At 47.1% G+C, this 45,846-nt stretch carries 32 protein-coding genes, 1 tRNA gene, 1 pseudogene and 1 other annotated feature; of the genes and pseudogenes, 25 read left to right on the top strand and 9 right to left on the bottom strand.

Annotated elements, in window-relative coordinates; genetic code table 11:
- Positions 1-446: 446 nt before the first annotated feature.
- The 3 genes from proS to G588_RS0113615 all read right to left on the bottom strand — a co-directional run bounded on the left by proS (position 447) and on the right by G588_RS0113615 (position 5,109).
- Positions 447-1,880 (bottom strand): proline--tRNA ligase, encoded by a 1,434-nt coding sequence (gene proS, locus G588_RS0113625; protein WP_022779291.1) that lies wholly within the window; start codon positions 1,878-1,880, stop codon positions 447-449.
- A 64-nt stretch (positions 1,881-1,944) separates the two neighbouring features.
- Positions 1,945-2,184, bottom strand: a binding site (T-box leader).
- Between the two features lie 240 nt (positions 2,185-2,424).
- The gene (locus G588_RS21695; protein WP_022779290.1) at positions 2,425-3,723 is read right to left on the bottom strand and encodes a TldD/PmbA family protein; all 1,299 of its coding nucleotides are present in this window, start codon (positions 3,721-3,723) and stop codon (positions 2,425-2,427) included.
- Positions 3,724-5,109, bottom strand: a complete 1,386-nt coding sequence (locus tag G588_RS0113615; protein WP_022779289.1) for a TldD/PmbA family protein — start codon at positions 5,107-5,109, stop codon at positions 3,724-3,726. It lies immediately after the preceding gene.
- Between the two features lie 220 nt (positions 5,110-5,329).
- Here G588_RS0113615 and G588_RS0113610 point away from each other — a divergent pair, with 220 nt between their 5' ends.
- Complete coding sequence (locus tag G588_RS0113610; protein ID WP_022779288.1) at positions 5,330-6,352, top strand: sugar kinase; 1,023 nt, start codon at positions 5,330-5,332, stop codon at positions 6,350-6,352.
- Positions 6,353-6,483: 131 nt separating this feature from the next.
- On the opposite strand, the gene G588_RS0113605 is transcribed toward G588_RS0113610, so the two are convergent.
- The gene (locus G588_RS0113605) at positions 6,484-8,166 is read right to left on the bottom strand and encodes a GGDEF domain-containing protein (RefSeq protein ID WP_022779287.1); all 1,683 of its coding nucleotides are present in this window, start codon (positions 8,164-8,166) and stop codon (positions 6,484-6,486) included.
- Positions 8,159-9,874: a GGDEF domain-containing protein gene (locus G588_RS0113600; protein WP_022779286.1), complete on the bottom strand. Its 1,716-nt coding sequence runs from the start codon at positions 9,872-9,874 to the stop codon at positions 8,159-8,161. The genes G588_RS0113605 and G588_RS0113600 overlap by 8 nt, the downstream gene beginning before the upstream one ends.
- A 931-nt stretch (positions 9,875-10,805) precedes the next feature.
- On the opposite strand from G588_RS0113600, the gene G588_RS0113595 reads away from it, so the two are divergent.
- The 18 genes from G588_RS0113595 (at position 10,806) to G588_RS0113510 (ending at position 34,573) form a co-directional block, all read left to right on the top strand.
- A complete protein-coding gene (locus G588_RS0113595) occupies positions 10,806-12,164 on the top strand; it encodes a CCA tRNA nucleotidyltransferase (RefSeq protein WP_022779285.1) in 1,359 nt (452 codons plus the stop codon).
- Between the two features lie 21 nt (positions 12,165-12,185).
- Positions 12,186-13,964: a PEGA domain-containing protein gene (locus G588_RS21690; protein WP_022779284.1), complete on the top strand. Its 1,779-nt coding sequence runs from the start codon at positions 12,186-12,188 to the stop codon at positions 13,962-13,964.
- Positions 13,965-14,021: 57 nt separating this feature from the next.
- Complete coding sequence (locus tag G588_RS0113585; protein ID WP_022779283.1) at positions 14,022-14,261, top strand: RNA-binding S4 domain-containing protein; 240 nt, start codon at positions 14,022-14,024, stop codon at positions 14,259-14,261.
- 71 nt (positions 14,262-14,332) lie between these two features.
- A complete protein-coding gene (locus tag G588_RS0113580) occupies positions 14,333-14,644 on the top strand; it encodes an FtsB family cell division protein (protein WP_022779282.1) in 312 nt (103 codons plus the stop codon).
- Between the two features lie 88 nt (positions 14,645-14,732).
- Positions 14,733-16,193 (top strand): tRNA lysidine(34) synthetase TilS, encoded by a 1,461-nt coding sequence (gene tilS / locus G588_RS0113575; protein WP_022779281.1) that lies wholly within the window; start codon positions 14,733-14,735, stop codon positions 16,191-16,193.
- On the top strand, positions 16,186-16,710 hold the full coding sequence (hpt, locus tag G588_RS0113570) for a hypoxanthine phosphoribosyltransferase (protein WP_022779280.1): 525 nt from the start codon (positions 16,186-16,188) through the stop codon (positions 16,708-16,710). Before tilS ends, hpt begins: the two co-directional genes overlap by 8 nt.
- Before the next feature lie 18 nt (positions 16,711-16,728).
- Entirely contained in the window at positions 16,729-18,588 is a 1,860-nt protein-coding gene (gene ftsH / locus G588_RS0113565; RefSeq protein ID WP_022779279.1) for an ATP-dependent zinc metalloprotease FtsH, read from the top strand.
- A gap of 239 nt (positions 18,589-18,827) precedes the next feature.
- The gene (locus G588_RS0113560; RefSeq protein ID WP_022779278.1) at positions 18,828-20,936 is read left to right on the top strand and encodes an alpha-glycosidase; all 2,109 of its coding nucleotides are present in this window, start codon (positions 18,828-18,830) and stop codon (positions 20,934-20,936) included.
- Between the two features lie 81 nt (positions 20,937-21,017).
- Positions 21,018-21,881 carry a class II fructose-1,6-bisphosphate aldolase gene (gene fba / locus G588_RS0113555; RefSeq protein ID WP_022779277.1) on the top strand — a complete coding sequence of 288 codons (864 nt, stop codon included), beginning with the start codon at positions 21,018-21,020 and terminating at the stop codon, positions 21,879-21,881.
- Positions 21,882-21,953: 72 nt separating this feature from the next.
- Positions 21,954-22,457, top strand: coding sequence for a GreA/GreB family elongation factor (locus G588_RS0113550; RefSeq protein ID WP_022779276.1), 504 nt, complete (start codon positions 21,954-21,956; stop codon positions 22,455-22,457).
- 20 nt (positions 22,458-22,477) lie between these two features.
- A complete protein-coding gene (locus G588_RS0113545; RefSeq protein WP_022779275.1) occupies positions 22,478-22,987 on the top strand; it encodes a flavin reductase family protein in 510 nt (169 codons plus the stop codon).
- A 62-nt stretch (positions 22,988-23,049) separates the two neighbouring features.
- Positions 23,050-24,435 carry an ABC transporter substrate-binding protein gene (locus G588_RS0113540; RefSeq protein ID WP_022779274.1) on the top strand — a complete coding sequence of 462 codons (1,386 nt, stop codon included), beginning with the start codon at positions 23,050-23,052 and terminating at the stop codon, positions 24,433-24,435.
- Between the two features lie 13 nt (positions 24,436-24,448).
- On the top strand, positions 24,449-27,544 hold the full coding sequence (locus G588_RS21685; protein ID WP_022779273.1) for an ATP-binding protein: 3,096 nt from the start codon (positions 24,449-24,451) through the stop codon (positions 27,542-27,544).
- A gap of 62 nt (positions 27,545-27,606) precedes the next feature.
- On the top strand, positions 27,607-28,803 hold the full coding sequence (locus G588_RS0113530; protein WP_022779272.1) for an FprA family A-type flavoprotein: 1,197 nt from the start codon (positions 27,607-27,609) through the stop codon (positions 28,801-28,803).
- Positions 28,804-28,850: 47 nt separating this feature from the next.
- Entirely contained in the window at positions 28,851-30,506 is a 1,656-nt protein-coding gene (locus tag G588_RS0113525; protein ID WP_022779271.1) for a DUF5722 domain-containing protein, read from the top strand.
- Between the two features lie 194 nt (positions 30,507-30,700).
- The gene (locus tag G588_RS20305) at positions 30,701-32,113 is read left to right on the top strand and encodes an AAA family ATPase (RefSeq protein WP_022779270.1); all 1,413 of its coding nucleotides are present in this window, start codon (positions 30,701-30,703) and stop codon (positions 32,111-32,113) included.
- 278 nt (positions 32,114-32,391) lie between these two features.
- Positions 32,392-33,378 (top strand): hypothetical protein, encoded by a 987-nt coding sequence (locus tag G588_RS0113515; protein WP_022779269.1) that lies wholly within the window; start codon positions 32,392-32,394, stop codon positions 33,376-33,378.
- 130 nt (positions 33,379-33,508) lie between these two features.
- Entirely contained in the window at positions 33,509-34,573 is a 1,065-nt protein-coding gene (locus G588_RS0113510; RefSeq protein WP_022779268.1) for a helix-turn-helix domain-containing protein, read from the top strand.
- A gap of 178 nt (positions 34,574-34,751) precedes the next feature.
- Here the strand turns inward: G588_RS0113510 and G588_RS0113505 are convergent.
- Positions 34,752-34,825: transfer RNA gene (locus G588_RS0113505), tRNA-Pro, on the bottom strand.
- 132 nt (positions 34,826-34,957) lie between these two features.
- Between G588_RS0113505 and G588_RS0113500 the strand changes: the two genes are divergently transcribed.
- The gene (locus tag G588_RS0113500; protein WP_022779267.1) at positions 34,958-35,839 is read left to right on the top strand and encodes a cation transporter; all 882 of its coding nucleotides are present in this window, start codon (positions 34,958-34,960) and stop codon (positions 35,837-35,839) included.
- An 86-nt stretch (positions 35,840-35,925) separates the two neighbouring features.
- On the opposite strand, the gene G588_RS0113495 is transcribed toward G588_RS0113500, so the two are convergent.
- The 3 genes from G588_RS0113495 to G588_RS0113485 form a co-directional block, all read right to left on the bottom strand.
- Positions 35,926-37,674: a carbon starvation CstA family protein gene (locus tag G588_RS0113495; RefSeq protein ID WP_022779266.1), complete on the bottom strand. Its 1,749-nt coding sequence runs from the start codon at positions 37,672-37,674 to the stop codon at positions 35,926-35,928.
- Entirely contained in the window at positions 37,671-38,231 is a 561-nt protein-coding gene (locus tag G588_RS20300; RefSeq protein ID WP_022779265.1) for a hypothetical protein, read from the bottom strand. Before G588_RS20300 ends, G588_RS0113495 begins: the two co-directional genes overlap by 4 nt.
- A gap of 228 nt (positions 38,232-38,459) precedes the next feature.
- The gene (locus tag G588_RS0113485; protein WP_022779264.1) at positions 38,460-40,577 is read right to left on the bottom strand and encodes an endo-1,4-beta-xylanase; all 2,118 of its coding nucleotides are present in this window, start codon (positions 40,575-40,577) and stop codon (positions 38,460-38,462) included.
- A 423-nt stretch (positions 40,578-41,000) separates the two neighbouring features.
- On the opposite strand from G588_RS0113485, the gene G588_RS20295 reads away from it, so the two are divergent.
- The 5 genes and pseudogenes from G588_RS20295 to G588_RS22125 all read left to right on the top strand — a co-directional run.
- Complete coding sequence (locus G588_RS20295; RefSeq protein ID WP_022779263.1) at positions 41,001-42,164, top strand: GTPase; 1,164 nt, start codon at positions 41,001-41,003, stop codon at positions 42,162-42,164.
- Between the two features lie 54 nt (positions 42,165-42,218).
- Entirely contained in the window at positions 42,219-42,674 is a 456-nt protein-coding gene (locus G588_RS22130) for a GNAT family N-acetyltransferase (RefSeq protein WP_022779262.1), read from the top strand.
- Positions 42,675-42,836: 162 nt separating this feature from the next.
- Positions 42,837-44,414 carry a phytoene desaturase family protein gene (locus tag G588_RS0113470; protein WP_022779261.1) on the top strand — a complete coding sequence of 526 codons (1,578 nt, stop codon included), beginning with the start codon at positions 42,837-42,839 and terminating at the stop codon, positions 44,412-44,414.
- The gene (locus G588_RS0113465) at positions 44,329-44,895 is read left to right on the top strand and encodes a TetR/AcrR family transcriptional regulator (RefSeq protein ID WP_026668786.1); all 567 of its coding nucleotides are present in this window, start codon (positions 44,329-44,331) and stop codon (positions 44,893-44,895) included. Before G588_RS0113470 ends, G588_RS0113465 begins: the two co-directional genes overlap by 86 nt.
- A gap of 87 nt (positions 44,896-44,982) precedes the next feature.
- Positions 44,983-45,231, top strand: a pseudogene (locus tag G588_RS22125) (DUF1963 domain-containing protein); the annotation flags it as partial.
- Positions 45,232-45,846: the final 615 nt, after the last annotated feature.

Raw genomic sequence — 45,846 nt, 5'->3', positions numbered from 1 at the left:
GAAAGTAATCAAATAGAGGTTCTTAATATGCCTTTAGATGAGTATAATCCCTAATATCTATATCATTTTGCATTCTTGTGCATATGAAAGCTTCATTATCAGTCTCTTTCGTATGCTTTTTCATCTTTCTCAAGACTCTTAGCAACCACTTCATGCATACTAAACGTCTTACATTTGACACTCTTCATATGCACTTATGCAACGTAACAGCCATAATCTGTTCGGCTTAGACTGTGAAATGCATATTAGAAGCAAGTTCCATGAGTAGTTCGTATGCTGCAGTCAGGCTTTTGCGAAATGTTCAAAAGAATGAAGTTTCCCCAAGTATTAATTTATTCTATAGACAGGGAGAATTGAAAAGGGAGGAGGAAATGGCTTACGGTGGCAAAATTTTTACCGCCGGAAGTCATTTTCTCCTCCCGTTCAATTTTTCCGTCAGGGATGAATTAATAAGCTCTGCCCCAGTAGACCATCTTGGTGGCGGGCTTGCCACATACTACGCAGGTGTCGGAAATCTGCTCCTGCTCGAAAGGTATGCAACGGCTGGTTACGTTGTATTCTTCTTTGATCTTGTCTTCGCATTCGCGGCATCCGCACCACATAGCCTTTACGAAACCATTGGTCTCCTTGAAGGCCTCTGCGAACTCCTCTTTGTTCTTAGCTGCGAAGGTGTGTGCCTCAAGGTGTGCCTTTGCTCTTGCAAACATATCCTTCTGGATTGTATCAAGAAGCTCTCCAACCTTAGCAGGAACCTCTGAAATAGCACATTCGATCTTTTCTCTTGTGTCACGACGAACAAGTACGCACTTGCCTGCCTCAAGATCCTTAGGTCCGATCTCAACACGAACAGGAATACCTCTCATCTCGTGCTCGGCGAACTTGAAGCCGGGAGTCCTGTCTGAATCGTCTGTCTTTACTCTGAAGGCTGAAAGGCTCTTAGCGATATCATATGCTGCATCAAGAACGCCTTCCTTCTTCTGCTGGATAGGAATAACAACAACCTGAACAGGTGCGATCTTAGGAGGTACAACGAGACCTGAATTGTCGCCGTGAACCATGATCATAGCACCGATTGAACGGGTTGTAAGACCCCAGGAGGTCTGATTTACATAGTGAAGCTGGTTGTCCTTGCCGGCATACTGGATACCGAAGGCCTTGGCAAAGCCATCGCCGAAGTTGTGGCTGGTTGCGCTCTGAAGAGCTCTTCCATCGTGCATAAGGGCCTCTACTGTGTAAGTAGCCTCAGCACCTGCGAACTTCTCTTTATCTGTCTTCTGGCCTCTGATAACAGGAATAGCCATGTCGTTCTCGAAGAAATCAGCATATACCTCAAGCATCTGCTGTGTGCGCTCCTCAGCCTCTTCGAAGGTTGCGTGAGCTGTGTGACCTTCCTGCCACAGGAATTCGCGGCTTCTAAGGAAAGGTCTTGTCTCTTTTTCCCAACGAACTACTGAGCACCACTGGTTCAGAACCTGAGGAAGATCCTTGTAGGAGTGGATCTCTCCCTTATAATAATCGCAGAAAAGAGTCTCTGAAGTAGGACGTACGCAGTATCTCTCGGAAAGCTCCTCGAGACCGCCGTGGGTAACCCAGGCAACCTCAGGTGCAAAGCCCTCTACGTGGTCCTTCTCCTTCTGAAGAAGTGACTCGGGAATGAACATAGGAAGGTAAGCGTTCTGTACGCCTGACTCCTTGAATCTTGCATCCAGGTGCTTCTGGATGAGCTCCCAGATAGCGTAGCCTGCAGGCTTGATAACCATGCAGCCCTTGATGTTTGAATAGCTTACGAGATCAGCCTTGATACATACGTCTGTGTACCATTGGGTGAAATCCTCATCCATGGAGGTGATCTCAGATACGAGTTTCTTGTTGTCTGCCATTTTCTTTTTCTCCTTTTTGATTTGTTTTAAAGGAATCAAAAAAGCCGATGCTCTTTGATCCCAAATCAGGGACCGAAGTTCATCGGCGGTACCACCCTTTTTAAATCCGCTTAAAAAAGCATAAGCGAATCTCTCTCAACTGCCCCTTAACGCGGGAAACGCTGTATTTATGCCATTTCCGAATAAATATGACCTTCATACAGGACTCCAAGGCAGGTTCACTGTTTCATCCTAAGAGCCTTCCACCAAGCGGCCCTCTCTCTGTGAAGCTTACGCAGCTACTATTCCTCTTCAACGTCTTTATTTATATTTAAAAAAGATTCTATTCGGATTTATGATTATTGTCAAGGTATTAGATGACAGGGGGATGACAAGGGGATGACAAGGGGACGGTTGCGAGTCAATGGGGACGGTTTTTATACCAATGGGGACGGTTCTAAATGGTAAAGTTTTTGCAAAGAAAAAACTTTACCATTTAGAACCGTCCCCATTGGTATAAAAACCGTCCCCATTGACTCGCAACCGTCCCCTTGCCATCTCGGAATCAATTACCTGAGATCGTCACTCCCCCGGCCAGGATATATGGCATAACCATACTTCCGTTACAAAGAAGTTCCTTGGAAATAGCCTTGATATTAAACAGCATGTCAAAAAGGTTAGTGCTGATCATGGTCTCCATGACAGCGCCCTTGATCTTGCCATCCTCAACATAGAAGGCATTCTTGGCAACACCGGAGAGTTCGCCGGTGGCGCCGGGCATTCCGCAGGAAATGGAGCCTACGATAAGGCCTTTTTTGATGCCCTTAACCATGTCTTCGTAAGGAGTATCTCCGGGATCAACCACTGCGTCCATACCGGTATTGCGAGCACGTTCCACACCACACTTATTGGAGGCATAGAGACTTGCTGCAAAGCTCTTTAACACACCTTTTTCGATGACATCGTAGTTCTCTGACCTGAAGCCGTCCAGGGTGTGAACCTCGTGGCAGATGATCCTCTCATCCCAGGGATTCGCCCTGATCGTAAGAAGAGGAGAAGCCACCTGCTCACCGATCTTATCAAGCCATTTGCTAGTCTTGTTTACCAGGGCATTGTCCATAACGGTATTGCCCATCACATAGGATAGAACCTGATATGCACAGGCCGGTGTAAAGAGCACATCGCCCTCAAACTTGTCGCTGATATTTATTGGATCAAGGGAGTTCTCGGCATCTGTCAGATCTTTTTCAATGCTGCCAAGCTCGATCAGCTTCTTATCAAGGTTGTCGAAGTTAACCCAGGACACATTGATACCGGTGGAGTTCTGGCCGTCGTTGCCGGCAAATTCCATAACGATCTGGTAAAAACCGTATTCCGAATCATCGCGGGTTCCGTTGGTATTGATAAAAAGTGAGTGGCCCCGGGTGTACTTGGCAAACATCTCCATGACCTTGATCTTCTTGTGATCCCTGGCGATGTCCTCTGACAGCTCAAGACAGCGCTCCATCAGTTTATCAATATCCGGAACAAGGGCCTTGTTGCTGAAGTTCTCCGGTTCAAGACCGGGAGCGATGTCGAAGCACTCATCGGGGTCACTGGCCTCTGCGGAGGAAAGGGCCTCATCTATTGCGGCCTCAACAGCCTCTTTTTCAAAGGTGTTGATGTATTTGGTACCTCTTTTGTGGTCCTTGATGACCATGATACTGAGGTCGTTGTCAAAAAGGGTTCTGAAAAGAGTGAACTTCCCGTCCTTCATGCTGATCTCGCGCTGGGTAGATTCAGTGATGGTAAAATCTGCCTTCAGATCGCCCTTAGTCTTAATATGCTCTGTAATGATCTCTGAGATCTTCTGTAAGTCAGCCATTTATCTACCTCCTATGGAAATCTTGCATCTGATGGCGGGACCACCCATGGAAACGGGCATCATCTGCTTCTTGCCGCAGTATCCAAGAGGGCACCAGGTTACGGTATCCGAAACCATATCAACAGTCTTAAGAAGGTCGAAAGCTACGCCTGAAACGGTGGTATCAAGGATTGCCCTGCCAAGCTTGCCGTTCTTGATCTCATAGCCGCTGGTGATTCCGAACATGAACTCGCCGGTGAGATCTGCCTGGCCGTTGTTGGTGCTGATAAGATAATAGCCGTCATCTACAGAAGCTATCATGTCTTCCAGGGTATCTTTTCCCGGAAGTACAGTGGTGTTTCTCATCCTGATAAGAGGCTCGTCTGAGAAAATATAGCCTCTTGAGTTGCCGCAGGGCTCAGCGCCAAAGTGGTCTGCGCTCTCCCTGTCGTGCATGTAGCCCTTAAGGATTCCGTTTTCTATAAGCACGGCGTCCTTGGCCACAACACCTTCGTCGTCAAGATATACGGGAAGCGGAGCCTGTCCGCCCCGGAAGGTATGGGCGTAGTCAACGATGCTGACAAGGTCTGATGCAACCTGCTCCCCGATACGTCCGTTTGCTACGGAGCCTCCAAGAACAAGGTCAGCTTCAACAGTATGTCCGATGGCCTCGTGGGCAATCATGCCCGCAACGTCAGGGTGAAGAATAACGGTCTTAACTCCCGCCTCAGCGTATACCCCTTCAGCCTTGTCACAGAGCTGCTTGTGGAGCTTCTCAATCTTTTCATAAATAGGAGTAAGGTCCTTGAAGTGGTCCTCCAGATCTCCGAAGCCACCAATGGCATCGGAGAGCTCGATGGGCTGGCCGTCTGCAGATTTTTTGCTCATCTTTACATACAGACCGCACCTTGGATAAGCCACATGTCCGTCCGCTGCATCGGAGGTCACAATTATCTTTTCCATGGTCATCTCGTTATAGGAAACGCTCCTTGAGAGAAGATCGGGATAGGTCTTCTCGATGTGGGCGTCGATTTCCTTGCAGAGCTCTACGATTCTTTTCTGCTCAAAGTCGATTATCATTCTGGGTGAAGTTACATAGGAACTTCCCAGTGAAGGATAGGGTTCCTTTTTCTGAGTGTTGTATTTGCCAAGATATCTGGCATTTTCTGTGGCAGCCTTGATGGTCCTTGCAGCAGCTTCCTCAGAGTACTCTGCAGTTGAAGCAAAGCCGTAGGCTCCGCCAAGATACACTCTTGAGCAGATGCCACGTTCCTCGGATCTGGAGTTACCGATTAGGTTGCCGTTTTGGATAGAAACCGATCTGTACCTGTTTTCCTGACCGCGAAGAACGGTCTGCAGGCCGGTTTCAAAGAGACTTTTTTGTTTCAGTAAGATGTCTTCCAGCATTATTTCTCCTCCAATACTTAGTTTCCCCTCAGAAATCATTGTATAGGTCGGGCAAACATACTTCAATAGCGGATTACATGAGGAACTATAACAACTTCATTATTTTCAACATTCTGTTTTATGTAAGCACTTACATTGGAATTTCTTTTTCATTATGATTGTCTTACAAATTTTGCTTAAAGAGCGGATATTGATGGTTGGTTACGTAAGAGGAGGGCTCATGGGAGACGGCAGATTTGATCTATTAACATTTGGAGAGATAATGCTGCGTCTCTCACCCCCGAACTACGAGCGCATGACAAGAGGCGATGTGTTCGACAAGAGGGCAGGAGGGTCAGAGCTGAACGTGGCTTCAGGCGTTGCTCTTCTTGGACTTCGTACCGGAGTTATCTCAAGACTTCCCCAGAATGCACTGGGAACTTTTATCAAAAACAGAATCCGTTTCGAGGGAGTATCCGACGATTACCTTATCTACGATGAGTCGCCGGAGGCAAGACTTGGTATTTACTATTACGAGAACGGCGCAGCTCCCCGTAAGCCATCCATTGTTTATGACAGGATGAATTCCTCCATCACCAGAATTTCACTGGATGAGATACCGGAGGATGTGTACACTTCCACAAGGATGTTCCACACCAGCGGCATTTCACTGGCCCTTAATAAGAACACCTGCGAGGTTGTTACAGAGATGATAAGGCGCTTCAAAAAAGGCGGCGCAATGGTATCCTTTGACTGCAACTACAGAGCCAATCTCTGGAGCGAAGAGGAGGCAAGGGCAGCCATTAATAACATTCTTCCCTATGTGGATATTCTTTTTGTATCAGAGGAGACTTCAAGACGCATGATGCAGAAAGAGGGCGAGCTATCCGAGATCATGAAGAGCTACACCAGAGATTATCCGGTGAAAATAGTATGCACCACCCAGAGAGAAGTAATAAGCCCCAGGAAGCATAACTTCACCTCTACTATCTACGATGCAACAGCGGATGAATTTGTAACGGAAAAGCCATATACAGATATTGATGTTATAGACAGAATAGGTTCCGGAGATGCCTATGTATCCGGCGTTCTCTACGGAATCCTTAAGTACAATGATGTGAAAAAGGCGCTTTCCTACGGAAATGCCACCTCCAGCGTCAAGAACACTATACCGGGAGACCTTCCCGCCAGTGACCTTCGTGAGATTGACGGCATCATTGCAAACCACAAGTCAGTGGGACCGGTAAGCGAGCTCAATCGCTAAGTGGTAGCAGCTGACATTTACAATGCCGATTTACGTTCGCCATAACGTATTTCCTTTATAAAAACCTCTAATGAAAAGACCGGTTCCTCCCGGTCTTTTCTGTTATTCTGATATTCTATATTCTATTCCAGTCATTCCCTTGTCATCATGTGGGAATAGTACTTCCTCTTAAAATCATACATTCTTTTATCCGCCAGAATGAAGACGGTGTGGGTATCCCTTTCCTCGGCCTCGGTGCTGAAGGCGTAGCCGTAGGATACGCTGTGATTAACCTCAGGATCCTTTTCGTCCAGATCTTCAAGCTTGCTGATAAGAAGCTTGATCCGATTATCCAGACTCTTTCTGTCAATGCCCTCCAGAAGAACAAGGAACTCGTCGCCGCCTATCCTGCAGCAAAAACCAAGCTCGGAGAAAGTCTCGGACAGGGCTTCCGCAAAGGATTTAAGGAGCCTGTCTCCTGCGGGGTGGCCTGCGTTGTCGTTTACTTCCTTAAGGCCGTTGAGGTCGAGGCTTAAGATGCAGTAGTCTCTGTCTGTATTATTGAGCTCAAGGAACTTTTTGTCGCAGCTGGCTCTGTTGGGAAGGCCCGTAAGATTGTCGGCGTAGGCAATCTGTCGCAGCGACGCATACGCTCTTTTCTGGGAGAAGGCATGTGTCATGAAGATGAAGTAGTTAAGGAGCTGAACGATGGCAAAAAACATGGCTCCCAGCGGCAGTGCTACAAGGACAGGACTCTGCCTGTAATCAGTGTACAGATGAAGGGCAGTTACAACTGCGTATACCACGAACATTGCAGACAGCACGCAGACTCCTGCCATCAGCGTTCTGGTGGTGGCATTCTTGATTTTCCTTCGAAGGTCCGTGATCTCATAGCCGGTGATAATGATAATGCTTATTGCCGACAGAGTCAGGTACGGAACCTGGAAATGGTGAATATGGACGATGTTCAGGACATGGAGCACGATGAACAGTGTTGAAAATGACATCGAAGCTATGCCCAGAACGGTAACGACCCTGTTGTTGTAGCGCTTATGAAGATCCAGGATAAGCAGGTAAATAAAGGGTACCAGCAGGTACTCCGCCACATGCTCTGCGAAGGTACTGAAGGAGTTGGTGATCAGAATCTCCGCGCATTCATAGGAGCTGATTATCCACACGCCGATCAGCATATTCATCAGGGAACAGATGACCTGAGTGGATACGCCGGAGGATTTCATATAAAAGAGCAACGATATGGACAGGAAGACCTGACCGAAGATGATCAGGAAAACACCGGTAAAGAGTGGAATGTAAACGCTGCTTAGCTGATATCTGTACAGGTCGTCGAAGTTACCTATCATGGGGCTTACCATATCTGCGGAGGTGTTGTTTTCCACCACAAATAGCCTGATTGAAAGAGTCTTGTTCTGAAAATCAAGGGGGAGTGCGATCTTGTTATAGCCCTTGCCCACAAAATGGTTGTCAATCATGGCTGACAGATCCTCACTGGCAATGAGTTCGTCGTCGAGATAGACTTCATAGGCCATGTACTGTGTCTTGAACAAAAGGTATGGGAAAGGAACGTCAGGAGAGCTTATAGGAACCGCATAGGTGAGAGTCAGATTGTCGCCTCTTCCCAGGGCAGCTCCTACCTTGGAACTCATTTTTTCCAGATTAGTATTTATGTACTGCTCGTTGTGGTAGGTTACGGTCCAGCCCTTTTTGAGTGTCATGATCGGGTATTGGGGTGTGAACTTAAAAAGCATCTGAAGGAGCAGGATTATAACCGAGATTATGACCAGAGATATGGTAACGAAGGATATAGTCTTACGCATGTGCAGTCACCTCCGTTTTACTCTGGTGTTCCCGCTTCATCTCATACATGCGGTTGTCCGCCAGCATATAAACCTCCTGGGCAGAGCCGTGAGGAACTTCGTAGCTGTAGGCATAGCCGTAGGAAGCGCTGTAGCTGAATTTGGTTTCTTTGTGATTCCACTCGTTGATGAGGAAGTAGAGCTCATGGATACGCTTGGTCAGGTTGAGGGCTCTGTCCTCTATCATCACTACAATGAACTCGTCGCCGCCCATTCTGCCTATCAGGTTGGCATCCCAGAAGCAGTCCGAGAGAATGGTGGCAAAGCCGGTGATAAGGCGGTCGCCCTCGTGATGCCCCAGTGTGTCGTTGACCTGCTTGAGCTTATTAAGGTCAAGGCTGATTATGGCATAGGCGCCCTTTTCCTCCGAGAGCATGCTCATCATCTGCTCGCAGCGGGCTCTGTTGGCCAGTCCCGTTAAGGGGTCCGTGTAGGCCAGATTGGCGATCCTGCTCTGAAGAGAATCGTAGTTGGTACTAAATACGTTGAAAAAGAGATAACTTACCAGCAGGCAGGATACCAGAATCAGGGACCCCACAGTGGTTCCGTTAAGTTCTGCGTAGGCTTCGCCGCTGCTACTAAAGAACACCAGATAGTTGTATTTTACAATGTCATAAAAAGCGCACAGGGCAAAAAGAATGATGCCCACAAGGAAAATATTGTCGGAGCTCATGTTCTTTTGCTCCGCTTCCTGTCTGGTCGTCACGTAGAAATAGATTATGAGTACCACTACCAGAACGCACTCGGACAGGGAAATGCTGTGCAGAAAAACGGTGTAGGACGTGAATCTTCTGATATGAAGAAAGTGGAGCGCAACGGAAAACAGGAACAGGCATACATCAGTGATGAAAAGGCCGGTGAAGATCTTTTTGGCCTTACCCGTGTATACGGACATAAGATACCCCATGAAGGCCGTGGGAATGTTGTAGAGGGAGCCGTACTCCAAGATGGTGTTAAGTACAGGGTTACACACAAGGCCGTCAATGATAAGGTAGTAGCACAGCATATAGGTGCCCAGGGTCAGCGAGATAAGCCCTGAGAACAGAAGCCTTATGTCATGATTGTGATAGATAAAAAGATAAGGCGACAGTATCAGCAGTATAAGTCCAAGAGTAAACAGGAATATTCCGGTAAAAAAGCTGGCTCTGAAATGAAGGGATCTGTGCGTCATCAGGTCTGCTCTTGTACCCACTTGAAGGGGAGAAAGTCCGGAAAAGCTTCCGCGCATGGTGCCGGTCAGCTCTATTCTAAGTTCTTTGCCAGCGTAGTCCTCTCCAAGGGGAACTACATTGATCTTGTTGGGAACGGTGGTGTTGGTGTCGTAGTAGTTCTGGCCGAAGGTGTAGATCAGCTTATCATCTAAGTAAATATTAACGATTGCTCTGATGGAATGATAGGAGATACAGGGATGCTCGAAGCCGAATTCCTCCAGGGTGCGGGAAAAAGACACGGTCTCGCCCTCGTCGATGATGCCTACGCCGGAAGAGGTGAGGGGAGCGGTGGTGGTGGAGTGGTCTGTTTTGGTGATGGTGAAGCCTTCGGTGAGCTGGAGAAAGTTGGGGGTGGATTTGGTGATGCGGTCGTTGTAGCCAAGAAAAAAGAACCCCGTAAACAATAGTGCGAGGAAGAAGAAAGCTATGCCTGTTTTTTGGATGCTCCTAAATTTCATTACAAAATCCTCTTTATTTCATATATTTTACCATAGAAAACCCTCGAAAAAAAGTGCGGGAGATTGCCGTCATTCATGGGATGTCCGCGGTGGGAGGGGCTTTGACGGCTTCCGGGGCTTGGGACTTCCGGGGGAAATCATCACAAAAATACTTGTTTTCGTGCGCCTCCTGATTCTCTAAGACTCGATGTCGCCGGAATGACTCCTACTCATGCCTATTCGTGGACAGTCGTCATTCCGTCGCCCTCTCGTCTTGAGAATCATCTCGTCGTACAAGAACTGCGCATTTTCGCGATGCTTTCCCCCGAAAGTCCCAAGCCCCGGAAGCCGGCGAAGACTGTGAACCGCGGGACAGCCCATGAACGGCTGGCGACAGCGGCACTTTTTTCGGAGGTGCTATGAAGAAATATATGAAATGTAGAGGAGTTTAGGTGGAATTTGGGAACAGGCAAAGGGGCGCTTCTTCCTCGACAGTTTACGGCAGCAATAAAGAATGAAATAACGGCTGCGCCGTAATTTCATTCCGCGAAGCGGATTTTCACTCATCTACGATGAATTTCATTTTTCCAAAAAAAGGGGTCTCCTATTTCAGCAGACGCAAACTGTAACTGACGGCATCCATAAAGTGAGAGCGGAAAGGGGCAGGCGGGGAGGGGGAATTACGAGGGAAAGTGTCGGGAAAATGCGCAGTTCTTGTACGACGAGATGATTCTCAAGACGAGAGGTCAAAGGAATGACGACTGTTCACGAATAGGCATGAGTAGGAGGCATTCCTTTGGCATCGAGTCTTAGAGAATCAGGAGGCGCACGAAAACAAGTATTTTTACGGCGCTTTTCCTCGTAATTCCTCCTCCCCGCCTGCCCCTTTCCGCTCGGACTCTATACCAACGCTACAGTTGCGTCGGTGAAGGGTGTAGGATATTATTAAGATATGAAGATTAATATGCCGAAAAATGCGAAAAAGATTCTTGACACCATCCACGAGGCAGGTTTCGAGGCCTACATCGTGGGAGGCTGTGTTAGAGATGCACTGCTGGGAAGAGAGCCGGGAGACTGGGACATCACCACCAATGCACTGCCGGAGGATATCAAGAAGCTTTTCAGAAGAACAATAGATACAGGAATTGAGCACGGAACCGTCACTGTAATGATGGACAAGGAAGGATATGAGGTAACCACCTACAGGATCGACGGTAAATATGAGGACAGCAGGCACCCCAGCGAGGTCACTTTTACCAAGAACCTCACTGAGGACATGAAGAGACGAGATTTTACCATCAACGCCATGGCCTACAACGAGGAAGAGGGACTGATCGACAGGTTTGGCGGAATTGAGGATCTAAACAGCAGGGTTATCAGATGCGTCGGTGACCCCATGGAACGTTTTTCCGAGGATGCCCTTCGTATCATGAGGGCGGTGAGATTCTCTGCGCAGCTGGATTATTCGATTGAGGATAAGACAAGGCAGGCCATCAGGGAGCTGGCGCCGACACTTGAGAAGATCAGTGCTGAGAGAATACAGGTTGAGCTGGTTAAGCTCCTTACTTCTCCCCATCCGGACAGGATCAGAGATGCCTACGAGATGGGTGTTACAGCGGTGATACTTCCTGAGTTTGACAGGTGCATGGCCACGGAGCAGAACAATCCGCACCACATGTACAACGTGGGAGAGCACATAATCCAGAGTCTTCTGTATGTACCTGAGGATAAGGTGCTGAGGCTCACAATGCTGCTTCACGATCTTGGCAAACCGGAGACAGCGACTGTAGATGACAAGGAAATCAGCCATTTTTATCATCACGCCGAATATGGCGCCAAGATGGCAAGAGATATTTTCAAAAGACTTAAATTCGACAGGGATACCATGGAGCTTGTCTGCAAGCTGGTGCTTCACCACGACGACAGGTTTCCTGCCGAGGAAAAATATGTAAGGCGAGCCATGAACCGCATCGGAGTAGAGGAGGTAGAGCTACTTCTCAAGGTAAGATATGCGGACACCATGGCCCAGAGCGAATATGCCCGGGAGGACAATCTGGCTCTCATTGAGAAGACCGGAGAAGTCTACAGGGATGTTTTGCAGAAGGATCAGTGTGTGAACCTAAAGAGTCTTGCGGTTAACGGAGGCGATCTTATCCGGGCGGGGGTAGCACCGGGTAAAAAGATGGGAAGCATCCTTGAAGCCATGCTTTCGGACGTCATCGATGAGCCCGCCCACAATACAAAAGAGTATCTGATGGGTGAATTGGAACGCTTTGCCAAGGCCGCAGAAGAGGCGGGCAGCGACGCATAAGCTGCACTATGAGGGGTAATTATGAGAAAGAGCGGTAAGATCGAAAGGACGATAACGGCTTTGATTCTGATGGCTGCCTTTGTTTTGTCAGGAATAGGCAGCGAGGCTGTCAGCGCTCAGAGTAGTGAGAAAGTGAACATTTCGCTGGTTGGTAAGTACGACTCCGCAGATACAGCGGCCATCAGGGATATTGACCTGGAGGGGCGGACCATCAGGTTCAGGAACCATTCCACGGGAAGAACCTATACTTTGAACTATGACAACACCAGCATGATGTACGATAAATACGGCGGGCCGTTGTCTCCGGCGCTTCTTAATATAGGGGAAGTGGTGGATGTGACTTTCCTTAAGAGCACCAAGAAGATCACGACGCTGAACATGTCTGACAAGGTTTGGACTATTGAGAACACCAGAGATCATGAGCTGTCCAGGGGTGATGGCACAGCCAAGATCAAGAAGGATGTGTACAAGCTTGATGTGAGGACTCTGGTCATGGCAGACGGAGATCTGGCGCTGCCTGAGGATGTTCTTTCAACGGATACGATCACTGCAAGGGGCATCGGCAAAGATGTCTACAGCGTCATCGTCACCGGCGGTCACGGCTATGTGAGCCTTTCCTCTGATACGGTGGAGGACAGGAGTCTGGTGGGAGCCTGGATCGAGCTGGACAACGAGGTTATTCACAAGATCTCGCCCAACATGCTGCTGAGTGCGCCGGAGGGTGATTACAAGCTGCAGATCCTGGGTAACGGGGCCAATTATCAGCAGAATGTCAGTATCTCAAGGAATCAGGAGACTGTGGTTGATACGGGCAATGTTGTTATATCGAGGCCCAAGGAAGGCCTTGTGACCTTCGAGATCAAGCCTGAGGAGGCAGAGGTCTTCGTTGATGGCAAAAAGGTTCTGACGGGCACCCCTGTGACCATTCAGTACGGATATCATAATCTTAAGGTAATGGCTGACGGATACGAGACTCAGACCAAGTATCTCAAGGTGGGAACACCTAAGTCGGTCATTCAGATAGAACTGGAAAAAGATGCTGCGGCTTCGGATGCAAGTTCCGACGAGGATGATTCCGAAGATGCTTCCAAGTACAAATCCAAGACGGACAAGTCTTCGGAGAAAAAGAGTAAAGACAACGGAAGTTCAGCCAAGAAGGCTTCCAGCGCCGCCAGCAGCGCATCCTCTAAGGATGTCAGCGCCAATGACTCCGACAGGAAGAAAAAGAAAAAGGACGGAGATCTTATCGAGGGCTACAAGGTATATGTGGATGAGCCCTACGGCGCAGAGCTGTATCTGGACGGCAATTATATCGGGATAATCCCCACCAGCTTTAACAAGGTGTGCGGAAATCACGAGATCATTCTTAAAAAAGAGGGTTATCAGACCAAGAGCTACAGGGTTAACATAGATGCCGAGGAAGAGAATGACACCTACAGATTCCCTGAGCTTGTGAAGATCAAAACGGATGATCCGTCCGAGGGAAAGAGCTCGGAGGGCTCCTCCGAGGGTTCCTCTGAGGGCAGCAGCGCTGCCAGCTCCGCTTCCTCAGAGGATGCGGGAGGCGCAGCCTCCGGCGATAGCGGAACCGGAAGAAGCGGCTATGGCGAAGCTGCATCGGGCGAGAGCACCGGCACGGGCGCCGGCTCCGATGGCTCCGGGGGTGACTCCGGGGGCGAAGCTTCGAACGGAGGCACCAAGGATACCGGCGGCTCGGAGGGTGCCGGCTCCGGAGGCACAGGCGCAGGAGGCAGCGATGGCGCCGACGATGCAGCAAGCACCGCTTCCGGCGGCGAATAGCCTTATTAATGTGCCCCGGCACAAATATTTACAGACAGAATGGAGAATTACAGCAACATGAGATTAGACAAATATTTAAAGGTAACAAGACTTATCAAGAGACGCACCGTGGCCAACGAAGCCTGCGATGCAGGACGTGTCACCATCAACGGCCGCCCCGCCAAGGCTTCTGCCGAGGTTAAGGTGGGAGATAAGATCACCATCGGCTTTGGCAACAAGGATGTTAGCGTGGAAGTCCTGGATGTTCAGGAGACAATACACAAAGAGGACGTGACTAATCTTTATAAGTATATTTGACGTGGTCAATATAGCGTATTACAATGTATTTAGAGGTTTTATGAGAAAATCTATATATTGTGGGGTACAAAATGGCACGCAGAGCACGTTATAAGAGGCGTGGCTTTCAGAATAAGGCAGGCATCATCCTGACCACAACAGTAGTTCTTTTCCTGGTAGTTGCAGTATCCATCAAGGGATACGGTCTTAAGCAGAAGGCCAATGAACTTCAGGAGAAGGAAGCACTTCTTCAGCAGCAGATCGAGGAAGAGCAGGCCAGGAGCGAGGATATCGCCGAGTTCGAGAGATACACGCACACACGTAAATACATAGAGGACACAGCTAAGGAAAAGCTTGGATTAGTCTATCCCGGTGAGATTATCTTCAAGAACACCGGCAACTGATATTACAAATCATAGCGCAGACAATGTACGGGGACGTATCTGTCTGCGCTTAGTTTTTTGAATGAGGCACGTCCCGCCGCAAAAGAGAATGAACGGATTTGAGAACAAAGTTTATAACTTCATAAAGAAAGAGCGGATGCTGGAACAGGCAGACGCTGTAGTGGTGGGCTTTTCCGGCGGAGCAGACTCAACGGCCCTGATGACGGTTCTGTATGAGCTTAGAAGACTTCTTGGAGTAGAGCCCGTGGCAGTTCATATCAACCACGGTATCAGGCAGGATGCGGCAGAGGACGAGGTATTTGCCGGGAATTACTGCAAGGAGCGGGGGATCCGCTTCATCTCGGTTCAGGAAGATATTCCATCGCTGTCTAAGAAATGGAACATGACAGAGGAGGAGGCAGGCCGCAAGGTAAGATATGAAGCCTTCAATAAGGCGGTAACAGACCTTGCCGGAGAAGGGAAAAAGGCAGTAATCGCCGTTGCTCACCATGAGGACGATGTGGCGGAGACTCTGCTGATGAATCTCCTTCGGGGCTCGGGTCTAAGAGGAGCCGGCGCCATAAGACCCGTTCGCGACAACGTGATAAGGCCGCTACTGTGCGTCACCAGAAGAGAGATTGAGGAATATCTTCAGGAAAAGGGCATAAGTTACTGCACCGACAGTACCAATGCCGAGAGCATTCACACCAGAAACAAAATCCGCAATGAGGTGATGCCATATCTGATAAAAAATATCAATGATGAGGGCGCGGAGCATTTATCCCGTGCGGCTACGGATTTTGCCAGGGCAGATGAGTATATCAGAGGGCAGGCAAGCGAGCTTTTTTCACGAATCGTTACCATTACGGGGGGAAAAGAGGTGTCATTTAATGTGACAGAGTTTGGCCTTCAGCCCGGTATCATCAGAGAGTACCTGATACTTATGTGCTTTGAAGCGCTGGTCACTGCCAGGAAGGACATTACAAGAGCCCATGTGGAAGCGGTTCTTGAGCTTACGGATACAACAGACGGAGGAGGGTGTTTGAATCTTCCCTATGACATTCTGGCAGAAAGAAACTATAATGAATTCAGGATGTTTGTTCAAAATACCGGGAAGCGCGAAAAAAGTGAAACATCCGTGGAAACCCGTTTTGACGTGCTATCGCTTTTAAAAGATAAAAATAGTCAAAAAATTAACATAAATTTGCCGGGATTGGGTGTAGCGGAAATTGAAATTTTAGAGTACAATGGCAAGACACCATATCCTACTGCTTCATATACGAAGTGGTTTGATTATGATAGAATACAAACAGCTGTCTTTAGGACAAGAGAGCCTGAGGATGAGATAATTCTCGATAAAGGCGATGCTTTTTACAGTAAGAAATTGTCCAAATACATGACGGATGAGAAGATTCCGGCAGTTGTGAGAGACAGTTTGCCGATCCTGGCGGAGGGAAACAGCATCATCTGGGTTCCGGGTTACCGCTATGGCAGCAAATACAAGGTCAGCTCAAAAACCAAAAGAATTTTGGCTATAAATATAATCAATGGAGGAAATAACAATGGCTGAATCAGTTCGAATTCTACTTACAGAGGAAGAGGTTGACAAGAGAATCAGTGAACTTGGAGAGATGATCAGCAGAGATTATGCAGGTAAGACAGTTCATCTCGTATGCGTACTTAAGGGTGGTGTATTCTTTATGTGCGAGCTTGCCAAGAGAATCACTGTTCCTGTAACAATGGACTTCATGTCCGCATCAAGCTACGGCAGCTCAACCAAATCCAGCGGAGTGGTCAAGATCGTTAAGGACCTTGACGAGCCTTTGAAGGACAGGGATGTTATTATAGTTGAGGATATCGTAGACTCAGGAAGAACACTGTCATACCTTATCAAGATGCTGGGAGACAGAGGACCTGCAAGCATCAAGCTCTGCACAATGCTTGATAAGCCTGAGAGAAGAGTTACTGACGTTAAGGTAGACTACACAGGTTTTGAGATACCTGATGAATTCGTTGTGGGTTATGGTCTTGATTATGACCAGAGATACAGAAATCTTCCATATATAGGAGTAGTCGAATTCAATTAAACTTTGGGGGGAAAGAAGTTGAATCGTTCAAGAAATTTTAGTCCCATCTTTATTTTTGCACTGATCATGCTGGTATTTGTGGTAATACTGGAATATGGCTCAAGTCTTATGGCAGGAGGCAGTACCACATATTCCAGAGCCTTATTGGAGAGTGATGTCACAGCAGGGAGAGTCAAATATGTTGTGATCATGCCAAATGCTGAGACGCCTACAGGCTCTGTGAAAGTCAGCTTCACCGAGGGAAAAGATGATGTGACCTTTTATACCACAGATGTGGTATCGCTGGAGGAGTTCCTGACAAGCAACAATGTCACCGTTGAAGTTAAGGACATACCTACAGAGAACGTACTGATTAACGGCATAATTCCCATAATAGTGGGACTTGTGCTGATGGTCTTCATATTTAATCTGATGACCAATATACAGGCGGGCAATTCCGGCAACAGCAAGATGATGAACTTCGGCAAGAGCAGAGCCAAGATGTCCACCGGTGAGGAGAACAAGGTCAAGCTAAATGACGTGGCAGGTCTTAAGGAAGAGAAGGAACAACTTGCGGAGATAATTGAATTCCTGAAGGACCCCGGCAAATTTACCCAGGTGGGAGCAAGAATTCCCAAGGGAGTTCTGATGGAAGGCGCTCCCGGAACAGGTAAGACACTGCTTGCAAGGGCAGTTGCCGGTGAAGCGGGAGTTCCCTTCTTTAGCATCTCCGGCTCCGATTTCGTAGAGATGTTCGTGGGCGTAGGTGCTTCAAGAGTAAGAGACCTTTTTGCCGATGCCAAGAAGAATGCACCCTGTATCGTGTTTATCGATGAGATCGACGCCGTTGCCAGAAGGAGAGGAACCGGAATGGGCGGCGGACACGACGAGAGGGAGCAGACCCTGAACCAGATGCTTGTTGAGATGGACGGCTTTGGCGTAAATGAGGGAATCATCGTCATGGCAGCCACCAACAGAGTGGATATTCTCGATCCCGCAATTCTTCGTCCCGGACGTTTTGACAGAAAGATTACCGTTTCAAGACCGGATATTGGCGGAAGAGAAGAGATCCTCAAGGTTCACGCAAGGAACAAGCCTCTTGCAGAGGATGTTGACCTTAAACAGGTTGCTCAGACTACTGCCGGATTTACCGGAGCAGATCTTGAGAACCTCCTGAACGAATCGGCCATCAATGCAGCCATCGGAGACAGGAAATTCATTACACAGAACGATATCAACAAAGCTTTTATACAGGTTGGAATAGGAACAGAGAAGCACAGCAGGATCATCTCCGATGAGGAGAAGAAGATCACTGCCTACCACGAGACGGGACATGCGATCCTCTTCCATGTTCTTCCCGATGTGGGACCTGTTCATACCATATCTATCATCCCTACAGGCCTTGGGGCAGCAGGTTACACAATGCCTCTTCCGGAGAAGGATGAGATGTTCATTACCAAAAGGAGAATGCTCCAGGATATTATGGTTTCTCTCGGGGGGCGTATTGCAGAGGAGATCATATTCGGAGACATTACCACCGGCGCTTCCAGTGACATCAGGAAGGCCACACAGGAAGCCAGAAACATGGTTACCAAGTACGGCATGTCCGATAATATCGGCGTGATCAACTATGATGAAAATGAGGAAGATGTTTTTATCGGCTACGACATATCTCACAGCAAGAAGCACAGTGAGCTTATGGCGGGAGAGATAGACAGGGAGGTTAAGACCATCATTGACAAGTGCTATGCCAAGGCCAAGGAGATCATCCTTCAGTATGAGGATATTCTTCATGCCAGCTCCGAACTTCTTATAGCAAAAGAGAAGATCGGAAGGGAAGAGTTCGAAGCACTTTTTGAGGGTCATGCTATCACTACCGATGTTGAAGTGGCAATTTGACGGGCGAAAACGTTTAAGTCTTGTTAAAAATCCACAAAAACGAGTAGCTGTTTTTAGTAAATTTGTGAAGTATGTGTCTTTACTCATGGGTAAGTGGGTGTTAGTATAATATGCGTAACCCCCCAATACATTATATAGTTTTTTGCTATACCCCATAAGAAAGAAATACCTTCTCTAAAAAGACAGCTTGCCGCTGTCTTTTTTGCTTTATACGAAAAAATTGGGGTACAGAGGATTTTATGAACACTAAAGCTTTTTTCCACGACATGACGCTGGACTACTTAAGACCTGCGGAACCGGATTCAAACAGAGTTACACTGGTGCGCTTCAGATGCGGAAGCGGCGAGGCTGAGAGTATAGAGCTTATCTGGAATAACGAAAGACATCCCCTTAAGCTGTCGGAAACTGAGGGGGAATTTGATTACTTCGAGACCAGAGCCAAGACCGGAACAGGACCTTTTACCTATTATTTTGAGATCAGAGGCAAGGACGGAAGCTTTTTTGCCTACGATAAAAGAGGGTGTTGCAATGAGCCCATGGAGAGCATGAAGTTCAGGGTTCTTCCTGATTTCGCAACCCCTAACTGGGCCAAGGGCGCTGTAATGTACCAGATATTTGTGGACAGGTTCTGTAACGGAGATCCTTCCAATGACGTGGTGGACAGGGAGTATGCCTACAACGGCGGCTACAGCCATCATATCGCGGACTGGGATGCATATCCTGCCACCAGCTTTGATTTTTGCAATTTCTACGGGGGAGATCTTCAGGGAGTTCTTGATAAGCTTGATTATCTCAGGGACCTGGGCATTGAGGTTATCTATTTTAACCCCTTGTTCGTATCCCCTTCATCCCATAAATACGATATTCAGGACTACGACCACATCGATCCCCACTTTGGCAGGATCGTGAAGGATACCGGTAAGGTTCTTGCGGAGGGTCAGTACGACAACAGCCAGGCCAGCAAATACATCAGCAGAGTGACGGATAAGACCAATCTCACCGAGAGCGATATGCTCTTTGCAGAGGTGGTCAAAGAGGCTCACAAAAGAGGCATCAGGGTAATCCTTGACGGTGTCTTTAATCACTGCGGTTCCTTTAACAAGTGGCTGGACAGAGAGAGAATCTACGAAAAGTCCGGTGAGTACGAAAAGGGTGCCTTTGTAGCAAAGGACAGCCCCTATCATGACTATTTTGCCTTTAACGGAGGCAACTGGCCTTACAACGGAAATTACGACGGATGGTGGGGCTATGATACCCTGCCCAAGCTTAATTATGAGGGCTCCTCCGACCTGGAGGAGTACATTCTTGAGATTGGAAGAAAATGGGTGTCACCGCCATTTAACGCAGACGGCTGGAGACTCGACGTCGCAGCGGATTTGGGACATTCTGCGGAATACAACCATCATTTCTGGAGACGATTCAGACAGGAGGTATTAAGTGCCAATCCTGAGGCACTGATCCTTGCAGAGCACTACGGACCTGCCAAGGACTGGCTCATGGGTGATCAGTGGGATACTGTCATGAACTATGACGCCTTTATGGAACCTGTCAGCTGGTTCCTTACAGGAATGGAGAAGCACAGTGATGAATTCCAGCCCTACAGAGTGGGTAATGCGAGACAGTTTTTTGACACACTGCTGTATGCCGGAGGTGAGAACTTCACAACCTCTTCTCTGTACTGCGCTATGAATGAGCTGTCCAACCATGACCATTCCAGATTCCTTACAAGGACCAGCCAGAAGGTGGGAAGGACGGAGACTCTTATGGCAGCCTCAGCCAATACAGGCATCAAGAAGTCGGTGCTGAGAGAAGCTGTTGTTATGCAGATGACCTGGCCGGGAGCGCCCACTATTTACTACGGCGACGAGGCTGGTGTATGCGGCTTCACCGACCCCGATAACAGAAGAACATATCCCTGGGGCCATGAGGACAAGGCCCTCATTGATTTCCATAAGGAGATAATAAACATTCACAAGACCTGCCCTGAGCTTAAGACGGGCTCTGTGAGAGAGCTTCTTGCAGATTATAACTTTATTGCCTACGGAAGATTCAACAGGACTGCGGCAACGGTTGTGGCTATCAACAACAACGATTTCATGGAGACCAAGGAGATCGAAGTATGGCCCCTTGGAATTCCGAGGAACGCCAAGCTGTCAGTTCTTATGAAGACCGATAATGCGGGATATTACACCACTAACACAACATTTTCTGTGGTGGAGGGAGTTCTTACACTGACACTTCCCGCAAGAGGCGCAGCCATCCTTCGTTACAACAGTTTCGAGGCTGTATCCAGTGATGAATTCTGGGCTGAGAACGAACTTGATTTCGGAGGCAATGAAATACACTAAATTTGTTTATTTTTCTGAACTACAAGTATATAATGAAATATAACTATAACCATCAAAAACACAAGTAAGGGAGAGAAACAAATGTTAGTATCCGCAAAAGACATGCTTGTAAAAGCAAAAGAGGGCCACTATGCAGTAGGCCAGTTCAACATCAACAACCTGGAGTGGACAAAGTCAATTCTCTTAACAGCAGAAGAGCTTAAGTCCCCTGTTATCCTCGGTGTTTCCGAAGGCGCAGGCAAATATATGACAGGTTTTGAGACAGTAGCAGCAATGGTTAAGGCTATGGACAAGAGCCTTGGAATCACAGTTCCTGTAGCTCTTCACCTTGATCATGGTACATATGACGGATGTTACAAGTGCATCAAGGCAGGTTTCACATCCATCATGTTCGACGGTTCACATTATGACATCGAGGAGAACGTTGCCAAGACATCTGAGCTTGTTAACGTATCTCATCAGCTTGGCCTTTCAATCGAGGCTGAGGTTGGTTCCATCGGCGGCGAGGAAGACGGCGTTGTAGGAATGGGCGAGTGTGCTGATCCCGATGAGTGCAAGAGAATCGCTGATCTCGGCGTAGACATGCTTGCAGCAGGTATCGGTAACATCCACGGCAAGTATCCTGAGGGATGGCCGGGACTTCGTTTCGACGTTCTTGATGCTATCCAGCAGAAGACAGGCGTTATGCCTCTCGTTCTTCACGGCGGCACAGGAATTCCTGCAGATATGATCAAGAAGGCAATCACACTTGGCGTATCCAAGATCAACGTTAACACAGAGTGCCAGCTTTCATTCGCAGAAGCTACACGTAAATACGTTGAGGCAGGCAAGGACCTCGAGGGCAAGGGATTTGATCCTCGTAAGCTTCTTGCTCCCGGCGCTGAAGCTATCAAGGCTACAGTTAAGGAGAAGATGGAACTCTTCGGATCAGTTGGCAAGGCTTGATAGAAGATTTACATTCGAAAAAATTAGGAGACGGGGCCCGGGTTCGGACCCCGTCTTTTTTAGGAGTAAACTATGCATAACGAACTTACAAGAAAAGACATTGAGGATATGGAGGCAGAGATCGAACACCGCAAATGCGTGGTTCGTAAGGAGCTCCTTGAGCATGTAAAGGAAGCAAGGGCTCAGGGGGATCTGTCCGAGAATTTCGAGTACTATGCGGCTAAAAAGGCCAAGAACCAGAATGAAAGCAGAATCAGATTCCTGGAGAGAATGATCAAGACCGCAAAAGTAATTGACGATAAGGCCGGTGAGGACGAAGTTGGCATGAACAAGTCTGTTACGGTCAAGATCGTGGAGGACGACACCGAAGAGACCTACAAGATTGTCACAACCATGAGACAGAACTCTCTTAAGGGGCTTATCAGTGTAGAATCTCCTCTTGGCAAACAATTACTTGGACATAAAGTAGGTGACCGTGTTAATATTGTAGTAAGCAATGATTTCAATTACGATATTATTATTACCAAAATTGAGAACACGGGTCTCACGGATGATGATGTGATAAGAGACTTCTGATCTCGGGAAATGGAGGTTTTATGCGCGTTTTTCAGCCTGTTGACCCTTCGGATATTGAAGATGGACCATATACCTTTGTGGGCGATAAGATCATTATCACCAGTACAGATGGCAAGAAGGTTAACATCACTGCGGCTGCCTGGGGCGGCGTAGGATATCTGTGGGACAAGCGCCTTGTTTTTATCTTTGTCAGAAAGAGCAGATATACAAGGGAACTGCTGGATACAACGGGAGAGTTCTCCGTAAGCTTTGTTGACCAGCAGGAGTTCAGAGGAGCGCTGAAGTACCTTAGTCTTGTGTCCGGAAGGGACGAGGATAAGGTGGCCGGTGCGCGCATGAATATCGGTTATTATGAGGGCATCCCTTATGTAGAAGAAGCGGGGGAGGTCCTTATCTGCAAGACTGTTTTCAGGCAGGAGCTTGAGAAGGAAGGCTTTATGGAGGAAGGCCTTGCCGAAAAGTTTTATAAGGATGAGGGTGAGTACCACATCCTCTATGCGGGAGAGCTATTGAAGATCCTGTTAAGATAAGCGGTTTTGTTTTACATATGAACATGGGGATGAAGATATAAGACTGATAAGTTGAGGTATCTATGAAAATCAGCAGAATCAAAAATATCTTTGTCGGAATGATTACTACCTTGGCGGTAGCAGCAGGGGCGCTGAATGGTTGCGGACAGGCGGCGAACCCTGCTGAAAGTACGCCAAATGCATCATCAGAAGCATTGCAGGAGGCTGCTTCGGATACAACCTCCCGTGAGCAGACTATCGGAAAACCCACTGCCGACGAAAGTACCGATATCGGCGGTGAGAAGATCACAATTCGCATAGCATCCTGGTACCAGGAGAGCTATCTTACCAATCTGAAAAACTATTTATCTGAAGAATTTCCGGAGTATTCCTTTCACTTTTTATATCTTGAAAAAAACAATTATGAGGCCCTGATGGATGATCAGCTGGCCTGTAAAGCTGCGCCCGACATTGTGTGCATCGATCCGCCAATGGCCAGAAAGCATGCAAAGAGCGGTAATATCATGAATGTATCGGATATAACCGCAGCTTTTTCCGAGGAAGGAAAAGAAGCCTTCACATATGACGGTAAGGTTTACGCCGTACCCAATACCTGTAACTACGAGTGCTTTTTCTACAACAAGAAGCTGTTCGAGGAAGAATGGAAAAAAGAACCTGCTGATTACATGGAGTACATAGAGCTCTGCGATTATTTCAGGCTGGAGAAAAATATGAAGCCTCTTGCTGCCGGTTTTAAGGATGAGAGACTTCTGGCCAACAGTGCGATTATTTTCCCCAATGCCGGATATTTCACTACTATATATGGCAAAACCTTTGGAGACAGGCTGCAGTTTGGCAAGGCATCTTTTTACAAGGAGCTGTATGCGGACCTTAGCCTGTGGGAAGTGCTCCTGGAGCATGAGATTCTGGTTCCGGAGATGTTCCTTCTTGATAAAAGAGCAGCGATAGAGGAATTTGCCACCGGCAAGGCGGCAATGATGGTGGGAGAGCCGGCTGATTACGCTCAGGTGATGGAAACCAACCCCGAAATGGAGGTGGGAATCTTCGTCATTATGGATAAGAGGAATAAAGAATCGGCAATGATAGGCGGGAATGAGTGCGGCTTTGCAGTAAACAGCTATGGCAAGCACGTGGAGGAGGCTAAGGCGTTTGTGGCAAGCCTCGCAACGACAGAGGGGCAGGAGGCTCTGTGGAGGGACAGAGTGGGAAGTCAGACCTATCTGGCCAACGTTAAGTTCAGCAATCCTGACAGCTTTGACCCGATCAGGGATATTCTGGAGGAAAACAGACTGGTGGCGCCTTATTACAGCTGGGGCCCCCATAGCAGAGAATTGTATCAGACCTTTGGACGAGAGCTTCAACAGGTGGTGCTGGATAAAAAGGACCTGGCCACTGCATTACAGGATATGGACCAAGAGGCGCAGTTAATCCGAGAAGAAGAGTGGTAATAGAGGGGCTTATATGAACGGGAATAACAGAAAGAGCATAAAATTTCAGCTGAGGATAACATTCGCGATACTGATCGTGGTACCTATTGTGGTGCTGGGCGTGTATGCGTACATTGTGGCGCGCAATAATCTCATAGCGCAGACTAAGATAGCAATGCAGGGAAATGTGGATGTTATAGCCTATGGTATTGAGAACAATATCAAGAATGAGAATGATGTCATTAAGTTCTTTTCCTATGAGACGGATTTCAGAAAGGTGCTGCAGCATGTGGATCGTGATCCATATGCCCTGACGGAGTCCCTTAATGACAGGATTGAGCCTCTTATCTGGTATTACTTAAGTAGCGATACTAATATTTCTGATATTCATATCTATTCGACGCTTCTACAGCAGGATCATATAGGTGATTTTACCAGCATTCCTGAGACAGCGCAGGAACTTGCGTGGTACGAAGAGTGTAAAAAAGAGTACTCAGCCATGTGGGTTGTGGACGGCGAGGGCGGCGTTTATGTCATCAAGACTCTTCTTGATGTGGCTACATCTTCGCAGGTTATCGGAATGATCACCTTAAAGATAGACACGGATCAGTTTTTCTCTATCCTGAACCAGGCCAGCTATCTGTCCAACGGTATCTATGTGCTTAACGATAATGATGAGATAATCATCCATAAGGCCACGGGCAGCGAGGCAGTTGATAAGGGGGTTCTTGAGAATATCACAGCGGGAACCACAGAGCAGAATGCTGAGAAGTTCAGCTATACTCAGAAATATTTTCTTTTGCCCTCTGAGACGATCTCAAATGGCTGGACTGTTTATTACTATATTGACAGAAGTGACATTACCACTGACGTTTTTGGAATGCTGAGGACGGTGATAGTGATAGCACTGATCATGTTCCTGTTGTCTTACAGCTTTGCCAGCATTTTCGCAAGTAACTTAAGCAGGCGTGTTACGGGGCTTAATAAGCTGGCAAATGAGGTAAAGCACGGCAATTTCGAGGTGTCCTACAGCGATGCCTATGAAGATGAGATAAGCCAGCTTGCGGATTCCATGAACAGCATGACCAGCAAGCTAAAGGAAATGATGGACGAGATCAACAGAAGGAATGAGGAGGACCTTAAGCTCAAGGAGAGTGATATTCATTACAGAGAGTGGCTCTTCGACTTCGTGGTTGAGAGAAATAATGACGTTTTGGCGGTGCTGAACACAGAGAGCTATGCGCCGGACTTTGTTACGGCCAATGTTGAGGCTACACTGGGAATCCCGCTGGATAAGGTAAAAGAGGATATCAGAGTCCTGTCGCAGATTCAGCTTGAGGACGAGAGGTTCAAGGAAAATGTGAAGATCTCTGACAAGATTCAGGAGAGCATGCGAACCGGCGAGATCATCGTTATGGATGAGCTTAAGTTCGAGCACAAGCAGACCAATGAGCATCTGTATTACAGAGGCGTTATCGTCAGCACCATTGACGACGGCGGTAAGAGGCTTGCTATCGCTCTTTATGACAGAACTCAGGAATTCAGGAGAAATCACCAGCTGCAGGAGGCGCTTCAGGCAGCCGAGACAGCTAATAAGGCCAAGACAAGCTTTTTGGCAAATATGTCCCATGACTTCAGGACTCCTATGAATGCCATTACGGGCTTTAATCTTCTGATAGACAAGAACTGCAACGATCCTGAGAAGGTAAGGGAGTATACTCATAAGATCAGTCTTGCGTCCCATAATCTTCTGGGACTGTTAAATGATGTTCTTGATATGAGTAAGATCGAGAGCGGTAAGACGACGCTTGATATACAGGAAATGAGGATGGGGCAGCTCCTTGAGGAGGTTAATACCGTCATCGGAATGCAGGCCAAATCCAAGAATCAGGATTATATCATTAATGGCAACGGGCTTCTTCATGACAGGTTCATGGGTGATAAGCAGAGGATAAATGAGATTCTGGTGAATATCCTTGGCAATGCCGTTAAGTATACTCAGGAAGGTGGCAGGATAGAGTTTACGATTGAGGAGAGCACCACCTCTTCCGAGGGCTTTAACAATGTTCGGTTTATTATATCCGACAACGGTATAGGAATGAAGCCGGAGTACAAGGACAAGATCTTTGATGCCTTTTCAAGAGAGGAAAAGGGAGCCACCAAGACTATTCAGGGAACGGGCCTTGGTATGGCTATAACCAAGAGTCTGGTTGAACTCATGGGCGGAACCATCAGAGTGGATTCGGAGGAAGGAAAGGGATCCACCTTTACCGTGAACCTAAGGCTGCAACTGGCGGGAGAGAATGAGATATATTGGAAGGACAACGGAATAAAGTACTTCCTTGGAGTGAATGGCAATATCGAAGAGAACGTATTTTTCAGAGAAAGGATGAAGGCTGCAGAGCTTGAGGGCGATGTGGCTACCAGTGCAGGTGAAGCTCTGCGCTATATTGAAGAGTTCGAAAAGACGGGAAGGCATTTGGATTTCATCATAATCGATGACGACATAGAAGATATGCCGATTACGGATCTGATCAAGGCCATAAGGACCGGTGAGCAGGGCCGAAAGGGAATTATATTTGTGGCTGTCATCAACAAATCCGAAGTAGAAAAGCCTCTTATAGAGGCCGGCGCCACCAAGGTGCTTCAGAAGCCGATTCTGGAATACATGTTCAAGCAGGCCTTTGATGAGATGGCACAGGGAAGAGCCGATGCAGAGGCCAAGGCAGCTGAGAACACCAATCCACTGGATGGTATGAAGTTTCTGGCGGCAGAGGACAACGATATCAACGCCGATATCCTCATAGAGCTGATGGATATGGAAGGGGCTACGGTCACAAGAGGTGTCAACGGACAGGAAGTTGTTGAGATGTTTAAGAATGCCCATGAGGGAGACTATGACATGATCCTTATGGATATTCAGATGCCTGTGATGAACGGCTATGAAGCGGCAGCAGCCATCAGAGCCCTGGGTACAGACTGGTCTCAGAAGATTCCTATTATCGCCATGACAGCCAATGCCTACGCTGACGATGTGCAGCAGGCATTCGATGCAGGTATGAATGCGCATGTCACCAAGCCCATTGATATCCGCATAGTGGAGAAGACGATTTTGGAATTTAAGAAGTGATGTGATAGAATTGAATAAGCACCGTATTTCGTTTAATTTCTTAAATGTAAAGAGGGATAATTATGAATAACATCAAGAAAGTGACTGACAGAATTTCCTGGATTGGCGGAAGCGACAAGCGTCTTGAGCGTTTTGAGAACATTTTTCCCATACCGGAGGGTGTTTCTTACAACAGCTATTTTATTGATGATGAGAAGACTGCGGTCTTCGATACTGCGGATATTACCGTGGCAGATCAGTATCTTGAGAATCTAAGTGGGGCTCTTAGCGGAAGAAAACTGGATTATCTCATTGTTCTTCACATGGAGCCGGATCATTGTTCACTTATCAACACAGTAGTGGCTTTGCACCCCGAGGTTACGGTGGTGGGAGGAGCCAAGACTTTTACCATTATGGAACAGTTCTTCCCGGAGGCTGCGGGCTTTAACAAGCTTGAGGTCAAGGAGGGGGATACTCTTTCCACCGGTGCGTTGGAGTTTAGTTTCATCGCAGCGCCAATGGTTCACTGGCCTGAGGTTCTTATGGCTTATGAGAAGAGTAGCGGTGCGCTGTTTTGCGCAGATGCATTCGGAACCTTCGGGGCCCTTGACGGCGGCATTTTTGCCGACGAATACGATTATGAGAAGGACTTCATGGACAGCGCAAGAAGGTATTATGCCAATATCGTTGGCAAGTACGGAATGCAGGTTCAGGCGGTTCTTAAGAAGGCAGCAGGACTTGATATCAAGATGCTCCTGTCTCTTCACGGACCTGTGTGGAGGAAGGACATCAATCTTCTTATGGATAAGTATCAGAAGTGGAGCACCTACGAGCCTGAGAGCGATGATATAGCTATCGTGTACGGAAGTCTCTACGGTCACACCAGGAGCGCTGCGGATGCGGTGGCTTCTGGACTTAGGGAGAAGACCGGCAGGAACATCAAGGTGTATGATGTGTCCGGAACAGATGTGTCCTACCTGATTGGGGAGGTATGGCGCTGCAAAAAGATTGTTCTTATGTGCCCAACCTACAACAATGGGATCTATCCTCCTATGGCGGCATTTTTGCACGATATGGAGGCGCTTGCTGTACAGAACAGGACTTTTGCTCTTGCTCAGAACGGAACCTGGGCTCCGGCTACGGTTAAGCTCATGACCGAGAAGCTCTCGGCCCTTAAGAATGTTACTATACTTGAGAATAGTCTCACCATCAAGAGTGCGCTTCATTCAAGTGACGAAGAAGCTGTGAAGGCTTTTGTGGATGCTATTGCAAGTGCGTGATCTTAAATTCTTTTCGAAATAAAAAATAAAATGTGTGGAGGTTCAGTGTGAAAAAGGGTTTGTTATTTAAGAAGATTTGTGTTGCGGTGATGACTGCAGCAACTGTTGTGATGGCTGTAGGCGCCCATGACGTCGTGCTCCCTGAGGGAGTTGTAGCTGAGGCGGCCGGCCGAGTTGTAAGTATCAATTCTTGTATGATCCAGGGCGGAAGCGTTGTGGTCAATGTGGCTGCTTCCAGCATTCCGGCTTCGGATGACGGATTGTATTATCTGTACGCCGACGAGGTATATCAGGATGGAACGGTGGGAAATGTTGTTGCCACTGCTCCAAGAGATGCGGCGGCTACTTTCTCTTTTGATCTGGGACTTAATACTCCGGGTTCCAATCTCAGCAAAAAATTCCTTGTGGCAGTTAAGCAGGGCGGCAGCATGGTTCAGGTAAGTGATGAGCACTATATCACCAATCCTGAGGCGGTTGCTACGCAGACCACCGGCAGAAACGACCACGGTATCAAGGGAATTCTTCCTAATGATGCAAATGCAGCTACTTTCAAGGATCTGGGAGTTGCCCAGATGGTTTATAACCTGTACATGGGTGATATTGTAGGACCTTCATCGGATCCGGCTGTTGCAACTACAGAGTTTGCCTATGACGGAAGAGTATATCAGTTCAATACCGCAGCTCTTGCACAGTATGACGGCTTTGTTCACTGGTGTAAGGCCAACGGTTTCCAGCTCACAATGACTATCCTTAACAACAAGACTGCTGCAGGAGCTGATCTTATCCATCCACTTTCAAGGGATTCCCATGTATGCCCGGGATATGCCATGAATACCAAGGAGGACGGTGGTACACAGCACCTTAAGGCTATCGCAGCTTTCCTTGCTCAGAGATATTCAGGCGGCTCCATCGGAACTGTTGATAACTGGGTAATCGGCAATGAGATCAACGCAAGAACAGAGTGGTACTACATGAACTCCACCAATCTTGAGCTCAATGTCAGCGAGTATGTTAAGGCCTTCCGTATTTTCTACAACGGAATCAAGAGTGTCAATGCCAACGCCAAGGTGTACAATTCGATCGACCAGGAATGGCAGAGAAAGTCCAATCCCGGTTGCTTTCTTGCCAAGGACTTCCTGGACAGATTCAACTACTACATGCTCCGCGAGGGTAACATAGACTGGTCACTTTCGGTTCATCCTTACAACGCTCCGCTTTTTGACCCCTACGCATGGAAACAGCAGGCTCAGTATGTCAGCCAGAACCTGTCTACACCATATATTACAATCGAGAATATTTATCTTTTGACAGATTATATGTGCCAGCCTTCCTTCCTGAATCCTGCAGGAGCTGTGAGAGATATTTCTCTTTCAGAGATTGGCTATACTTCAAGCTTCGGCGAGGAGTATCAGATGGCATCCATTGTTTACGCTTACACGATGGCTTCCAACAATCCTTACATCAAGAGCTTCATTCTCTTTAGAGAGACCGATGATGCCCATGAGATGGAGAGCCATATCGCCCAGGGACTTAAGAATCTTGATGGTTCGCCCAAGGCTTCCTACGGCGCATACAAGGCAATGGGCACCGGCGCAGCAGCAAGCTACAAGGCCCAGGCTGCACAGGTTACCGGAATGGATATTGATGCTATGGTAACTCAGCGCACCTTCATGACCCGTGGCGGCTGGTTCCTAAATGATTAATGAATTAGTGATTAGATGGCGCTTCGTGGCAGAAATGCTGCGAAGCGTTATTTTTTGTCCAATTGTGAACATTCTGTGATTGGGGTCTGACCCCAATTTTTTTTGCGTTGAAGAGATGTGGGGATATGTGCTAGTATAGTGTGAATAGTTTTTTGAAATTGCATTAGTTTTAGAGAAAAAAGTAGGTTGGAAAAATGGGACTTGATTTGGATAAGAGAGACAAGGAATTAGAGGCATTAAATAAGATCACAAATATGCAGAAGGACATTCTGGGAAGTCTGTACGGAGACTTCTTCAATGCAGCGAAGACCACTGTTAATAACGCAAAGAATACTTTCTCCGGTAACGGATTTAACTATGACGCCATTAAGAGAGAGGAATCAGATAATCAGACAACTCTTGAGTTTGACGGAAATGTAACAGAGACACCTAAGAAGCCTGTCGCTGCAGGAAGTGTAGGGCTTGGCAGCGAGGATGCCATGGAAAAGGCTAATTCTGCACTGGATGAGGCTAAGGCACTGATCGCAGCAGATAAGCATGTAACAGCAACTTCCGGTCCCAAGGCAGAGGAAGCAGCCAAGGAGCCTGAGGAGCCTGAAGAGGATCCGATGGAGACTCTTGATAAGCTTATCGGTCTTGGAACGATCAAGGATGATGTCAAGGAGCTTGCAGCCTTCGTCAAGGTTCAGAAGCAGAGAAAAGAGCAGGGACTTAAGTCCGTACCTGTATCTCTTCACCTTGTATTTACCGGCAATCCCGGAACAGGTAAGACCACAGTTGCCAGAATTATCGCCAAGATCTACAAGCAGATCGGCGTTCTTTCCAAAGGACAGCTGGTTGAGGTCGACAGATCAGGACTTGTAGCCGGTTACGTTGGTCAGACAGCCATCAAGACCACAGAGCAGATCAAGAAGGCTATGGGCGGCGTTCTTTTCATTGATGAGGCATATTCACTGGCTCAGAAGGATGATGCTTTCGGCCAGGAAGCTATAGATACCATCCTTAAGGCAATGGAGGACAACAGAGATGATTTCGTTGTCATCGTTGCCGGATATACCAATCCTATGAAGAAGTTCATCGACTCCAACCCCGGTCTCAAGTCCAGATTCAACAAGTACATTGAATTCTCCGATTACAATATTGACGAGTTGGAAGAGATCTTCTACATGAACTGCAACAAGTATGATTACAAGGTTGCTGATGATGTTAAGCACCAGATCAGAGCTCTCATCACAGCCAAGAAGATCGAGAACATCGACAATTTCGCCAATGCCAGAGAGGTTCGTAACCTCTTCGAGGAGATCATCACCAATCAGGCCCGCAGGATTTCCCACATGGAGAATCCTACCAACGAGGATATGATGACCATTGTCCTTGATGACCTCTTTGAGAAGTCCCCTGAGGAGAAGACCAAGGAAGAAGCTGAGAAAAAAGCTGAGAATTCAGAATCAGCTGATGTAGACAAAGCAGAGGCTGCTGATACAGATAAGAAGACCGAGGAAGAAGCTACAAGTGAAGATACAGAGGCTGCTGAGGCCGTAGAAGAAAATCCTTCCGAAGAAGAAAAAGCCGCAGATAGCAATGACACAGATAAGGCAGAAGAGTGATTTATAGAGGTAAAGGGTACCGTTTTGGTGCCCTTTATTTTTTTATGATATAGGAAATTTCTTCGAAATTCCTATATCATAAAAAACGCTCCGCTATGGATGCGCACTCGCGCGATAGGAATATGTTGCCTTCAGCAACCACGCTCGGCGCGAGAATGTCGGAAGCGACATTCTTTTTTGATAGTATGTGTGACATTTCTGTGATAAAAGCTGTGATAGACTAAAAATGTAAAGAACGAAAACGTTTAAGTCATTTTCTATGAGGAGAGGAAAAAATTATGAGAAAACTTATTTTTAACAAAGTAGTAATGATCGCAGCAGTAACAGCAATCGCAGGAGGTGTTCTTGCAGGTTGCGGAGCAAAGACAGAAGAGACCATCGGTGCTGAGGAAACAACAATAACGGAAGCAACAATAACAGAATCAACTGATCAGCAGGTGGCACTTTCAAATAGCCCTGAGCAGGGCGAGACTGAGTTGGCCGGAGCACCTTATTTTGAGGCCGGTGTATACGCTGTTTATCCTGAGAATGCCAAGAATCAGGAGAAGACAAATTTCTATGTATTTAACGCCGACTCTTACGGATATACCACAGACGGAGCAAATTATGGAATGGGACTTCCTTTCTCCTGCACACAGGCTGACGGAACAGTAAAGTTCAGCTTCGGCGGAGCTGATTCTACAGAAGAAGCTTTTGTGGTAAAGGCTGATGAGAGCGGCAAGATCACCGGTGCTTTTGGAGATGGGGTTGTAATGGTGTTTGAGAAGCTTGATGGTGTTGATCCTGATACCTTTGTTGCAGAAAACTATCTGAGCGACCCTAAAGACCAGGTTTATCATGATGCAAACGGCTGGAGTGTACGTTATGATGCCACAAATATCTCAGTCACAAATGAGAACGGCAAGGTATTCTTCGTCTACACCGGAGAATGCGCCGGAACAAACATGATCACAGCCTATTATACTGTAGACAACAAGGGCGAGGCAGCTATCGAAGAGCTTGGAAACAGCTGGGGTGAAGCAACAGTATTTTCACAGGGACCCTTCCCCGGAGCTGAGAGCGAAACCGGCTATTGGGCAGTTCTTCCTCCTGCAGAAGAGGGATCAGGCGCATACATGACAGCCATCGGCAGAGACTATATGGACGGAGCACTTATTTTTGAACTTAGCGGCCACAATGGAAATGATGAAGAGATGAACATGGCTGTTTCAGATGCTCTGGCAGCAGTTATTGATTCACTTACTTTTGAAACCTACGGTGAATAAGCACAACCTGAGGTTGCAGGAACTTGCAAACTGCGTCATTGTGACTATAGGCATTATCATCTACAATAATCCTTGTAAGATATGAAATAGAGCTCTATTTCTTCACAATCAGATGAGGAGAATGTAGAAAATGAATATAGGGAACAAGATCAAGGCACTTCGTCTTAAATCAAGCACTACACAGGAGGCACTGGCTGAGGCTCTTGGAGTCAGCAGTCAGTCCGTTTCTAAATGGGAAAATAATGTGTGCGCTCCGGATATTTCTTTGCTTCCGGCTATATCGGAGTTTTTCGGCGTGACGATCGATGAGCTATTTGACCTTTCTGTAGAGCAGAAGCTCCACCGCATCGAGAATATGCTGGATTATGAGAATGAGCTCACAGATGAGATGTTCAATAATACCAGGGAGTTTCTGCTGGACATCAAGGATGATTATGATGAAAGTCACCCCGACAGGATGGACGGCAGGATCTATACCTTTTTGGCCCATCTGTATCATCACAGAATCGTCAGCGACAGCAGATATGTCAGTCGCTACGCCAGAAAGGCAATGAATCTCCATCCAAAAGCCAAGGAGGATCAGTGGCTTCTGCAAAAGAGCGAGGGCGCTGTAATCTGGGATTGGAACGCAAGGCAGCATAACGGAACAATAGAGTTCTTCAGGGAACTTGTGGATAAACATCCGGAGATTGGCAGAAATTACCTGTTTCTTATGGACAATCTGATCGCTGACCACAGGACAAAAGAGGCAGCAGAGTACCTTGGCACATACGCCGGGCTCGCTGATCACAAGGAGGTTCTGATTCCTGTATATGAGGCCAATATTGCCTTCGCTGAGTATAGAGCAGAGGATGGCTGGAAAATCGTGGCCGATATCGAGGCAAAGTACCCTGACAGCTATGATGCGATATTCGAAGTTGCCGGCATATATGCTTCTAATGCCAGATATGAAGAGGCTCTGGAGAGATATCATAGAGCCGAGGAAATCTATATCACGGATCATAAGGACCACGTGTGTATGGATCACCTTCAGGCCCAGGCAAGGATATATGAGATACTGGGAAAATATGAGGATGCAGTAAGGTATGTTGAGGCACAGATCACATTTTTGAAAGAGGAATGGAATATCACTGAAGGTGCGGATGTAGACGTACTTTTGGAGGAAAAAAGAAGGCTGATTGAGAAATTAAAGTAATTTTTCAAAAAAATCAGAAAAATAGTTTTATTTTTGAGATTTGTGTGCTAAGATGATTCTATCCTAAAAATTGTACTGTTTTTTCATTGTGGTGTGGCTCCTGAGAAATCGGGAGCCTTACCTCTTTTTTTTGCAAAAAAATAAGGGCTTGAATAACTCAAACCCTTGAAATATCAAGTCGGGGCGACCCGATTCGAACGGGCGGCCTCTACGTCCCGAACGTAGCGCTCTACCAAACTGAGCCACGCCCCGAAAGCTAATATGGCAATTAGCAACATTAGAATTATATCATACAGTTGGGAAAAAACAAGATATAATTAAAATGATGACAATTCGTATATCCTATGTCATGGAGGACTAATTTGATCATATAGGAGGGGGCATATGTCAAAGTCAAAAAGACTGAGTCAGCAGCGGAAGATCGCACTGCTTCTTATAGTGTGGAGGCTTCCTGAGCTTGTGACGTCATTTATAGCGGCCTGCGCCAGCGGATCTGCGGTGGTGTGGCTGGAGTTTGTGGAGTGCGCCAGCATAGTGCTGCCGGGGGCAATACTGGTTATTCTGACAAGTAAGCTTAACAGGAATCTCAAGTACGTTTTTAACTACGGAACAGGCAAGGTGGAGGCTATAACTGCCCTTAGCTGTGAGATGTTCGATGTGGCCGGAATAATGTGCCTTATGTTCTTCTCGATAAGAAGTCTCCTTGGCTGGGAAGCGGAAACGGGGAATTCGAGATTTGCTCTGGCGGTGAGCATACTGGGTCTCATAATCGATATCTTCATTATGCTCAGGCAAAAAAAGATCCTGGAAGAAAGTCACAGCAAGATGTACCACACGGCCTATGTGAGTGCTCAGAAGGAGTTTGCATTTGACGCAGCTTCCATCATAACCCTGATAATCACCATTATATTTGAGGGCACAGTCTGGATCCGCTATTTCTCTCCGGTGGTATGCATTATAATCGCAATTCCATTGTCGCGGCTTGTATTCGGGCATCTGAGGGAGTCTGTGGAGGAACTTATAGACAGGACTTTGGATGAAAAGAATCAGCTTAAGATAATCAAGGTCATCAATGAGCATTTTGACAAGTTCGAAGAGCTGGGAGCGGTGAAGAGCAGGATAACGGGACAGGAAAAATATATTGATATCGAGATGAAGTTCCATGAGGATATGCAGTACTCGGAGGTGAGAGAGGTGGCGCAGCAGATCAGCCGCAGGATCTCCGAGGAACTGGGACATAGCAATGTTAATATCGTAGTTATCTAAGAAGTGCATTAAATGATCAAATAAAGGCGAAAAAATAAGGGACGGTGCTGACTAAGCGCCGTCCCATTTCATTTTTGCCTGAATTATTAAGCTGCTTCTTCTTTGCTGCCGGAAGCCTTTTCCTTGTGCTGCTGAAGAAGTGTCTTAACTGCGATGACAGCAAGTACAACGGACAGAGCTACGAGAAGCACTGCGATAACAGACTGGATAAGTGCCCAGTAATCAGCTGCACCTGACAGGTAAGCTGTCATTTTGGCCTTGATTGTCTGGCCCAGTGAGCAGATTGTTACAGCAAGCATGAAGGTCATAGGGATGTAGAACATTTTGTTGTTCTTACCTACAGATCCGAGCCATGTGCAAACTGCAAGAAGTCCGATTGCTGCAAGAAGCTGGTTGGCTGCACCGAACAAAGGCCAGATCTTGGTGTAACCGTTCATTCCAAGGGCAACGCCAAGGACAACGGTAAGGGCTGTTGATACATAAGGATTGGTGATGACTTTTTTAACACCTGTGACATCCTTGTTGGTCTGGCCATCGTGCAGGAAGAACTCCTGGAACATGTATCTGGCAAGACGTGTAGCTGTATCTAAGGATGTGAGGCAGAATACGGATACTGCCAGGATCAGAAGCTGGTACATGATGTTCTGAAGTCCGGGAGCGAAGCAGCCGATCATTGCTGAAAGACCACCTGCAAATACCTGTGTAGGGCTTGCGTAGGTTCCGTCTGAAGCTGCAGCCCATACAAAGCCGATAGCACACAGAGAGATAACAGCAACGAGACACTCGATGAGCATTGAGCCGTAAGCTACAGGACGAGCATTCTTCTCGTTATCAAGCTGCTTGGCACTTGTTCCTGAAGAAACCAGTGAGTGGAAGCCTGAAATAGCACCGCAGGCGATTGTGACGAACAGTGCAGGGAAGGCAGTTCCTGTTGTAAATACACCGGTTCCCTTAAGAGCTGCATCGCCAAAAGCAGGAACCTGGAAATTGCCGTTGCCTGAAACAACTCCTCCGATAACAGCAATGATACCTGCTGCGATCATGAAGTAAAGAAGGAATGAGCTAAGGTAATCTCTAGGCTGAAGCAGGATCCATACAGGTGTAACGGAGGCTACAAGGATATATGCTCCAACGATCCACATCCATGCGTTGTAGGAAAGTGAGATGGGATGGAAGTTAAGTCCGAGAGCTACAATAGCTACGATTCCAAGAACACCTACAACAGATGCGATTCCGATAGGTACATTTTTACGATAGATAAAAAATCCAAATGCAATGGCAAGAGCTATGAACAGGATTGAGATCATTGCTGTTGACTCGTTGGCTGCAAGGGTTGCGCCCTCAACAGCTGCGCCTGCTGCAGTGGTGTTACCGAAGGTGCTGGCAACGATTGAGCTGAAAGCTGCCACAACAAGGATCAGTGTAAGATAGCCAAAGGTAAGGAACAGCTTCTTGGCTGCTCTCCCCATTGAATTGTCGATGATCTCGCCGATTGACTGGCCTTTGTTACGAAGTGATGCGAAAAGTGCGCCGAAATCGTGCACGCCGCCGAAGAAAATTCCTCCGATCAGAACCCATAACAGAACGGGAACCCATCCGAAAACTGCTGCCTGGATAGGGCCGTTGATGGGGCCTGCGCCCGCAATTGATGAAAAGTGGTGTCCCATAACCACCGGTGTCTTGGCAGGAACATAGTCCATGCCGTCCTCCAGCTCGTGTGCCGGAGTCTTTCTCTTAGGGTCGATTCCCCACTGTTTTGCAAGCCATCCGCCGTAGTAAACATAGCCTGCGACCAGGACCACAACGCTTGCAATAAGTAATACTGCTGCATTCATGATACTTTCTCCTCCTTATCCTCATTAAGGGATTTAAATATATTGGTAAAGAGCGGTTTTAGCTCTTTTGCCCCAGAGTTGGTGGCACAGCTGCGACTGTCCAGGAATACGCAGCCAAGCTTGCCTTCACTGTGTCCGCGGAAATTGAAGAGGTAACCCTTGTCGAAGTTAAAGCGCCTGATGGCCTTAATGACTTCGGGGCCCGGTGTCGTATCGGATATTATGACAAAAGAGAGGTAGGAACACATGTGATCCTTCTCAGGATATTTCTCACCTTGCCTTACCAGGAGCGGTTCCATCTGCTCCTTCATTGTCTTCCTTAAATCTGCTATTAAATTCTCATCTATGGAATCTGTTTTAATGAAAAGAACATGCTCGTAAGCTCTTATGGCCCAGAGCTTGGCTTCTTTTTTAAGAACGTATTTCTCCCCAAGGGAAAAAAATCTCGCGTAGGCAGGATAAATTCGCTCACCCAGAGCATAGTTCTCTGTGATATCGAAATTTGCGCGATATCTGTTAAGAAGTTCTTGTAAATACGCGTCAGATGTAGTCCCCATTGAATACTTTTTCTCCCAAAAACTTGATTTGTTTTTAACTTTATCACTGTGACGCTTTATTGCAAGATGACAAAATTAATGTCTTTTGAGATTAATTTTGTAATGTTTTTGGATTTGGTTAAGTTTGGACTTAATGTTTGGGACAAAATGAAAGGGCATCGCGGTGATCGCGATGCCCCAATAAGCGCTTCCAGAAGAAATGTTCCCTATTATATTGATCTATTTGTATTATTCCAATGTGTAATCAAAGGAAGATCCGATGGATCCGGCGCCAAGGCTGCCGAATTCGATGCTGGAACCGTTTGGAATAGTCCTGTTCCAATCAACAGGGGTGATAACGTAATAGTTACCGCTGGTTGTGATGTTTACATTCCAGCTGGAACCGATGTTGACCTGATTCTTGTTGACCTTGAGAGTCCAGCCGTTAACGGTGCTGCCCGTGTTGTTGCTGATCTTGTAGCTGATCTGATAACCTGATCCCCAGTTGTTGATAGTATAGCTAAGATCAAGTCCTGACTCTACGATGACAGGCTCCGGCTCAGGCTCGGGTTCCGGCTCAGGTTCAGGTGTAGGCTCGGGCTCCGGAGTAGGCTCGGGTTCAGGTTCAGGCTCCGGCTCAGGTTCAGGCTCCGGCTCAGGCTGAGGATCCTGTGATGATGAAGAATCAACCTTCTCGAACTGCCACTGCTGATTAGGATTGCCGTTGTAGGTCCACTGGCATACCTTTGAGCCGTCAGTTGTCTTTTTCTCATAAACATCCAGATACTTGGTGGCGCTTGAAGCCTTGGTTCCGATGGTGTAAATGCCGTTTGTACCAGTAGTCTTGACTATGAACTGCTGAGCGTTGCCGCCGTAAGCTGAGTAGATACCGATGCTGGCTCCGTCTGTGTTCTCGCCGTTGGCAACATCAAGCATTACGTTGCCCATCTTGTTGGTAAGTGTGATATAGCCGTCGTTTACATTAGTAACATACCATTTCTGAGCATCGATGCCGCTGCCGGTTCTGATGCATACGCCCTTCCAACCGCTTACGTTGTCGGCATTAACTGTGAGGTACTTCTGGGACTGTACACCCTTGATGTAGTACCAGCCATCGTCAATGCGGGCTGTGGAGTTAGGATTGGTAGGAGTAGAAGGTGTAGGATCTGTTGTGGGCTGAGGCTCAGTGCTGCTCTGGCCCGGCTTACCGAATACATCTGTATAAGCCTTAATAACATAGTCATAAGCGGGCTTGGTCACACCGATATTGGACCATGGAAGAGGCTTCTCCCCGCGAAGCCAGGTCTCTGCATCTGAAGGTCCCCACCAGGTGATCAGTGAGATGTTTCCGCCGTTCTTCTTGGCTGTATTGATGCTCTTAAAGAGGTTGTAGCAGTAGTTATCAAGGTTCTGCTCGCCGGTGTTCTTGATGTCGAGCTCTGTGATCTGTACTTCAAAGCCTGCCTTAAGGAAAGCGTTAAGGGCCTGTGTGTAGTAATCAACTGAAGGATAAGAGGTGCTAAGGTGTGACTGCATTCCGATACCTGCGCAGACCTTTTTGCCCTGGTTGATGTAATTAACAAGCTTGATCTCATCGTTAACTACCATGTAGGTGTTGTAGTCATTGTAGAAGAGCTTAACCTTGTCGGTGAGCTTGTACTGCTCAAGGACATCATAGGCGTAGTTGAAGGCTTTTTTAACATAAGTAGCATTGGTTTTGTTGTTGCCGTAAACTGCCTCCCAGCCTGAGTTGCTGGCATGCATGATCTCGTTGGCAACATCCCAGTATACAACAACGCTGCCGTACTGGCCTGAGTAAACGTGTCCCATAACGGACTTAATGTAGAACTCAAGACGGGCGTCCATTGTGCTCTGACTTACGAAACTGCCGCTTCCGTTAAAACCGTTTCTGAAAAACCAGGTAGGAGTCTGTGAGTGCCATACAAGAGTGTGGCCTCTCATCTTAAGACCGTTTTGGTAGCAGAGCTTGAGTGCCTCATCAACTGTGCTGAAGTTGATTTTGGGTACATAATTCTCTTTGTAATTGGAAGGGATGTAGTAGCCCAATCTTTTGGCCTCTGCAACTGTGATAAGAGTTGCGGATCTGCTGCCGAGGAGATAGTCAGGCTTCATCTCGTTACCAAGGGTGATGATGTTGGAATCTTTTTTGATAGCATTGACTGTGTTCTGATTACGGAGCATATAGGTGTGTACGCAGTTTCCTGAGTAGCCGTACCTGGCTCCGTAGGTCTCCATGAAGTTGTAGTCAGCTGCGCTTGCTGTGGTCTTCACGGATAATCCGATCGTACTGACGAGAAGAACAAAGATCATCAGTTTTGCAAAAAAACTTTTACATACTTTTTTCATACTTTTTACCTTCTCCCTTTATTAAGTTGTGTGCCCTGAATGATTCCCGATAAGTCCCCCAACCATCGGCGTTCAAGGCTTTTGCCCGAGCAAAATAATCATAACAGTAACCCTATGGGTGCACTTACTACTAATTGCGACATGTTACGCAAATATTGCGAAAAGAGTAAGAAATTTTGACTTTTGGGGTCAGCGACGGCTCTTGGGCGAAAGCCTCGTATCCCGGGATTTGGTAATCTCATCTTATTTTTCCGTGAATGGAATCTGATCATGTATAAGGCATAATGACGCAGCTAACGAGAGATCGGGGGCTGCGTTTTTATGAATGAAAACAGAAATTGTATTCGTTGAAGAGACAATTTGCGAATGATATAATGATTATACAAGGCTTATGGGGGTTCTTTTTACATAGGAGACAAGATTATGGAGAAAGGAAATGTACTGGTAATCGGGTTTGCAGGAGTAGGAAAATCGACGCTTATTAAGACCGTTCTTGGCGAAGAGGTTATGGAGAGCACCAAAAAGAGCGTAGCGGAGCGCCATACGGATTTTCAGGTATATGAGAACAAAAACGTACCCTTCAGGCTCATCGACACAACCGGTATCGAGCCCGGTGTGTTCAAGGAGCAGAAGGCTGTAAATGCTGTTAAAAAATGGTCCGAGAGCACCATCAAATCAGGCAAAAATGACAAGCAGATAAGCGCGATCTGGTTCTGCGTGGACAGATATACCGCCAAGCTTTTTCCCAAGACCATCGACTCCTTCATGAATGCCATCAGCAGTTGGAAGAATGCGCCCATTGTGGCGGTCATCACCCAGTCCTACACTGACGCTGCCACCAGTACTGCCAAGGAGGTTGTGGAAGAGGCCTTTCTATCCAAGAAAAAATATATGACAAGGCTTGCGGAGGTGGTATCTGTAATTGCCATGCCAAGAGCCAAGGATGACGGCGAAATCCTGCCACCCAAGGGGATCACGGAGCTTATCGAGATCACGAATAATCTTTTGCCCGAGGGTATTCAGGCGGCGGAGAAGGATATCGCACGCTATAATCTTACGAGGAAAAGAGCAATGTCCCACGCGGTTGTCAGCGTAGCTACTCTGGCGGGCATCACAGTTGGCGGCATCGCATCTCCTGTAATTGACGTAATGCTCCTTAAGCCCACGGAATCTCTGGAGATTCAGGCTATTTTCAAGATATGGGGCATACGCAATACCAAGAAAGCCAAGGAGCTGGTGAAGCTCATCGTGGATATAGGAACTGTCAGCATTACGGGAAAAATGCTGGTTTCGGCCCTTAAGGTCATTCCCGGAGTGAACCTTGGAGCAGCGGCGGTTAACGCAGCTATCTCAGGAACAATTGTGTTTGCGCTGGGAGAGGCGGCTGCCTACATTTTTGAGCAGATCTATACCGGCAAGAAGACTCTTAACGACATGGAGTGGGTACAGAAGGTAGTGAGTGAATCCATATCAAGCACAGCTCTTGATAAAATCACAGATACAGTCAAAGGCGTTGCCAAGAATGCGGACAAAAACGAGATCCTTGATGCGGTGGCCAGCGCTTTTGCCAAGAATTCACCCGCCTGATCGGTGTCATCAGAGTAACGTTCGGAGTAAGGTTTTCTACAGAGAGGATCTGCAATGCACAGATTATATGAAAATGAAGATATTGCGGTGTTCTGGAATTCGGATAAATGCAGACATGCCAAGCAGTGCGTAAACGGAAGTCCCAGAACATTTAACGCCGCAAGAAGACCCTGGATAGATGTGACTAAGGCTCCAACAGCGGAGATCTGGCAGGCCATAAGCGCATGCCCTTCGGGAGCCGTGACCTGCATCTACACACATGGGATCAGAATAGAATATGAAAAAGACGAAAGCAGGAGCGCAGCCTATGACGGCGACCTTCTGATCGGCGAGTGCGACTACCGAAAGACTCCGGATGGGTGGAATATCTACCACACTGAGGTGAACCCGGAATATGGCGGAAAGGGCATCGCCAAACGTCTGGTATATAAGGTGATAGAAGCCGCAGAGCAGTGCGGAAATACGGTGGTTGCTACTTGCTCCTATGCGGATAAGGTGTTGAAGGAGTAAGTTACCGGGATTAAGTGAAGGTGACACGGGAACGGTTGCGGGTCACCTTTTTTAAATTAATGTATTGACAGATGACTCAATTTTGATTATATTGAATACAGATTCAATGAATACAAATTCAACAAAACAATTCAAAATATAATCAAAAAAGAGGGTATGGGTATGAACAATCAGAACAAAGTAGTAATAATCGGTGGTGGAATTTCAGGATTATCTGCAGGAATCTATGCGCGTCTTGCAGGTTTTGACGCAGTAATATATGAGAAGAATTCTATTCCCGGTGGCGAGTGCATCGGCTGGAACAGAGAAGGTTATCACATTGATAACTGCATCCACTGGCTCACAGGAACCAAGAAGGGCACAGAACTCTATGACGTATGGAAGACAGTAGGCGCAATTGCAGATGATACAGAATTTGTCGGCCTGGATTCATTTTTTACCTCCTGCCATAATGGCAAGAGCATTACACTTTGGGCGGATCTTGAGAGAACCAGAAGAGAGATGCTTGAGCTCTCTCCTGAGGATGCTGATGAGATCAATAAATTCATAGATTACGTTGAGTACTCCAAGCAGTGCCTGATTCCTGCCAAGAAGCCAATGGATATGTTTGGAATAGGCGATTACATTGCATACGGCAAATCCATGGGTGATTTTGTCAAAGTTATGAAGGAGCTTGGCAGCATCTCCTTGGAGGATTACAGCAAGCGTTTTAAATCCGAGCTTATCCGCAAGATGTTCTGCGACTACCTCCCCAAGCAGTACACAGCCTATTCACTTCTCGTTTCCTACGCTTCAATCGCAGACGGAAATGGTGATATTCCTATGGGAGCTTCACTCCAGATGTCCCTTAGGATGGAAAAAAGATTTAAAGACCTCGGCGGAAAAATATTCTATAATAAATCAGTTGAAAGAGTGAATGTAAAAGGAAGAAAAGTCTCATCCATGATCCTTTCAGACGGAAGCCGGGTTTCCGGCGACTATTTCATCGCAACTTTGGATGCCAGCATTCTTTTTAACAGGCTCATTGATAAAAAGTATATGCCCAAGGTCCTTAAGAAGGCCTACGAGGCACCGGAGGCATACCCGGCAGTCAGCGGCTTCCAGGTTGCTTACACAGTTGATGCGAACTTTAATCCGGGAGAAACTGTTTTTATCGACATTGCACCAATTAAAGCAGGAGCTACAACTATAGACAGAATGTACGTTAAGGTCTACGGCTATGATCCGCTGTTTGTGAAGGACGGCAGACAGGTTATGCAGACCAACCTGGTTCAGAGCGATGCCGACTATGAGTATTGGAAGAGTCTTTCAGCAGAGGAGTACAAGAAGGCCAAGGAAGCGCTTGTAGCAGCTGTTACTGAGAGAATTGAAGCTGCATATCCTGAGATCGTCGGAGCGCTTCACTTCCTTGATGCATGGACACCTCTTACCTATGAGAGATACTGCAATGCTTATCACGGAAGCTACATGAGCTTTGTGACCACAACTAAGGGTAAGCCTGTCAGGATCAAAGGGGATATCAAGGGTATCAAGAACATGTGCTTTGCAGGTCAGTGGAACTCCGCGCCCGGAGGACTTCCGATAGCAGTGACCAACGGCAAGTTTGCAGTACAGAGACTTTGCAGGAATAAAGGATATTTTGAGGGGAAAAACAATGACGAGAGAAGAACAGAAGGAAGCCAAAAGGAAAGCCATACTTATGACGGCGCTGACGCTCTTTGTGGAAAAAGGGTATCATGAGACCAAGGTGACGGACATAGCCGCTGCGGTGCCCATGAGCACAGGCCTTATGTTCCACTACTTCAAGTCCAAGGAAGAGCTCCTTATGGCGCTGGTGGTCATGGGAAAAGACTTCACCAAGGCAACAGGCGGAGGCGATGGAGTCCCGGCGGACTTATTTCTTAAGGGTATGCTAAGCCAGCTTTTTTCCTATGCCAAAAAGGAGCCCTTCGTTGCCAATATGTTCGTACTTATGGCCCAGGCAAGACGCGCCGGTATGCCCGAGGAAGTGCGCAAAGTTGCTTTATCCGTGGAGGCAGTGGATAACACCGCCAAGATAATCGAGAAAGGTCAAAAGGATGGGCTCTTCAGAGAAGGTGATCCGGGTCTCTTAGCCCGGTGCTTTTGGTCAGCTTTCCAGGGAATCATGGAAGAGATGACCATAGACAAGGAACTGGATACGCCGGATCCGGAGTGGCTGATGGGGATATTATATTCATGAAAGAAAGGTATTAGGGGATGGACGAATCAGGAAAAAAGGTATTAAGAGAGAAAATTCTGGCACTGGCCAAAAACGAACTTAAAGGATGTTGCAGATCTCGATGAAGAGAATCTGCTCCCGAAGACTGGAATCTTAAGTTTCTTTTATGAGGTGGAAACCATGAGATGGGGCTTTGATCACAAGGATAAGGGCTGCTCCAAGGTTTTCTACTTCCCGGAGGGTACTGAGCTGCATTTTGCAGAGATGCCCGAGGATTTCTGTGATATCGGCGTATTACCTGAGCTTGATGTGGATATCGAGAAGCATATCAGCCTTTATAACGAATGCGACATTTGACAATGTATGGCTGATCGCTCAGTGTGGTTGATGCCTGTAAGAGGATACGTGGACGTTTTTTATACCAATGGGGACGGTTCTAAATGGTAAAGTTTTTGCAAAGAAAAAACTTTACCATTTAGAACCGTCCCCATTGGTATAAAAAACGTCCACGCGATACTAAAAAGTGCATTTCGTCCGATTTCAGATACCGTTCGTCCGATTTTGATAACATAATAATTTTTTGTGATATTATGGCTACACTTGTCACGTCAAGGAGGCTATAATAGATGCCATCGTTTTATATTGATTTAAATGCTTGCTATGAGGATTCGCTCTTCAGGAAATCGGAAATGGATTATTTGATTATGTATATGACAACTGGGATGAACTTGTGCAATTTGCTAGAGATAATTGGGATATACATGTAGATCCTAGTGATTTACGTGTTGGTGGACTTGGACTTTCAAACAACTTGTCTATGGCAGTTGGTCCTCGTCTTGGAACAGCTTTTGGATAATTAGATAGGAGATATTTATAATGAAAAAAGTATTATTGGCAATTGGCTTTAGTGTTATTTGGTTTGCTGTTTTTTTTGGAACTGCACTTTTAAAAGCCCGGCACAGTCCTAACTAT

Source organism: Butyrivibrio sp. AE3009 (genome assembly GCF_000420845.1).
In the GTDB taxonomy this organism is placed as follows: domain Bacteria; phylum Bacillota; class Clostridia; order Lachnospirales; family Lachnospiraceae; genus Butyrivibrio.
Note: the sequence above shows the minus strand (reverse complement) of the source record. Positions and strands in the feature narration are given on the sequence as shown.

Excerpts from the sequence above, each read along its gene's own strand:
- proS (WP_022779291.1), bottom strand. The coding sequence starts at position 1,880 with ATGGCAGACAACAAGAAACTCGTATCTGAGATCACCTCCATGGATGAG.
- G588_RS21695 (WP_022779290.1), bottom strand. The coding sequence starts at position 3,723 with ATGGCTGACTTACAGAAGATCTCAGAGATCATTACAGAGCATATTAAG.
- G588_RS0113615 (WP_022779289.1), bottom strand. The coding sequence starts at position 5,109 with ATGCTGGAAGACATCTTACTGAAACAAAAAAGTCTCTTTGAAACCGGC.
- G588_RS0113610 (WP_022779288.1), top strand. The coding sequence starts at position 5,330 with ATGGGAGACGGCAGATTTGATCTATTAACATTTGGAGAGATAATGCTG.
- G588_RS0113605 (WP_022779287.1), bottom strand. The coding sequence starts at position 8,166 with ATGCGTAAGACTATATCCTTCGTTACCATATCTCTGGTCATAATCTCG.
- G588_RS0113600 (WP_022779286.1), bottom strand. The coding sequence starts at position 9,874 with ATGAAATTTAGGAGCATCCAAAAAACAGGCATAGCTTTCTTCTTCCTC.
- G588_RS0113595 (WP_022779285.1), top strand. The coding sequence starts at position 10,806 with ATGAAGATTAATATGCCGAAAAATGCGAAAAAGATTCTTGACACCATC.
- G588_RS21690 (WP_022779284.1), top strand. The coding sequence starts at position 12,186 with ATGAGAAAGAGCGGTAAGATCGAAAGGACGATAACGGCTTTGATTCTG.
- G588_RS0113585 (WP_022779283.1), top strand. The coding sequence starts at position 14,022 with ATGAGATTAGACAAATATTTAAAGGTAACAAGACTTATCAAGAGACGC.
- G588_RS0113580 (WP_022779282.1), top strand. The coding sequence starts at position 14,333 with ATGGCACGCAGAGCACGTTATAAGAGGCGTGGCTTTCAGAATAAGGCA.
- tilS (WP_022779281.1), top strand. The coding sequence starts at position 14,733 with ATGAACGGATTTGAGAACAAAGTTTATAACTTCATAAAGAAAGAGCGG.
- hpt (WP_022779280.1), top strand. The coding sequence starts at position 16,186 with ATGGCTGAATCAGTTCGAATTCTACTTACAGAGGAAGAGGTTGACAAG.
- G588_RS0113560 (WP_022779278.1), top strand. The coding sequence starts at position 18,828 with ATGAACACTAAAGCTTTTTTCCACGACATGACGCTGGACTACTTAAGA.
- fba (WP_022779277.1), top strand. The coding sequence starts at position 21,018 with ATGTTAGTATCCGCAAAAGACATGCTTGTAAAAGCAAAAGAGGGCCAC.
- G588_RS0113550 (WP_022779276.1), top strand. The coding sequence starts at position 21,954 with ATGCATAACGAACTTACAAGAAAAGACATTGAGGATATGGAGGCAGAG.
- G588_RS0113545 (WP_022779275.1), top strand. The coding sequence starts at position 22,478 with ATGCGCGTTTTTCAGCCTGTTGACCCTTCGGATATTGAAGATGGACCA.
- G588_RS0113540 (WP_022779274.1), top strand. The coding sequence starts at position 23,050 with ATGAAAATCAGCAGAATCAAAAATATCTTTGTCGGAATGATTACTACC.
- G588_RS21685 (WP_022779273.1), top strand. The coding sequence starts at position 24,449 with ATGAACGGGAATAACAGAAAGAGCATAAAATTTCAGCTGAGGATAACA.
- G588_RS0113530 (WP_022779272.1), top strand. The coding sequence starts at position 27,607 with ATGAATAACATCAAGAAAGTGACTGACAGAATTTCCTGGATTGGCGGA.
- G588_RS20305 (WP_022779270.1), top strand. The coding sequence starts at position 30,701 with ATGGGACTTGATTTGGATAAGAGAGACAAGGAATTAGAGGCATTAAAT.
- G588_RS0113515 (WP_022779269.1), top strand. The coding sequence starts at position 32,392 with ATGAGAAAACTTATTTTTAACAAAGTAGTAATGATCGCAGCAGTAACA.
- G588_RS0113510 (WP_022779268.1), top strand. The coding sequence starts at position 33,509 with ATGAATATAGGGAACAAGATCAAGGCACTTCGTCTTAAATCAAGCACT.
- G588_RS0113500 (WP_022779267.1), top strand. The coding sequence starts at position 34,958 with ATGTCAAAGTCAAAAAGACTGAGTCAGCAGCGGAAGATCGCACTGCTT.
- G588_RS0113495 (WP_022779266.1), bottom strand. The coding sequence starts at position 37,674 with ATGAATGCAGCAGTATTACTTATTGCAAGCGTTGTGGTCCTGGTCGCA.
- G588_RS20300 (WP_022779265.1), bottom strand. The coding sequence starts at position 38,231 with ATGGGGACTACATCTGACGCGTATTTACAAGAACTTCTTAACAGATAT.
- G588_RS0113485 (WP_022779264.1), bottom strand. The coding sequence starts at position 40,577 with ATGAAAAAAGTATGTAAAAGTTTTTTTGCAAAACTGATGATCTTTGTT.
- G588_RS20295 (WP_022779263.1), top strand. The coding sequence starts at position 41,001 with ATGGAGAAAGGAAATGTACTGGTAATCGGGTTTGCAGGAGTAGGAAAA.
- G588_RS22130 (WP_022779262.1), top strand. The coding sequence starts at position 42,219 with ATGCACAGATTATATGAAAATGAAGATATTGCGGTGTTCTGGAATTCG.
- G588_RS0113470 (WP_022779261.1), top strand. The coding sequence starts at position 42,837 with ATGAACAATCAGAACAAAGTAGTAATAATCGGTGGTGGAATTTCAGGA.
- G588_RS0113465 (WP_026668786.1), top strand. The coding sequence starts at position 44,329 with ATGACGAGAGAAGAACAGAAGGAAGCCAAAAGGAAAGCCATACTTATG.